Source organism: Weissella sp. ESL1177, assembly GCF_058107185.1.
The window spans coordinates 1,094,889-1,152,559 of sequence record NZ_CM176591.1 but is presented as its reverse complement, the minus strand read 5'-3'; the positions used below and the strand labels follow the sequence as shown (position 1 = coordinate 1,152,559).

General features: G+C 37.3%; 54 protein-coding genes and 1 pseudogene (2 of these 55 cut by a window edge). 53 read left to right on the top strand and 2 right to left on the bottom strand.

The annotated features are described in order from the left end of the window. The 53 genes and pseudogenes from mraY to AC3B5D_RS05255 all read left to right on the top strand — a co-directional run. Nucleotides 1–696 carry the 3' portion of a phospho-N-acetylmuramoyl-pentapeptide-transferase gene (gene mraY, locus AC3B5D_RS05515; protein WP_489841003.1) on the top strand. 300 nt of this gene lie to the left of the window's left edge, so only the last 696 of its 996 coding nucleotides appear in the window; its start codon lies off the left edge, out of view; the stop codon is at nt 694–696. Between the two features lie 56 nt (nt 697–752). Further along, nucleotides 753–2,105 (top strand): UDP-N-acetylmuramoyl-L-alanine--D-glutamate ligase, encoded by a 1,353-nt coding sequence (gene murD / locus AC3B5D_RS05510; RefSeq protein ID WP_489841004.1) that lies wholly within the window; start codon nt 753–755, stop codon nt 2,103–2,105. Between the two features lie 12 nt (nt 2,106–2,117). Next, nucleotides 2,118–3,215 carry an undecaprenyldiphospho-muramoylpentapeptide beta-N-acetylglucosaminyltransferase gene (murG, locus tag AC3B5D_RS05505; RefSeq protein WP_489841005.1) on the top strand — a complete coding sequence of 366 codons (1,098 nt, stop codon included), beginning with the start codon at nt 2,118–2,120 and terminating at the stop codon, nt 3,213–3,215. 35 nt (nt 3,216–3,250) lie between these two features. After that, nucleotides 3,251–4,240 (top strand): cell division protein FtsQ/DivIB, encoded by a 990-nt coding sequence (locus AC3B5D_RS05500; RefSeq protein WP_489841006.1) that lies wholly within the window; start codon nt 3,251–3,253, stop codon nt 4,238–4,240. A gap of 104 nt (nt 4,241–4,344) precedes the next feature. Further along, nucleotides 4,345–5,712, top strand: coding sequence for a cell division protein FtsA (gene ftsA, locus AC3B5D_RS05495; RefSeq protein ID WP_489841007.1), 1,368 nt, complete (start codon nt 4,345–4,347; stop codon nt 5,710–5,712). Between the two features lie 29 nt (nt 5,713–5,741). Continuing rightward, entirely contained in the window at nt 5,742–6,986 is a 1,245-nt protein-coding gene (ftsZ, locus tag AC3B5D_RS05490) for a cell division protein FtsZ (protein WP_489841008.1), read from the top strand. A gap of 11 nt (nt 6,987–6,997) precedes the next feature. Continuing rightward, nucleotides 6,998–7,447 (top strand): cell division protein SepF, encoded by a 450-nt coding sequence (locus AC3B5D_RS05485; protein WP_489841009.1) that lies wholly within the window; start codon nt 6,998–7,000, stop codon nt 7,445–7,447. 11 nt (nt 7,448–7,458) lie between these two features. Then, complete coding sequence (locus AC3B5D_RS05480; RefSeq protein ID WP_489841010.1) at nt 7,459–7,722, top strand: YggT family protein; 264 nt, start codon at nt 7,459–7,461, stop codon at nt 7,720–7,722. An 8-nt stretch (nt 7,723–7,730) separates the two neighbouring features. After that, nucleotides 7,731–8,516 (top strand): YlmH family RNA-binding protein, encoded by a 786-nt coding sequence (locus tag AC3B5D_RS05475; RefSeq protein ID WP_489841011.1) that lies wholly within the window; start codon nt 7,731–7,733, stop codon nt 8,514–8,516. Between the two features lie 14 nt (nt 8,517–8,530). Further along, nucleotides 8,531–9,172, top strand: coding sequence for a DivIVA domain-containing protein (locus AC3B5D_RS05470; RefSeq protein ID WP_489841012.1), 642 nt, complete (start codon nt 8,531–8,533; stop codon nt 9,170–9,172). Between the two features lie 275 nt (nt 9,173–9,447). Further along, on the top strand, nt 9,448–12,240 hold the full coding sequence (ileS, locus tag AC3B5D_RS05465) for an isoleucine--tRNA ligase (RefSeq protein WP_489841013.1): 2,793 nt from the start codon (nt 9,448–9,450) through the stop codon (nt 12,238–12,240). An 87-nt stretch (nt 12,241–12,327) separates the two neighbouring features. Then, complete coding sequence (locus AC3B5D_RS05460; RefSeq protein ID WP_489841014.1) at nt 12,328–12,990, top strand: histidine phosphatase family protein; 663 nt, start codon at nt 12,328–12,330, stop codon at nt 12,988–12,990. A gap of 18 nt (nt 12,991–13,008) precedes the next feature. Continuing rightward, nucleotides 13,009–13,677, top strand: coding sequence for a tetratricopeptide repeat protein (locus tag AC3B5D_RS05455; RefSeq protein ID WP_489841015.1), 669 nt, complete (start codon nt 13,009–13,011; stop codon nt 13,675–13,677). After that, nucleotides 13,655–16,162: an SF1B family DNA helicase RecD2 gene (gene recD2, locus AC3B5D_RS05450; RefSeq protein ID WP_489841016.1), complete on the top strand. Its 2,508-nt coding sequence runs from the start codon at nt 13,655–13,657 to the stop codon at nt 16,160–16,162. The genes AC3B5D_RS05455 and recD2 overlap by 23 nt, the downstream gene beginning before the upstream one ends. A 77-nt stretch (nt 16,163–16,239) precedes the next feature. Beyond that, nucleotides 16,240–16,962 carry a YebC/PmpR family DNA-binding transcriptional regulator gene (locus tag AC3B5D_RS05445; protein ID WP_489841017.1) on the top strand — a complete coding sequence of 241 codons (723 nt, stop codon included), beginning with the start codon at nt 16,240–16,242 and terminating at the stop codon, nt 16,960–16,962. A 251-nt stretch (nt 16,963–17,213) separates the two neighbouring features. Further along, nucleotides 17,214–18,664 (top strand): annotated as a pseudogene (locus tag AC3B5D_RS05440) (NCS2 family permease). Nucleotides 18,665–18,807: 143 nt separating this feature from the next. After that, nucleotides 18,808–19,737 carry a competence type IV pilus ATPase ComGA gene (comGA, locus tag AC3B5D_RS05435; protein ID WP_489841018.1) on the top strand — a complete coding sequence of 310 codons (930 nt, stop codon included), beginning with the start codon at nt 18,808–18,810 and terminating at the stop codon, nt 19,735–19,737. After that, the gene (locus AC3B5D_RS05430; RefSeq protein ID WP_489841019.1) at nt 19,697–20,692 is read left to right on the top strand and encodes a type II secretion system F family protein; all 996 of its coding nucleotides are present in this window, start codon (nt 19,697–19,699) and stop codon (nt 20,690–20,692) included. Before comGA ends, AC3B5D_RS05430 begins: the two co-directional genes overlap by 41 nt. Beyond that, entirely contained in the window at nt 20,689–21,015 is a 327-nt protein-coding gene (locus AC3B5D_RS05425; protein WP_489841020.1) for a competence type IV pilus major pilin ComGC, read from the top strand. Before AC3B5D_RS05430 ends, AC3B5D_RS05425 begins: the two co-directional genes overlap by 4 nt. After that, entirely contained in the window at nt 20,999–21,409 is a 411-nt protein-coding gene (locus tag AC3B5D_RS05420) for a prepilin-type N-terminal cleavage/methylation domain-containing protein (protein ID WP_489841021.1), read from the top strand. Before AC3B5D_RS05425 ends, AC3B5D_RS05420 begins: the two co-directional genes overlap by 17 nt. A 13-nt stretch (nt 21,410–21,422) precedes the next feature. After that, the gene (locus AC3B5D_RS05415; protein ID WP_489841022.1) at nt 21,423–21,593 is read left to right on the top strand and encodes a hypothetical protein; all 171 of its coding nucleotides are present in this window, start codon (nt 21,423–21,425) and stop codon (nt 21,591–21,593) included. After that, entirely contained in the window at nt 21,566–21,994 is a 429-nt protein-coding gene (locus tag AC3B5D_RS05410; protein WP_489841023.1) for a prepilin-type N-terminal cleavage/methylation domain-containing protein, read from the top strand. The genes AC3B5D_RS05415 and AC3B5D_RS05410 overlap by 28 nt, the downstream gene beginning before the upstream one ends. After that, the gene (locus tag AC3B5D_RS05405; protein WP_489841024.1) at nt 21,987–22,283 is read left to right on the top strand and encodes a hypothetical protein; all 297 of its coding nucleotides are present in this window, start codon (nt 21,987–21,989) and stop codon (nt 22,281–22,283) included. The genes AC3B5D_RS05410 and AC3B5D_RS05405 overlap by 8 nt, the downstream gene beginning before the upstream one ends. Nucleotides 22,284–22,352: 69 nt before the next feature. Then, complete coding sequence (locus AC3B5D_RS05400; protein WP_489841025.1) at nt 22,353–23,366, top strand: class I SAM-dependent methyltransferase; 1,014 nt, start codon at nt 22,353–22,355, stop codon at nt 23,364–23,366. A gap of 99 nt (nt 23,367–23,465) precedes the next feature. Next, the gene (locus AC3B5D_RS05395; protein ID WP_489841026.1) at nt 23,466–24,662 is read left to right on the top strand and encodes an acetate/propionate family kinase; all 1,197 of its coding nucleotides are present in this window, start codon (nt 23,466–23,468) and stop codon (nt 24,660–24,662) included. A gap of 156 nt (nt 24,663–24,818) precedes the next feature. Beyond that, the gene (gene priA / locus AC3B5D_RS05390) at nt 24,819–27,242 is read left to right on the top strand and encodes a primosomal protein N' (protein WP_489841027.1); all 2,424 of its coding nucleotides are present in this window, start codon (nt 24,819–24,821) and stop codon (nt 27,240–27,242) included. A 145-nt stretch (nt 27,243–27,387) separates the two neighbouring features. Next, a complete protein-coding gene (gene fmt, locus AC3B5D_RS05385; RefSeq protein ID WP_489841028.1) occupies nt 27,388–28,338 on the top strand; it encodes a methionyl-tRNA formyltransferase in 951 nt (316 codons plus the stop codon). Further along, nucleotides 28,331–29,701 carry a 16S rRNA (cytosine(967)-C(5))-methyltransferase RsmB gene (gene rsmB / locus AC3B5D_RS05380; protein ID WP_489841029.1) on the top strand — a complete coding sequence of 457 codons (1,371 nt, stop codon included), beginning with the start codon at nt 28,331–28,333 and terminating at the stop codon, nt 29,699–29,701. Before fmt ends, rsmB begins: the two co-directional genes overlap by 8 nt. Before the next feature lie 35 nt (nt 29,702–29,736). Next, complete coding sequence (locus AC3B5D_RS05375) at nt 29,737–30,477, top strand: Stp1/IreP family PP2C-type Ser/Thr phosphatase (RefSeq protein WP_489841030.1); 741 nt, start codon at nt 29,737–29,739, stop codon at nt 30,475–30,477. Then, nucleotides 30,478–32,385, top strand: coding sequence for a Stk1 family PASTA domain-containing Ser/Thr kinase (gene pknB / locus AC3B5D_RS05370; RefSeq protein ID WP_489841031.1), 1,908 nt, complete (start codon nt 30,478–30,480; stop codon nt 32,383–32,385). It abuts the gene before it with no gap. Nucleotides 32,386–32,405: 20 nt separating this feature from the next. After that, nucleotides 32,406–33,320: a ribosome small subunit-dependent GTPase A gene (gene rsgA, locus AC3B5D_RS05365; RefSeq protein ID WP_489841032.1), complete on the top strand. Its 915-nt coding sequence runs from the start codon at nt 32,406–32,408 to the stop codon at nt 33,318–33,320. Nucleotides 33,321–33,347: 27 nt separating this feature from the next. Next, nucleotides 33,348–34,007, top strand: a complete 660-nt coding sequence (gene rpe, locus AC3B5D_RS05360) for a ribulose-phosphate 3-epimerase (RefSeq protein WP_489841033.1) — start codon at nt 33,348–33,350, stop codon at nt 34,005–34,007. Continuing rightward, the gene (locus tag AC3B5D_RS05355) at nt 34,007–34,675 is read left to right on the top strand and encodes a thiamine diphosphokinase (protein ID WP_489841034.1); all 669 of its coding nucleotides are present in this window, start codon (nt 34,007–34,009) and stop codon (nt 34,673–34,675) included. Before rpe ends, AC3B5D_RS05355 begins: the two co-directional genes overlap by 1 nt. 121 nt (nt 34,676–34,796) lie before the next feature. Continuing rightward, nucleotides 34,797–34,997 (top strand): 50S ribosomal protein L28, encoded by a 201-nt coding sequence (gene rpmB, locus AC3B5D_RS05350; protein WP_003609111.1) that lies wholly within the window; start codon nt 34,797–34,799, stop codon nt 34,995–34,997. Nucleotides 34,998–35,136: 139 nt separating this feature from the next. Further along, nucleotides 35,137–35,499: an Asp23/Gls24 family envelope stress response protein gene (locus AC3B5D_RS05345; RefSeq protein WP_489841035.1), complete on the top strand. Its 363-nt coding sequence runs from the start codon at nt 35,137–35,139 to the stop codon at nt 35,497–35,499. Between the two features lie 24 nt (nt 35,500–35,523). Next, the gene (locus tag AC3B5D_RS05340; protein ID WP_489841036.1) at nt 35,524–37,212 is read left to right on the top strand and encodes a DAK2 domain-containing protein; all 1,689 of its coding nucleotides are present in this window, start codon (nt 35,524–35,526) and stop codon (nt 37,210–37,212) included. A gap of 122 nt (nt 37,213–37,334) precedes the next feature. Beyond that, nucleotides 37,335–39,371 (top strand): ATP-dependent DNA helicase RecG, encoded by a 2,037-nt coding sequence (recG, locus tag AC3B5D_RS05335; RefSeq protein ID WP_489841037.1) that lies wholly within the window; start codon nt 37,335–37,337, stop codon nt 39,369–39,371. Nucleotides 39,372–39,471: 100 nt separating this feature from the next. Beyond that, nucleotides 39,472–40,506, top strand: a complete 1,035-nt coding sequence (gene plsX, locus AC3B5D_RS05330) for a phosphate acyltransferase PlsX (protein WP_489841038.1) — start codon at nt 39,472–39,474, stop codon at nt 40,504–40,506. Nucleotides 40,507–40,575: 69 nt separating this feature from the next. After that, complete coding sequence (gene acpP, locus AC3B5D_RS05325; protein ID WP_489841039.1) at nt 40,576–40,818, top strand: acyl carrier protein; 243 nt, start codon at nt 40,576–40,578, stop codon at nt 40,816–40,818. A gap of 236 nt (nt 40,819–41,054) precedes the next feature. Then, nucleotides 41,055–41,753: a ribonuclease III gene (rnc, locus tag AC3B5D_RS05320; RefSeq protein ID WP_489841040.1), complete on the top strand. Its 699-nt coding sequence runs from the start codon at nt 41,055–41,057 to the stop codon at nt 41,751–41,753. A gap of 9 nt (nt 41,754–41,762) precedes the next feature. Further along, complete coding sequence (gene smc, locus AC3B5D_RS05315) at nt 41,763–45,317, top strand: chromosome segregation protein SMC (protein ID WP_489841041.1); 3,555 nt, start codon at nt 41,763–41,765, stop codon at nt 45,315–45,317. Nucleotides 45,318–45,331: 14 nt separating this feature from the next. Beyond that, nucleotides 45,332–46,600, top strand: coding sequence for a signal recognition particle-docking protein FtsY (ftsY, locus tag AC3B5D_RS05310; RefSeq protein ID WP_489878282.1), 1,269 nt, complete (start codon nt 45,332–45,334; stop codon nt 46,598–46,600). Next, nucleotides 46,600–46,941 carry a putative DNA-binding protein gene (locus AC3B5D_RS05305; protein ID WP_489841043.1) on the top strand — a complete coding sequence of 114 codons (342 nt, stop codon included), beginning with the start codon at nt 46,600–46,602 and terminating at the stop codon, nt 46,939–46,941. Before ftsY ends, AC3B5D_RS05305 begins: the two co-directional genes overlap by 1 nt. A 4-nt stretch (nt 46,942–46,945) precedes the next feature. Next, nucleotides 46,946–48,397 (top strand): signal recognition particle protein, encoded by a 1,452-nt coding sequence (gene ffh / locus AC3B5D_RS05300; protein WP_489841044.1) that lies wholly within the window; start codon nt 46,946–46,948, stop codon nt 48,395–48,397. 91 nt (nt 48,398–48,488) lie between these two features. Next, nucleotides 48,489–48,761, top strand: a complete 273-nt coding sequence (gene rpsP, locus AC3B5D_RS05295) for a 30S ribosomal protein S16 (protein WP_489841045.1) — start codon at nt 48,489–48,491, stop codon at nt 48,759–48,761. A 274-nt stretch (nt 48,762–49,035) separates the two neighbouring features. After that, nucleotides 49,036–49,542 carry a ribosome maturation factor RimM gene (rimM, locus tag AC3B5D_RS05290; protein ID WP_489841046.1) on the top strand — a complete coding sequence of 169 codons (507 nt, stop codon included), beginning with the start codon at nt 49,036–49,038 and terminating at the stop codon, nt 49,540–49,542. A 2-nt stretch (nt 49,543–49,544) separates the two neighbouring features. Next, entirely contained in the window at nt 49,545–50,285 is a 741-nt protein-coding gene (trmD, locus tag AC3B5D_RS05285) for a tRNA (guanosine(37)-N1)-methyltransferase TrmD (protein ID WP_489841047.1), read from the top strand. 121 nt (nt 50,286–50,406) lie between these two features. Continuing rightward, nucleotides 50,407–50,763 (top strand): 50S ribosomal protein L19, encoded by a 357-nt coding sequence (gene rplS, locus AC3B5D_RS05280; protein WP_489841048.1) that lies wholly within the window; start codon nt 50,407–50,409, stop codon nt 50,761–50,763. Nucleotides 50,764–50,851: 88 nt separating this feature from the next. Beyond that, on the top strand, nt 50,852–52,141 hold the full coding sequence (locus AC3B5D_RS05275) for a dicarboxylate/amino acid:cation symporter (RefSeq protein ID WP_489841049.1): 1,290 nt from the start codon (nt 50,852–50,854) through the stop codon (nt 52,139–52,141). Nucleotides 52,142–52,304: 163 nt separating this feature from the next. Then, nucleotides 52,305–53,264 (top strand): YitT family protein, encoded by a 960-nt coding sequence (locus AC3B5D_RS05270; protein WP_489841050.1) that lies wholly within the window; start codon nt 52,305–52,307, stop codon nt 53,262–53,264. Continuing rightward, nucleotides 53,261–53,473, top strand: coding sequence for a 2-hydroxymuconate tautomerase (gene thmT, locus AC3B5D_RS05265; protein WP_489841190.1), 213 nt, complete (start codon nt 53,261–53,263; stop codon nt 53,471–53,473). The genes AC3B5D_RS05270 and thmT overlap by 4 nt, the downstream gene beginning before the upstream one ends. Nucleotides 53,474–53,588: 115 nt before the next feature. Further along, nucleotides 53,589–55,094, top strand: coding sequence for a glycerol kinase GlpK (glpK, locus tag AC3B5D_RS05260; RefSeq protein ID WP_489841051.1), 1,506 nt, complete (start codon nt 53,589–53,591; stop codon nt 55,092–55,094). 212 nt (nt 55,095–55,306) lie between these two features. Beyond that, nucleotides 55,307–56,704 (top strand): C40 family peptidase, encoded by a 1,398-nt coding sequence (locus AC3B5D_RS05255; RefSeq protein WP_489841052.1) that lies wholly within the window; start codon nt 55,307–55,309, stop codon nt 56,702–56,704. 46 nt (nt 56,705–56,750) lie between these two features. Here the strand turns inward: AC3B5D_RS05255 and AC3B5D_RS05250 are convergent, their stop codons facing one another. Both AC3B5D_RS05250 and mscL read right to left on the bottom strand, forming a co-directional pair. Further along, nucleotides 56,751–57,386, bottom strand: a complete 636-nt coding sequence (locus AC3B5D_RS05250; protein ID WP_489841053.1) for a deoxynucleoside kinase — start codon at nt 57,384–57,386, stop codon at nt 56,751–56,753. 240 nt (nt 57,387–57,626) lie between these two features. Next, nucleotides 57,627–57,671 carry the final stretch of a large conductance mechanosensitive channel protein MscL gene (gene mscL, locus AC3B5D_RS05245; RefSeq protein WP_489841054.1) on the bottom strand. The gene runs 348 nt beyond the window's last position, so the window shows 45 of its 393 coding nt (coding positions 349–393); its start codon lies beyond the right edge, outside the window — the gene reads right to left on this strand; the stop codon is at nt 57,627–57,629.

Genomic DNA, 57,671 nt, shown 5'->3' with positions numbered 1-57,671 from the left:
ATTAAAGTATTTAATCATCGAGATGAAGGATTACGATTTTTACCAAAGCTTTTTTCTGAAATTGCAGCAGCAATTTTAGGCGTTGTCGTGTTAGCTTTGGGAAAGTTTGATTTTTTCTTGAGCCTACCTTTCCATCTTGGTGTATGGCATAGTGTGATTGCCTATACATTATTTACTATTTTTTGGTTAGTTGGGTGGTCAAATGCAACGAATCTGACAGATGGCTTAGATGGTCTAGCATCAGGCACAGCGATTATTGCTTATGTTGCCTATTTGATTATAGCGATGATTCAAGGTGATATGACGATGGTACTGTTAGATGCGCTTATGATTGGTGCACTACTAGGGTTTTTGTTCTTTAATCACTATCCAGCGACGATTTTTATGGGTGACACAGGGTCATTGGCACTAGGTGCAGGCTTAGCCATGAATTCATTGGTATTACATCAGGAATGGTCTTTGCTGATTATTGGATTTGTTTTCATGATCGAGACATTGAGCGTCATTATCCAAGTGACAAGCTATCACTTTTTTAAAAAAAGAATTTTTTTGATGACACCAATTCATCACAGTTTTGAAAAAGGTGGCTTAACAGGTAATATCAATAAGCCATGGAATGAATGGCAAGTTAATTTCTTTTTTTGGGGAATTGGACTGTTCATGGCAATTTTATATTTGATTGTTTGGATTCACTAATCAAATACATGGGGTTAGTCCCCATATACATATCTAAAAAAAGGGGCGCTAGATTAATGAATAAACATGTATTAATAATTGGATTTGCTCGTTCAGGTGCAGCGGCAGCTAATCTTCTGCAAAGTGAAGGAACCGATGTTATTGTGTCAGATCCTAAATTAGATGAAAATGATACGAAAGTGATGACCTTAAAAGACAAAGGTGTGCAATTTACGACAGATCAATCGGCAAGTTTATTACAAGGAATTGATTTGATCGTTAAAAACCCGGGGATTCCTTACACAATTCCAATATTAGTCGCTGCAAAGGAAAAGGGACTACCCATTGTTGTTGAAGTTGCGCTTGCACAAAAATACATTCAGGATCAATGGATTGCAATCACTGGTTCTAACGGTAAGACAACGACGACGGAAATGATTGCCGCTATCTTACGGACAAAAAAGAAGGCATCTGGTCATGTGCTTGTTGCAGGGAATATTGGTGTGCCAGTTAGTGAAGTTGCCCCTAAAATGACAAAACAGGATACTTTAGTAACCGAATTGTCATCATTCCAATTAACGGGAATGCCTGAGCCAAAGCCACACATTGCTGTATTAACGAATATTTTTGCGTCGCATCTAAATTTTCATGGTACGCGTGAGAATTATATTGCAGCTAAAATGAATATTACGAAACATCAAACGGCAACGGACTATTTTGTCGTTAATTATGACACAGAAGAGTGGCGTCAACTTTCTAAAGAGACACAAGCCAAAGTTGTCCCTTTTTCACGTCAAGAAAATAGTCATGAAGGAACATTTTTAAAGGCTGGCAATCTATATTATCGAGATGAATTAATCATGTCTGCATCGGAACTTGGTGTACCAGGGGAACATAATATTGATAATGCGCTTGCAGCAATTGCTGTTGGTAAGTTAATGGGAGTGTCAAATGAGCACATTTCACAGGCATTACGCAATTTTTCTGGTGTTGCACATCGTTTGCAATTTATCGGTAAGTTTTATGGTCGACAAGTGTATAATGATTCCAAAGCAACTGACATTGAGGCTACCGAAATGGCTTTATCTGGATTTAATGTACCGGTTGTATTATTAGCAGGCGGTTTAGATCGTGGTGATGATCAAATGCGGTTATTAGCGGCAATGCGTCAACATGTTAAAGCATTGGTTGTTTTTGGACAGACAGGTAAAAAATTAGCAAAAGTTGGGCAAAAACTTGGTATACCAGTTATTTTTGCCAAAGATGCGCCTCATGCTGTCAAACCAGCGTTTGAATTGAGCTGTGAAGGTGAAATTATTTTATTGTCTCCAGCAGCAGCATCGTGGGATCAATTCCCTGACTTTGAAACAAGGGGTCAATTATTTGTTGAGGCTGTTAAAGCATTTAAAATATCAGACATTAAAGACTAGAGAGGATTAGATATGCGTATTATTGTATCGGGTGGTGGCACGGGTGGTCATATTTATCCAGCATTAGCAACCGTAAAACGTTTAAAGACTTTAGAACCAAATACTGAAGTTTTGTACATTGGTAGTGAACGTGGTTTGGAAGGTGATATTGTTCCTGAAGCGGGATTTAAATTTAAATCTTTACAGGTACAAGGTTTTCATCGTTCATTGTCTCTTGATAATTTTAAGACGATTTATTTGTTTTTAAAGGCAACACGTGAAGCCAAAAAATATTTAGTTGCCTTTAAACCAGATGTTGTTGTGGGAACAGGCGGTTATGTATCAGGACCAGTTCTTTATGCAGCACAACAAATGGGTATTCCAACTGTTATTCATGAACAAAATTCAGTCGTTGGTGTAACAAATAAATTCTTAGCACGTAAGGTGACAAAAGTAGGTGTTGCTTTTCCAGCAGCATTACCAGCTTTTAAATCCGGATTAGCAACACTAGTTGGCAATCCAAGAGCACAAGAGGTGGTTGATGGGCAAGGTAGTTTTGACTGGGAAAAATTAGGATTGTCACCTGATAAACCATCTGTATTAGTTTTTGGCGGGTCACAGGGTGCAATTAAAATCAATTCATCAATGGTAGATGCGCTAACAAATTTTGCTGATCAACCTTATCAAGTCATCTTTGTGACTGGTTCAAAACGCTATGATGATGTGAAACAAGCAATGGCTGCCAAAGATATTCATGTTGCAGCGAACATTGCGGTTGTCCCTTATATTAGTAACATGCCACAATTAATGCCAAGAGTGGCACTAGTCGTTGGACGTGCTGGTGCAACTAGTTTGGCTGAACAAACAGCATTAGGCAAGCCAATGATTTTGATTCCTAGCCCTTATGTGACGAATGATCATCAAACAAAGAATGCACGGAGTCTAGCAAACGCTGGTGCGGCTGAAATGATTACAGAAGAATCACTTTCAGGTACCACTTTGTTTGCGACCATCGATCAATTGATGACTGATGACAAGCAACGCCATATGATGGCTGAGGCAGCTATGAAAATGGGTGTCCCAGATGCAGCTGATCAATTTATAGCATTAATTAAAAGTGTTATTAAATAGACAAAATTTTTGTGAGGGGATTGTAGGAGGTCACGATGACTGATAAAAAAGAAAATCCGCATAATGATAAAGATAATGCGAATTCTTCTGATATTCAGGCACATTTAAATGCATTATTATCAGGGAATGGTGTATCATCAAAACCCAATCATTCAGCATCAGTCGTAAAAGAACAGCATCAGACGCCAACCGATCATCAGTCTGAAGACGCTGAAATAAAAAATTTAAACAGTGATCAAGTGATATCATCAGATGAAGATAAATCAGTTATAGCAGATAATCAATCAGAGAAGCTACATTCAGAGAAGTTGCATAAAGAAAGAAAAAGATTGTTGTTTTCTCATGAATGGGCTGCTATTCGTTCAATTATTGTACTTGTTATGATGGCTGCAGGATTAGTTTATTTGATATCGCCTGCCAGCCAAGTACAACATTATAAAATTGTGGGAACCCATGAGCTATCAGATAAAGTCATTTTGAATGCGGCAGGTTTACGAAAAGGGCAACCGTTATTAACAACTTTGTATCAAAGTAACTATTTTAGTCAACAAGCGAAGGATAGGGATCCGCAAATTAATCATTTAAAATTAACGTTGAAATCTGATAATACGTTACAAGTTAAGGTAGATGAAATTGTCAAAGTGGGGTATGTTAAAGCTGGCAGTAAATATTATCCCATTTTAGAGAATGGTCATATGTTAAGCAAAGGACTCAGTGATCATCAAGTAGGCGGTTTACCGTTGTATGATGGTTTTACGTCTGGAAAGCAATTACGTAAAACTTTATCTGAATTTGGTAAGTTATCTGATCCATTACGTCATGCTGTTTCAGAAATTGTTTGGGCACCAAATGCACAAAATAATCAACGTCTTTTAATTTATATGAATGATGGCAATGAGGTCTTGATTAGTGCCGATGAATTATCAAAGAAAATGAAGTATTATCCAGGCATGGTCGCTCAGCTAAATCAAAAGGGACAAGCTGATTTGCAAGTTGGCGCATATTTTACGCCATATCATCAATAAAACTAGGCACAGGTCTGGAAGAATGACCCTAAAGTATGGTATTATTTCTAAAGAATTGTTTATTTATTTAAACTTTTTGTATGGTAGTCAAAGGAGGAATTAAGATGGCCAACCATGGATTAATTGTTGGTCTTGATGTTGGGACTAACACGATTAAAGTGCTAGCAGCGGATGTTAGAGATCAGCAGGCGAATATTGTCGCGGTTGGTCGATCGGTTGCGCACGGTGTAAAGAAGGGCGTCGTTGTGGATATTGATGCAACGGCGACTGACATTCGTCAAGCAGTAGCACAAGTTAACGAGCAAACTGAACAGCCAATAACTGAGGTTGTTGCCAGTTTACCTGCAAGCAACATTCAAATTCAACATGTTAAGGGGACTGTAACAGTCAAAGATAGTCAACATATTTCGTACGAGGATGTTGCTAATACTGTGCAGGAGGCAATTAAAGTTCAATTGCCTGCAGATCGTGAAGTGGTTGAATTAATTCCGACTGAATTCGTTGTTGATGATTTTGATGGTATTCAAGATCCAAATGACATGGTAGGAATGCGTTTAGCAATGCAAGGAATTGCTTATACCGCACCACGAAATGTCATGGGAAATTTACGTTTGGCCATTAACAAGGCTGGACTACAGCTTCGTGATTTTGTTTTGGCACCATTGGCATATAGTAAGACATTATTAGATGATGGTCAGCAAGAATTTGGCACAATTATATTAGATATGGGTGCTGGACAAACTTCAGCTACCGTTGTTCATGAACATCAATTGAAGTTCTTATCATCATTTCCAGCAGGAAGTGACAATATCTCACGTGATATTAGTGCTGTTCTTGAGGTTGGGTTACACGATGCCGACATGTTAAAACTTGATTCTGGTTTTGCATTGTCTAATTTAGCAGAAGAAGATAATCAACTTGTTATTAAAAAAGTTAGTGCGGAAGAACCAGAACAAGTTTCAGAAACCTTATTAGCACAAATTATCGAGGCACGTGTGACACAAATTTTAGGAAAATTAGGTGAAAAATTAGACTTAGTAGGTGCTTTTCAAATGCCTGGGGGAATTGTCGTGACTGGTGGTGGTGCTGCTTTACGTGGCATGACTGAAGCCATTCGTGATACTTATAAAGTTCAGACAAAATTATTTGCGCCTGATGATATTGGCTTGCGTCACCCTGGTTATGCGGGTGCTTGGGTATTGGTTCACTATGCTGCGCAACAAACACCAATTCAACTTATTGTTAAGCAAGCTTTGTATGGCTTGCCACTTGTTGTACTTGGTCAGCCAAATATGGGTGAACAAGTATCTCGTGATAAGCGAAATGAAAAGAAAAGACAAAAAGTTGAACAACAAAGACAGCGAGCTGCTCAGATGGAAACTGAAGTAGTCGAGTCGGCTGAAGTAACTGAGAAAGAACAACCTAAGAAGAAAAATCGTATTAAGGATTTCTTTGCGGAGTTCTTTGACTAATTCATAAATTAACAAAAAAGGAGCTCAATATGGATTTGCAAATGGACATGAACCAAGAATATGGTGCCACAATTAAAGTTATCGGTGTAGGTGGTGGCGGTGGTAATGCTGTTAATCAAATGGTAACCGATGGTGTTGAAGGTGTTGAATTTATTGTTGCGAACACTGACGCACAAGCACTTGATCGTTCAACAGCAGAGAATAAAATACAAATCGGTTCAAAGGCAACTCGTGGGCTCGGTGCCGGTGCTCGTCCAGAAGTTGGTGAGGCAGCAGCCAAAGAGAGTGAACAAGAATTAACGGAAGCACTACAAGGCGCTGATATGGTCTTTGTGACTGCAGGCATGGGTGGTGGAACTGGAACGGGTGCTGCGCCTGTCATTGCTAAAATTGCAAAAGATTCTGGTGCACTTACCATTGGTGTTGTCACACGTCCATTTTCTTTTGAAGGACCAAGACGTGGTAAATCTGCAGCTGAAGGACTAGCGAAATTAAAGGAGAACGTCGACACATTAATTGTTATTGCTAATAACAATTTGTTACAAATTGTTGACAAGAAGGCGCCAATTATGGAAGCTTTCAAGATGGTCGACGATGTTTTGGAGCAAGGTGTTTCTGGTATTTCAGATTTGATTACAAAGCCGGGAATTATCAATTTGGACTTTGCTGATGTTAAGACTGCCATGGCAGGTCAAGGAACTGCCTTGATGGGAATTGGTTCAGCATCTGGTGAGAATCGTGCAGCTGAAGCAACCCGCAAAGCGATTGCTTCACCGTTGTTGGAAGCTAAAATTGAGGGTGCAACAAATGTCTTACTATCTGTTAAGGGTGGCTCTGACATGTCTTTGTTTGAAGCACAAGAAGCTTCTGAGACCATTGCACAAGCTGCTGGTACAGATGTGGATATTATTTTTGGAACGACCATTGATATGGAAATGGAAGGTGATTTGGTGGTGACAGTAATTGCAACTGGCATTGATCGTCCACAGACACCACGCCCTGAAATTAATTTGGGTTCAAAGCAACAAACAAGTCCATTCCAAGCAGTATCTGAACAGCCTGTACAGCAGCCACAAGCACAACAACCAGTTGTGAATAATGATCCATTTGCTGATTGGGGAACACCTTCGGACCAAGTACAAACACCACAGCAAAGTGCGCCTGTAGAGTCCGCTGCACCATCACAGCAAAGCGCACCCTCTCAACCAAGTTCATCTGACGAAGAAATTGAGCGTCCAGCTTATTTTAATTGGATGAAGCGCGGTGATAAGTAAGGAGACTGGTCATGGCATTTAAATTTAAGGATTACATCTTTGGTGTTGACGATAATTACTATTATGAGGATGAAGACTCAGAAGGTAGTAAAGAAGAGCAAAAAGCTAATTTTAGTGAACCAAATAATAATGCCACTCGTCCAACAAATGAGCGACGTGCTAATGTTATTAAAATGGATGGATCAAGAGATGATCCGGCAAAAATAGCTTTGTATGAGCCACGTACATATGCAGATGCACAAACAATTGCGACACAACTACTAGGTGGTGAAGCAGTCATTGTTAATCTAGGATCAATTGATGAAAATACGGGTAAGCGTATTTTAGATTACTTAGGTGGTACCGCATTTGCTGTTGATGGCACAATTGAACGAGTTGGTGAAAGAATATTTTTAGCAACCCCACATAATTTTGAGATTTCTGGTACGATTTCTCAAAATCTTGGGCAACAATTTAATTAATAGGTGGTAATATGTTAACAATCCTTGGAATATTAGGCTTGCTACTTCGAGCATTAGAATTTGTGATTGTCATATGGGTCTTAATGTCTTGGTTGCCTGGTGCACAACAATCATCAATTGGACAAGTGCTAGGTAAAATAGCAGGATTAATTTTAAACCCATTAAGACGCTTTATACCAACCGTTGGTATTTTAGATTTCACACCTTTAATTGGGTTGATTCTTTTGCAAGCAGCAGAAATGGGATTGCAAGCTATTGCTCGAACAATGATATAGAGAAGATTATGGTTGATAATGTAGCACAACATTTCCGCCCTAATGAAGCCACGTTTCTAAATTTAATGGAGGGCTTGGTTCGTCAGGTATTGGATGAATATCGTCCAGTCTTGACGAATTTTTTGAACCCAAGAGAATTTTATATATTAACAACTTTGGTTAATCAACGAGACGATTTGAAAATATTTCAGGCGGGTGGTTATCCCAATGCCGAAAACCAGCGTGTCATAATAGCGCCAAGCTATTATGAACCAACCGTTGACGATTTTGATTTAATGTTAGTTCAGATAAAATATCCAGAGAAATTTGCAACACTGCATCATAGTACAATTTTAGGAACTTTCATGCATAATGGTATTGCGCGTCAAAGTATTGGTGATATTATTAAGGGTGAATCAGAAACGTGGTATTTCGTTGCAACAAAGGCAATTGGAACATTCATAATAACCCACTTAGATCACATTGGTAAATCTAAGGTACGATTTGAAGAGGTTTCTGCAACTGAAATTGTTGCTGTTAATGATGACTGGACATTAATTAACACAACGGTTAGTTCTTTACGACTAGATAGTATTGTCGCAAATGGGTATAATATTTCTAGGAACCATGCAAAGCAAATGATTGAACATGATTTGGTTCGTGTGAATTGGACTGACATTAGTAAGCCTGATTATATTTTAGCGGTTAATGATTTAATTTCTGTTCGGCACTATGGTCGATTAAAAATAACAGAGCTGAATGGTTTAACAAAAAAAGATAAATGGCGCATAACAATGGCTATCATTAAAAAATAGATTGGAGACATCTCATGACATTGACCCCACAAGAAATTCATGCTAAAGAATTCACAACTAGTCGTAACAAATGGTACGATAAGTCAGAAGTGACTGACTTTTTGGATCAGATTGTGACTGATTATGATGCCTTGATGCAAGAAAATCAAACATTGAAAACGCAATTAGCAGAGGCAGATGCGAATGCTAAGCAAGTTGAAGAAATGAAACAATCAGTTAACTCATCAATTTTGATTGCGCAAGAAGCTGCAGATCGTTTGAAGAAACAAACAGAGGCAGAGGCAGAGGCAACTTTGCAACAAGCACAAGCTGAAGCGCAAAAAATTGTGATGGAGGCAAATGCAAAGGCAAACGCATTATTGACTGATTCACAAACTAAAAATGAAGCACTAGTTGCTGAAAAAGAAGGCTTGGATAAAGAAATGGGTGCTTTCAAGTCTAAGATTGAAGGTTTGTTGCGTGCACAATTAGATATGGTTCAAACAGATGAATGGGCTGCGTTCCAACAACCTGCGACGTATCAAGAGCCTTCAGCTACGGCTGGTTCAGCAGCGGAACCTGTTTCAGAGGCAGTATCTGCCGAGGAAGCTGAAACAGTTGTTATTTTCCCTGAATCTAGTGAAGATTCTGAAAATTTCTTGAATAAAGATAATTAATTGGGTATTATAGATAACATAATGATTCTGACCAAAAAATATGATTTATTCTAATCAGCGACTTAGGGATTGGTGAAAGCCTAAGATAGTAACGGATTATATCTATCAGCAGAAAATTAATACACATACATGTTGAAGAGGCGGTTTATCATTGATAAATCGTAAATTCGGGTGGTACCACGGTTAAAAACGTCCCGCATTAGTCATTACGACTAATGCGGTTTTTTACTAACTGTTATTTGATAATTAGTATGGGTTGATGAAAGGGAATGCTCATGAAAATCAAGCAAACATTAAATCTAGGAAAAACCAAATTTCCAATGCGTGGTAATTTACCACAGACTGAGTTACAACGTGAAAATATTTGGTTTGAAAACAAAGTCTATGAACGTCGTCAAAAATTAAATGAAGGTAAGCCATCATTTATGCTTCATGATGGACCACCATACGCAAATGGGAATATTCACATTGGTCACGCAATGAATAAAATATCAAAAGATATTATCGTTCGTTATAAGTCAATGAATGGTTATTATGCACCCTATGTACCTGGTTGGGATACACATGGCCTACCAATTGAGCAACAATTAACAAAAGCCGGTAAAGATCGTAAAAAAGTTGGACCAGTGATTTGGCGTAAAATGGCCGATGAATTTGCGCATAAACAAGTAAAAAAACAAATGGCTGATTTTAAGCGCTTAGGCGTTTCAGGTGATTGGGATCATCCATATTTGACTTTACAGCCAGAGTTTGAAGCTGCTCAGTTACGTGTTTTCGGGGCAATGGCTAAGCGTCAATTAATCTATCGCGGTAAGAAACCTGTCTTTTGGTCATGGTCGTCAGAGTCTGCATTGGCAATGGCTGAAATTGAATATCATGATGTGACTTCAGAATCAGCTTTTATTTCAGAGCAAATTAAAGATGGTAAAGGATTGCTTGATCAGGATACTTATTTCGTTGCCTGGACAACGACTCCCTGGACTGTGCCTGCTTCACAGGCTTTGGCAGTGCATCCAGACTTTAAATATGTGCAAGTACAGCCAGCAAATACAACAAAGAAATATTTGATTGCTGAATCATTATTAGGAACATTATCTGAAAAGTTTGGCTGGGAAAATCCAACAATCTTAGCAACTTTCGAAGGTAAAGAATTAGAATATATGGTTACAAAGCATCCTTATATTGATCGTGATATTTTAGTTGTTTTGGCAGATTATGTTACTGATGATACAGGAACAGGACTTGTTCATACTGCGCCTGGTTTTGGTGAAGATGACTTTATGACTGGTCAAAAATATGATATTCAACCAATCATGAATGTTGATGATCGTGGTTATTTAACTGCTGAAGCTGGTACTGATTTTGAAGGTGTCTTCTATGAAGATGCTAATGAAATTTCATTACAAAAGTTGCGTGACGTAGATGCCTTAGTAAAGTCTGAACCAATTACACACAGTTATCCATTTGATTGGCGAACAAAGAAACCAGTTATCTTCCGTGCAGTTCCACAGTGGTTTGCATCAATTGACAGTTTCCGTCAAGAAATTTTGGATGCACTAGATGATGTCACATTTAAGCCTGATTGGGGTAAGAAACGGCTATACAACATGATTCGTGACCGTGGAGATTGGGTTATTTCACGTCAACGTGTTTGGGGTGTGCCATTGCCAATCTTCTATGCTGAGGATGGCACAGCGATTGTTGATCCAGCCATCATTGATCATGTGGCAGATTTAGTCGCTGAGCATGGATCAACGGTTTGGTTTGAACGTGAAGCAAAAGAATTATTACCTGAAGGATATACAAATGAACATTCACCACATGGTGAATTTACTAAGGAAACTGACATTATGGATGTCTGGTTTGATTCAGGTAGTTCTCATCAAGGTGTTATGGCAACCAGACCAGAATTAGAATTCCCAGAAACTTTAGTTTTGGAAGGTTCTGATCAATATCGTGGTTGGTTTAATTCTTCACTAATCACTTCAGTTGCGGTCACTGGTAAAGCTCCTTATAAACAAGTTGTTTCACAAGGGTTTACACTTGATGGTAATGGCGAAAAAATGTCCAAGTCAATTGGTAATACGATTGAGCCAAATGAAGTGATTAAAAAGATGGGTGCAGAAATTATTCGTTTATGGGTATCAACAGTTGATACATCAGCTGACGTTCGTGTTTCAATGGATATTCTAGCGCAAACTTCTGAGACGTATCGTAAGATCCGTAATACGATGCGTTTTCTACTAGCAAATACGACTGATTTCAATCCAAATAAGGATGCAATTGCTTATGCGGACTTAACAGCTGTTGATCAATATTTCTATGCACGTTTTAACCAATTAGTTGGTGAAATAAAGGCTGCGTATGATGCTTATGATTTCCAGTTAGTTCACAAATTATTAATTAATTTCATTAATGTTGATCTATCGGCATTCTACTTAGATTTTGCCAAAGATATTCTATATGTTGAAGCACCTAATGGGTATCTTCGTCGTTCATTGCAGACTGTTTTGTACAAAATTGTTGTTGGTTTAGATAAGTTAATGCTACCTATCTTGCCACATACAGCAGAAGAGATTTTTGAGTATTTACCATATGAGACAGAAGATTTTGCTTATCTAACAGATATGCCTAAAGTTGAAGATTTAGGTGATACGGCGGCCCTATTTACGAAGTGGCATGCGTTTATGAATCTACGTAATGCAACAAATAAAGCGCTTGAGGTTGCTCGTAATGCCAAATTAATTGGTAAGCCAGCTGAGGCAGCATTAACATTGTATCTAACAGCAGAACAAGCTAAAATGGTTGCCTCATTAGGTCAAGATATTCGTGTGTTGTTACTTGTGTCACAACTACAACTTGCTGATGCATCTGATGCACCGGCTGATGTCACAGTATATGATGGCTACCAAATTAAAGTTGATCATGCCGTAGGTGAGGTTTCACCAAGAGATCGTATGTACCATACTGATTTAGGTGCTGATCCAGATTTCCCAATGCTATCAGCACATGAAGCACAAATTGTCCGCGAAAACTTCCCTGAAGCTCTGGTTGAAGGGTTAGAATAACGATTGAGCGATTAGAACTTTGTTTCTAATCGTTTTTTTGATTATAATGAATAGTAACGACTTAGAAATGAATTGGAGAATCACGGCATGACAAAATTATATTTTATCCGCCACGGAAAGACTTTATGGAATGCCGAAGGGCGATTTCAAGGGTCCGGAGGCGATTCACCATTGTTACCAGAATCAATCGAGCAAATTGCAGCGCTCGGTAATTATTTGAGCCAAATATCCTTTGCACATGCCTTTTCAAGCCCTATTAAGCGGGCGATGGATACAGCTGAACAAACATTGGCTTATTTGGTAGAAAAACCGCAATTAACCATTCAAGAAGGTTTAAAAGAATTTTCATTTGGTATATGGGAAGGGAAGACTTTTGCTGAAGTAAAGGAAAAGTGGTTACCGATGTACGAAGCATCACGACATCATCCAGAAAAATTTGATGCTCATCAGGTACCTGGAGCAGAAAGCTTTGAGGCAGTGCAACAACGTTTTAGACAAGCTGTCTATGAAGCTGTGAAAAATTATGGCGGCCCAGATGTTAATTTGATTTTCTTTAGTCATGGTGCCGCGTTAACTGCTGGTATGGGTGGATTATTAAATATCCCGTTGGCGCATTTACGTGATCGTGGTGGGTTAGGCAATACAAGCACATCAATTCTTGAAACAACTGATGGTATCAATTATACAGAATTAGTGCGTAATGATACGAGTTACTTACATGTCACAATGAATGTATCAAATACAATTTAAATACAGGTGGAACAATAAATGACGACAGGTGATGATAAGATACAAAAAAATATAACATTATTAGTGAAAGATATTTCAAAAAATCCTAGTCACTGGCAGGCATATGTTGATTTGGTAAATGCACTGATAATGGCTAATAATTTAATTGAAGCTGAGGAGTTAGTGCTTAAAAGTCTGACACTTTTCTCAGAAAATGCTGAAGCACAACAAGAATTATATTACGCTGCTGGGACCGTTTACTACACGGCGGCTGATTACGCGCGTTCAACGATGTTTTTTAGTAAAATAACAGATGAACAATTAAAACATGATGCCACAATGATGCAAGCACAATGTTTTTATGCACAAAATAAGTTTAAACAGAGTTTAGCTTTTGCATTAACAGCTGTTCAACAAAATGCACAAGATTTACGTGCGCAAGTCTTACTAGGCAATATTTGGTTGAGTCTGGATAATCGTGAATCAGCAAAGCAAGCATTTGATGCGGCACTGGCGTTAGATGATCAAGACTATTTTGCTAATTTTGGTAGAGGTGTTGTCGATGCAACAATATCAGTTGTCAATAATCGTTGGTTGATCAAAGCAAAAGAAATTAATCCAAAGCAATACGATCTAGATGCAAACCGATTGGACGATTTAATTAAAGTGATGTTGGGGAGCCAAAATGATGAATCAAAACCAGACTGATCTTTTTGATAATAATGAGATGTCTCAACCAAGTGTGATCGGGCAAATAGCAACGATTGTTTTTTCAGCGCAAGATTCTTTTTATAAAGTATTACATGTTAAAATTTTGGACAAGAACTTTGAATTTGATGATGATGAACTCACGATAACCGGTAATTTTGGAGATGTTCAGATTGGGGCAAGCTATGAATTTAATGGTCAGTTAAAAGATCATGCGCGTTATGGTATGCAATTTGTAGCGAATAATTATCATCGGCAGGCAACAAGTTCTGCTTCAGGATTAGTTGCGTATTTTGCTAGTGAAAAATTTCCAGGTGTTGGTAAGGCAACTGCCAAAAAAATTGTTGATACACTTGGAGTCAATGCGATTGAGTTAATATTAGACAATGCAAAAGTACTTGCTAATGTTGATATTAATGAAAAATTACAACAAGTTATTGTTAATCAATTAGCACAATCTGACGGTATGGAGCGAGCAATCATTGCATTAAATGATTACGGGTTTGGCTCTAATTTATCAACGACAATTTACCAAAAATATCAACAAGAAACTTTAACGATTTTAAAAAATAACCCATATCAGTTAGTAATTGATATTGATGGTATTTCTTTTCGAAGAATTGATCAATTTGCTCTACAACAAGGCATTGATGCGTTAGATGAACGACGAATCAATGCAGGCGTAATTGCCGCAATTAATGCTAAAACTTTTGAATCAGGAGATACATATATGGTATTACCTGATTTATTAGCAACAACAAAGCAATTGTTAGAACGCGGACAGCAAGTGACAGTGTCCGATGAACTCATTAAATGCGCATTATTAACATTAACAACACAGGGAATTGTCGTCGCGGATGGTAGTTATTTATATATCAGAGAAATTTACGAAGCTGAGAATCAAATTGCAAAACAGCTGATTGATTTGGCAAAAAGTCAACATCAAACTTATTCGCGTGAAGTTGTCGTTAAATTTTTAAAAGAAGTTGAATTGGCCAATAATTTTAAATATGATGCAACGCAGCGCGAAGCAATCGTTGCGGCGTTAACAAATCAATTATTTATTTTAACTGGTGGCCCCGGTACTGGAAAGACGACAATTATTAGTGGCGTTGTTGCCACATTAAAAAAATTATTACGTGAAGATGGGTTAAAATCAGATGAAATTGATCATAGTGTTCATTTAGCGGCACCAACTGGTCGTGCTGCAAAACGATTACAAGAATCAACAGGGATGCCCGCTAGTACAATTCATCACCTTCTGGGAATTACTGGCCGTGAAGCGAATATTAATGATGTTGATATTGAGGAATTAACTGGTCGTTTGTTAGTCATTGATGAGATGTCGATGGTTGACACACAATTATTTGCAACGTTATTATCGGCAGTACGCTCAGATATGCAAGTTATTTTAGTTGGTGATAAAGATCAATTACCATCAGTCGGACCTGGTCGTGTGTTTTATGACTTATTAGCAAGTGGCTTACTTAACTATCGCGAATTGGAAACAATTCATCGGCAAGGTAAGGGCTCGACGATAATTGCTTTGGCAAATGATGTTAAAAATGGTCGCTTACCAGCTGATTTTAAGGAGAAAAAAATAGATCGCTCTTTTTTTGAAACGGATTTATCTCACGTCGCAACACTCGTTGAGAAGGTTGCCATGAGTTGGCAAAAAAAGGGGCATACAGTGACTGATATGCAGATATTGGCACCAATGTATCGGACACAAGCGGGTGTCAATCATCTGAACGAAGTCGCTCAAAATATTTTTAATCCTTTAACTAAAAAAAAGAAAACAATTCAGGTTAAAAAGGGTGATTTATCAATTGATTATCGTGTTGGTGATAAGGTGATGCAGACAACAAATGATCCTGAAAATAATGTCTTTAATGGGGATATTGGTTACATTACAACGATCCTATTAGCAAAAGATAAGGCAAATACTGATAATAAAGATACTATTATTGTTGCTTTTGATACTGGTGAGGTAACTTATACAAGGGAAAATTGGCAACAATTAAGTTTAGCTTATGCAACGACGATTCATAAATCGCAAGGAACAGAATATAAATTAGTGATTATGCCACTGGTTAATGCATTTTCGAGGATGTTGCAACGGAATTTATTATATACCGGGTTAACACGAGCACGTGAATCCTTGGTGTTACTTGGGCAAGAAAGTGCTTTTCAGCAAGCCGTTTTAACAACCGGTGTCAATCGACGCACGACACTACAAGCGCGAATTATGCAGTATGCAAATCAACAAGAGTCAAATGGACAAGTGTCGGTTCAAACAGATTCTAAAAAAGTCGGTTCACAGGACATACAACCACAACAATTAGATGTTGCTGAACAAATGGTAACGACAGTTGATAATGTGAGCAAAGATTATATACTAACAATGGCTTTGATAGAAGACGGTAATATTGATCCAAATATTGGATTAGATGGTATGACACCAGCCGATTTTATGCACAGTTAAAGAGTAAGAACTGGTCAATAGATAAATTATATGGTAAAATAAGACGATAAATTTTCGAAAGAAAAGGGGTTTCTGAAATGTCAGGACATAGTAAATGGCATAACATCCAAGGACGTAAGAACGCCCAAGATGCGAAGCGTGGAAAAATTTTCCAAAAGTTAGCACGTGATTTGTATACGGCAGCAAAAGCTGGTGGTGCTGATCCAGATTCAAATTCAAGTTTACGCTTAGTAATTGATAAAGCGAAGGCTGCCAACATGCCTAAAGATAATATCCAACGCGCTTTGGATAAAGCTTCAGGGGCAAATGCTGCTAACTATCAAGAGTTAACTTACGAGGGTTATGGACCAGCTGGTATTGCAGTTTTAGTTGAAGCATTAACAGATAATACAAACCGTACTGCTTCTTCTGTCCGTTCATCATTTAAGCACTTTGGTGGCGAGTTAGGTACATCAGGTTCAGTTTCTTTCCAATTTGATCGTAAGGGATATATTGAAATTGAACGTGATGAGGATGATGACATTGATGAAGATCAATTGTTTGAAGATATGTTGGATGCTGGTGCAGATGACATGAAGACATTTGATGATCAATTTGAAATTTACACAGATCCAAAAGCCTTTCCTGAAGTTCGTGATGCATTGGCAGCTAAGGGTTACAAATTTAGTATTGATGAAGTAACTATGGTAGCTCAAAATCCAATGGCTGTTCCAGAAGATAAGCAAGAATCACTAGATAATCTTGTTGCTGAGCTTGAAGATAATGAAGATGTTCAAGCTGTCTTTACAACAGCTGAATAATGAGAAGAACTTGTTTTAATCAACAAGTTCTTTTTTAGTTTAAAATTTATATTGACTATTAAGTCAATTAGGAATAATGTTGAATCATTGTTAATAAATTAAGGTCGTTAACGTGTTTTGCCACAGACTGAAGCAGAAACTAATCATTAGATGATTTCGATTATTCTTAAATCGAATAGACTGGTCATTAGTTCGTTGAGTCATGTTGGCAAGTAACGCTAACATGACTTTTTTAGGGAGAAGAACTTATTATGTTGGAACGTTTCTTTAAGCTATCGGAAAACAATACAACTGTAAAAACCGAAATTATTGCTGGTATTACAACTTTTGTTGCCATGGCTTATATTATCTTTTTAAATCCTTCGGTACTTTCGTTAACCGGCATGCCTAGCCAAGGTGTATTTTTAGCAACAATTTTAACTGCTGTAACAGGAACATTGATTACGGGTTTATTTGCTAATTTGCCATACGCGTTGGCACCATCAATTGGTATGCAAGCGATGTTTACTTATACCATCGTTTTTGGTTTAGGGTACACATGGCAGCAAGCATTGGGAATGGTGTTTTTAGTTGGTTTAGTTGATGTTATTATCACATTAACAAAAGTTCGATCATTGATTGTAAAGTCGATTCCAACACAATTAAAGCATGCAATTGCCGCTGGTATTGGTCTGTTTATTGCCTATATTGGTCTGAAAAATGCAGGTTTTATCAATTATTTAGTGAATGCTGAAAACATTATTTCATTAAACAATGCACCATTTCATGGTGGTGGCGCAAAACCATTGAAACTTTGACCAGTGGTGGTAGCACAACGCCAGAAATTACAACATTTACACAACCAGCAGTTTTGTTAGCATTAATCGGTTTGATTATTTTGGTATTATTGGTTGTTGCAAATGTGCCAGGGGCTTTTTTAATTTCAGTATTTGCAACAACGTTAATTGGTATTCCAATGGGTGTTACCAATACGCATGTTGAAGGATTGGCATCGTTTTCTAAGACGTTCCGTGATTTTGGCTCAATTTTTGGCCAAGCACTTGGTCCAAATGGCCTTTGGTCTATGTTTACATCTCCTAAGAATATTTTAATTGTTATTTTAACAGTTTTTTCAATGGGATTATCTGGTCTTTTTGATGCAATTGGGACATTTATTGGTACGGGTATCTCAACAGGCATTTTTTCAGAGAAAGATCAAAAGGAATTCTATGAAAACAAAGGCTTTAAGTCAAAGATGGATCGTGGCTTAGTTGCAGATACATTTGCGACTATGTTTGCTGGTATTTTGGGAACCTCAAATACGACGACCTTTATTGAAGCCTCTGCAGGTATTAAAGCAGGTGGTCGTACTGGATTAACTTCAGTGGTCATTGCGATAGGATTTATACTATCGATTATTGCTGCACCATTGGTTAATGTCATTCCAAGTGCAGCTACTGCACCAATCTTGGTTGTTGTTGGTATCTCAATGATGAATGAGTTTAAGGCAATTAAATGGGATGATATTGAAGTCGCAATCCCAGCATTCTTTACGTCAGCATTTATGGCATTCTCATACTCAATCTCATATGGAATTGCTGCTGGTTTCATTTTTTATGTATTGATTAAGAGTGTTAAACGTAAATTTAACGAAATTAGTATTATTCTATGGTTAGTGTCAATTCTGTTTATTTTAAATTTTGTTGTAATTGCCATTGATTGATCAAAATTAAATAAAAGACATATTTACAATGTCTAATATACCTTTCTGTCGTGTTGAATCACACAATAATGGTATGTTAGGCATTTTTTGAATGGACATTTTTGGTAAACTGACGTCCTTATTATTGTGAGGAGGTGAGATAAGTGAAGATACAAGCGGTTTTTTATGAAATGTTAGGTCAAGCTGCAAAGTATCATGCAAGTGATATTTATATATTACCAAGTCAAAATGGCTTTGAAGTTACTTACTATACGATGAAAGGGTTAAATAAATTACGTACGCTTGATCAGGAAAAAGGTGAGTCACTTATTCGCCATATTAAATTTTCAGCGCATATGGATATTGGAGAAGTTCGTCGACCACAATTAGGTCGATGGCATTACTTACTTGATAAGAAGTCGCTACATTTACGTATATCGAGTGTGGCTGATTTTTTAAATCGCGAATCTGTTGTCATTCGCTTGATTTATGCTATTCAAGATAATGTATTAACTTGGCGTCCTCAGCAGAAAATAAATGAATTACAGCATGTTTTGAAAATGACTCAAGGTTTGGTGTTAATTGCTGGAAAAATGGGATCAGGTAAGACAACAACTTTATACCATTTAGCAGCCAATTATTTAAAAAATCAGATGGTTTTGACAATTGAAGACCCGGTAGAAATTATTGAACCACAATTTTTACAATTACAGGTTAACCATGCAGCAGAAATGGATTATCCGACATTATTAAAATTGGCTTTACGTCATCATCCTGATGTTATCATCATTGGTGAAATTCGCGATGCAAAGACAGCGCATATTGTTGTTCAAGCGGCCTTAAGTGGCCATTTAATTTTAAGCACAGTTCATGCCATGTCAGTTATTGGTATCTGGCATCGTATGCGTGCGTTTGGTATTTCTGCAGAACTATTAATGCAAGTTTTCATTGGGTTAGGCTACCAACAAATACAGTCAGAAGCGCGCCAAATCTATGCGAATTTAGACGTCTTTAGTGGTGAAGCATTAGTAGGATTATTGATGAGGTTAAATAATGAATCAGAAACCAAAATGGTCACGGAAACAGCAAACTGAATTTTTAGAAAATTTGGGTCAACTCCTCCAAGTTGGTTTTGATTTGGAAAATTCCTTGAAAATGTTACAAATTTTATTAAAATTACCCCCAAAAAATATGCAATCTATTTTGTCGAATTTGTCAGCAGGGACTACTTTTGCGGAAGTAATGACACCTTATTTACACCGTGAAATTATTTGTCAATTAGAGTTTGCTGTTGTGCATGGCTGTTTGAGCAGTTTATTGCAAGAATTGGGTAGTCGTGAACGCCATCGATTAGCACAATATAAAAAAATACGTCAAATATCATTGTATCCAATTATTTTATTTATTCTGCTAGCATTAATGTTAGTGGCCTTTGTCATTTTTTTGTTACCCGAGTTTCAAACGATGGGGATCCGCTTTACGACAATTGTGACAAATTTTAATTATTGGTGGTTTCTAGGTGTATTGATGACATTACCATTATTTTTCGTTTGGTATGTTATTAAACAATCTTGGGAGAAAAAAATAAAAATCATGATGAAATTACCAATTATTGGTAAATTGTCAACATTAATGATTGAGTACTATATTTGTTTACAATTGGGGCTATTGTTAACTAGTGGTGTTGATTTGGCAACGATCGTTGAACGAGCACACAAAAAATCACGTGAATCTCTTGTTGGTTACATTGGTCATAAAGCTTGGCAAGCTTTGTGTGAAGGACAAGATTTAAAAGGCTTTATTTTATCTGTAGATTTATTACCAAAAGAATGTGCACTACTATTTGCACTTGGGCAGACACAAGAGAATATTAGTAAAAATTTTCAATTATTGGCGAAACGAAAATTTGAATTATGTGATGAACTGACTCAAAAATACTTAACGTTGATTCAGCCAATTTGTTTTTCAATTATTGGCATTGTCATTATTGGTTTATATTACTTAACACTTGTACCGTTATATCAAAATATGGGAGGCATTGTGCAATGAAAAAAACACTCAAGAGTCGACGAAAAGGATTTACGTTAATTGAAGTCGTGACAACCCTATTTATTATTGGTTTATTAGTTGTATTGATATATCCAAATGTTGCTCATATTCGGAAGAATGCAGAAGAAAAGCAACGTTCAGCACTTATGAACACATTACAAAGTCAAATTAATATGTATAACATTACTCATGATGACAATAACAACCAACCAATTACTTTAGCGACATTAGTAAATGCAGGTTATCTGACCAATACACAAGTACAACAAATGACAAAAGCACATTTTGACATCAAAGGAGATAAGGTTGTACAAAGCAAGTAAATTGACACGGTCAGGTATGACACTAGTAGAAAGCTTGATTGTATTAGCCATTTGTCTAACAATATCAATTCCTGTGGCCGTTTCTAAGCATGTTGAAAAGCGAGATTGGCAAGTGGTAAAAAATGAATTTGAAACTAGTTACATTACGGAACAACGACTGGTTCAGTTGGGTAAACAGTTTTGTTTTCGTATCTATGGTGATGATAATACGTTGTGCATTGGTCATAAATGCATTGTATTACCACCAGGATGGTATGTAAGTAATGATGTACGAATCATATGGCAACCATCGTCAGTTACAGCAGGTACGATTCGATTTATTAATTATAAGACACGACAACGCGGTGCGTTAATTTTTCAGGTTGGTGGAGGTACTTATCGATTTACAACGTAAAGGTTTTTTACTAATGGAAGCAATGGTTGGATTAATGATTGTTGCTGCAACGGTGACAATTATAAGTGCGACAGTCGAATCTTTCAGGATAAGATCAAAAAGTAATGAACAAGCATTGCTTATAATGAAACAAAAATATTATCGGGAACGACAACTATGGTTAGTAGGCGAGGATTTACGTTAATTGAGTGCCTTGTAGCGTTGATGATTTTTAGTAGTATCCTTTTAACGTTTTCTATCGCTTCAAGGCAAGTCCAACAAGTTGTTTCGCAACAATTTAATGGTATACAATCTTTACGGATGAATCAGTTTATTTCACGTTTTGAAAATGATGGACACTATTATAAAGTTACTGACATGACAAAGCATACATTGACTATTGCTAACTTGAAAACACACAAAAGTTATCAATTTGGATTATGGGGACATTGTTTGTGCTTATATCGTCATGATGGTAAATTTTTATCTTATATGTTAGAAGTAAAACAAGTAAATTTTAAGAAAATAACAGCACATTTATATCAAATAACATTATGCTTTACAAATGGAAAAGTGTTTAAGGAACAATTATATATCAATGGTTAGGAAACGGCGAGCAACTATTTTAATACAAACGGCAGGTTTAAGTATTTGTTTGTTACTAAGCATCTCTTTTTGGGCAGTTAGCCAAATAAAATATCAAATTTTACAACAACGTGAATATCAATTTTGGTATAACCAATATCAGGCAGTGCATTATATACGTACGCAAAAGAAAATTACTATTGATAAACGATTATTTGTGTTGCCACGAGTTGTTAGTATTTATAATGGTTATTACTCGGTAAAGGTTACAGAATTGCATACGGTTCAAGTACCTCAAAAAAATAAATAGTGACTTTATCTTGTCAGCACCTAAGAAACTGGCTAAACTAGTTTCTAGAATGGAAGATGAGGTAACAACATGTATGAAGCAGTAGAAACTAGTGTGAAGAATTTACAAGCAGCACAACAGCAGTTAGTGGACTTTGTTGATATCGCATCGATAGAAGCCTTAATTATTTTATTTGAAGTGATGTTGGATCAATCAGAAGATGATTGGCAACAGTTAACAGAAGCACAACATAAAATCGTTTTAGCAAAAATAAAATCTGCAAATTTTGATCAATTAACACAATCAGAAAAGCGACAAGTCTTGCAATTTTTACTAGTAGGGACAATCCATCAAGATGGATTACAAGCAAATTACCAGGTAACGCCCGATGCAATTGGCATGTGGGTTGCATTTATTGCTGATAAATTCACAACTAGTCAAAAACAAGTTGTCTTAAAAGATATCGTTTTAGGAACTGGAAACTTATTAGCAACGACTAGTCAGGCGTTAAAAGCTGCAGGCAAGCAAGTTAAGAATATTGGTTTAGAAAATGATGACACAATGTTGACAGTTGCTAGTGGAATTGCAGCATTATTGGAAGAAAACTGGCAAATGACATTGACTGATAGTGTTGCGACGCCAATGACAGAAGATGCTGACATTGTTATTGGTGATTTACCGGTTGGTTATTATCCAAAAGAAGTTTCTGAAAACTTTGTAACTAAAGAACAGAATGGATTAACTTTTGTACATCATTTGCTAATAGAACAAAGCGTGCGTGGACTAAAACCAGGTGGATTAGCTATTTTGACTGTGCCATCAAATTTATTTGAAAGTGCGCAGAGTAAAAACTTGTTAAGTTATTTACAAATGAATGATGTTTATTTACAAGGGTTAATTCGTTTACCCAATCAATTATTTAAAGATCCAAAAATGGGAAAAATAATCTTGTTATTACAGCGTTCGGGTAATCAAGCACAACAGGCTAAGCCAGTAATGTTAGCACAAACACCAGAATTAGAAAATGAATTAGAAAATAAACAGTTTGTGATGGATTTGACAACTTGGATGAAAGAAAATCACTTATATACAATGTCAAAATGATGGCGCATTCATGCCTTGATACTAACGAATGAGCCGTTTTTATGATATACTGTTTTGAGTTAATAATGTATTCCGTTAGGAAAGAGGAGATAAGTATATATGGCTAAGACAATGGCGATTAATGCTGGATCATCATCACTAAAGTTTCAATTATTTGAAATGCCAGCAGAAACAGTGATTGCAAAGGGACAAGTAGAACGTATCGGTATGAGCGATGCAATTTTTACTTTGAAGTACAATGGGGAAAAAATCGAGCTTGTACAAGATATTGCCGATCATGAAGCAGCAATTAATTTGTTACTTGATCAATTGAAAGCCCACGAAGTTATTAAAGACCTTTCAGAAATTACTGGTGTTGGACATCGAATTGTTGCTGGTGGTGAGTGGTTTAATAAATCAGTTATTGTGGATGACGAAGCCCTTGACAAGATTGAGCGTTTAGCAGCATATGCACCATTGCATAATGCTTCAGAGGCATTAGGTATTCGCGTCTTCCAAAAGTTACTACCTGACGCATTGTCAGTTGCCGTATTTGATACAGCGTTCCATCAGTCAATGCCTAAGAAAAACTATCTATACGCATTACCATATGAATATTATACAAAGTATGGTGCTCGTAAGTATGGTGCACACGGAACGTCACACTTGTATGTTGCGCAACGAACTGCAGACTTACTAGGTAAAAAGTTGGAAGACTTAAAGCTGATTACGTTGCACTTGGGAGCGGGTGCTTCAATCACTGCAATCAAGGACGGTAAGTCGTTTGATACTTCAATGGGATTCTCACCATTAGCCGGTGTGATGATGGCCACTCGTACAGGGGATGTTGATCCGTCATTAGTTTACTACATTCAAAACCGTGAAGGCTTGTCAAATGACGAGATGCTTGATATTTTGAACAAGAAGTCTGGTTTATTGGGTATTTCAACACTTTCTTCAGATATGCGTGACTTGGAAGAAGTTGAAGATACAAATGAGCATGCTGCTCTTGCAATTGAAATGTTTATTGATCGTGTTGTTCGTTATATTGGTCAATATTATGTTGAATTGGGTGGCGTTGATGCCTTGACATTTACAGCAGGTATTGGTGAAAATGCTGCTAATATCCGTGAAGAAGTCATTAAGCGTTTAGAATTCATGGGTATCAAGCTTGATACAGAAAAGAATGAGTCACGCGATGATGAAGTTATCATTTCAACAGAAGACTCATCTGCAGCTGTTCTAAAAGTTGCAACAAACGAAGAAGTTGTGATTGCGCGTGATGTACAAGCGTTACAAGCAAAGAACAACAAATAATAATTTAAAAATCAGAGCTATGATAGTGAAGGGCACTTCAACTTCATAGTTCTGGTTTTTTATTTCGTAAAAAAGCGAAAGCATATTAGGTTGATGACATGAATTCTGGTAAAATAAAAGATATGAGTAACTACTTTAAAGAAGGGGGAGTCTAAGATGTATGCACAAGTAATTGTTGATGTGCCAACAATGCAAACAAATAGGCCATATACGTATCATCTACCAGATACCCTTTCAGAAACAATTGAACCTGGGATGCGTGTGATTGTGCCCTTTGGTAAAGGGAATCGTTTGGTACAAGGATTCGTTATAAATGTTCTTACAGGAAAAGTGTCATCATCTCAAAATATAAAAGATATTGTGGAATTAGTGGAATTAGAGCCAGTTTTAAATACTGAATTACTACAATTAGCAAGTTGGGTAGCTGAATATAATTTTGCTTTTCAGATTAGTGTGTTACAAACAATGTTACCTAATGTCATGCGTGCAAAATATGGTAAAGTCTTACGTTTGTTAGATCGTCAAGCATTAGCTGATGACATGCAGCTACAACGTTTATTTGCGGATCGAGATGAAGTACCGTTTGACAGAGATAATGTTGATATATCACTTGTGCCACAACTAATAAAATTACAAAAGCAACACATTCTTGATATTGGGTATGTTGTGAAAAATCGTGCGAAAATAAAAAAAATTAATGTGATAAAGCCGATCAAATCCCAAACATTTTATGAAGAGCAGCGGCAGGCATTACGACCATCAGCAGTCAAACAAGCAAGATTACTATCTTATTTAATGAAGTCTGAGCAAATAGATTTACCTGCTAATCAAGTGATAAAAGAGCATCAACTTGATTATGGCGTGTTGAAACAAGCAGAACTTAAAGGCTGGATCAAGCAAGAACAAATGGAATCATACAGAATTCCAAAGTTACATACCCCAGTCCAACCCAGTAAACCTTTGAAGTTGACTGATGAGCAACAAATTGCTTACCAGTCCATTGCACAAAATATTTCAAAAAAACAAGCAAAAACATTTTTATTAGAAGGTGTGACAGGTTCAGGAAAAACCGAGATTTATTTGCAAGCAATTGCCAAAACACTCACTGAAAACAAAACGGCGATGATGTTGGTACCTGAAATTACACTGACACCACAAATGGTACGACGAGTAAAGGGTCGCTTCGGTGATGATGTTGCGGTTATGCATTCAGGTTTATCAGATGGTGAACGATATGATGAATGGCGTCGTGTGCAACGCTCGGAGGTACATGTTGTTGTAGGTGCTAGATCTGCAGTATTTGCGCCATTAAAAAATGTTGGACTCATCATTATTGATGAAGAGCATGAAACATCCTATAAACAGGATGAAAACCCACATTATCATGCAAGAGATGTTGCACTATGGCGGGCAAATTATCATGATGCAACATTAGTCTTAGGATCAGCAACACCTTCTTTAGAAAGTCGTGCTAGAGCACAAAAAGGTGTTTATGAATTATTAACATTACGTCATCGGGCGACTAACGGCACATTACCGGAAACACAGGTTATCGATATGCGGGAAGCAGTTAAGTCGGCTGGTAATGATATTTTTTCAACGCAATTACTAACAGCAATGAGGAATCGTCTATCAAAAAATGAACAAGTCGTTTTAATGTTAAATCGACGTGGCTATGCGAATTTTTTAATTTGTCGAGAATGTGGTTATACGCCACGTTGTGTTAATTGTGATGTTGCGCTGACTGTTCATAAAGATATTTCCCGGCTCGTTTGCCATTACTGTGGTTATAGTGAAACAATCCCAATAAAATGTAAAAAATGTGGTTCCAGTCATATTCGTCAATTTGGAACAGGTACCCAGAAAGTAGCTGAACAATTAAATGACTTTTTGCCAGAAGCCCGTGTCATCCGTATGGATGTTGATACAACACGAAAAAAAGGGGCTACTGATAAGTTACTTACCAAATTTGGCAATAATGAGGCGGATATTCTTTTGGGCACACAAATGATTGCTAAGGGACTGGATTTTCCAAATGTGACATTAGTTGGTATTTTAAATGCTGATACAACTTTGACGTTACCGGATTTTAGAGCTTCAGAGCGTACTTTTCAGTTACTAACACAGGTTTCTGGACGTGCAGGGCGTGCAGAAAAAGCAGGAACGGTTATTATGCAAACTTTTAATCCAGAACATTACGCAATCCAATTAGCTAAAAATCAGGATTATGAAGCATTTTATCGGCAAGAAATGGTTTTAAGACATACGTGGCGCTATACGCCATATTATTTTACAATCCAAATTAAATTTGCACATGAAAAAGTAAATGAAGCTGCTAAAACGGCTTATAACGTGACTAATTGGTTAAAAGAGGTTGTTGATCAAGAGACAATTATGCTAGGTCCTGCACCAAGTACAATTTCACGTATTAAAAATAAATATTACTATCGTTTAGTGATTAAATATCGGCATGATCAAAAACTGATACAGGCACTAACTGAGTTAATGCAAAAAGGTCAAGCATTACAGCATAAAGGTGTCACAATTATGATCGATCGTGAACCAATGAATTTTATGTAACGATAGCAATCGATTTTGCAAAGTCAATGACTAATTCAAATTAAAAGTCGTGTATCGTTACGCAAGCCTTTTTAAGGCATGATCGTTGGCCAATTTTATTGTGCCACCTTCATACATAACTATGATTAGAGGAGTATAAGAGGTAATGACAAGTATTGTTTTTATGGGTACACCAGATTTTGCTGCACCAATTTTACAAAGCTTAATAGACCATTCAGAGTATGATGTGCAAGCTGTATTGACACAGCCAGATCGGCCAGTTGGTCGTAAGCACATCTTAAAACCAACACCAGTGAAAGAAGTGGCACTTTCTGCAGGAATTCCTGTCCTACAACCTGAAAAGTTATCTGGTTCAGAAGAATTATCGCAAATTATCGCATTAGCACCTGATTTTTTAATTACGGCAGCATATGGGCAGTTTTTACCAACGAAATTATTGGCAGCTGCCCAGATTGGTGCGATTAACGTACATGCTTCTTTGCTACCAAAATATCGTGGTGGTGCACCGATTCATTATGCATTATTAAATGGCGATACAAAAACGGGTGTCACAATTATGTACATGGTAAAAGCAATGGACGCTGGTGACATTATTTCACAGGCAGAATTGCCAATTTTACCCGATGATAATACAGGTATTCTTTTTGATAAATTAAGCTTATTGGGCCGTGACCTATTATTAGAAACTTTACCTAAGTTGATTTCAGGTGATGTTAAGCCGGTGCCGCAAGATGAAGATAAAGTGACTTTCTCACCAAATATTCGACCAGAAGAAGAAGTATTAGATTTTCAACAATCAGCACAAGTAATTCATAATCATGTTCGTGGATTGTTTCCATTTCCAATTGCACATACAACAATAAATGGTACACGGACGAAAATTCAACGAACACATCTAGTAGATGAAGTGACTGACTTGGCACCAGGCACTGTTGTTAAAAAGGGCAAACATGAGTTGTGGTTAGCTGCGGGTGATGGTCATGTTATTGCGATTGATGAATTACAGCCAGCAGGTAAGCCAAAAATGGCTGTGACAGCTTATTTAAATGGACATGCAAAATTCTCAGAGGGAGATCAAATAATTACGAATGAGTAAGAAAAATAACCAAACAATTGCCAATTGGGAAATGAATAATCCGCGCGCTTTAGCAGTACGCGTACTTGAAAAGGTTCATCATGGTGCATATTCAAATTTACAATTAGATAGTGTCATCAAACAGTCTAATTTATCAGAAAAGGATGTTCATTTATTAACAACGATGGTCTATGGTGTGATTCAGCACCGTTTAACACTTGAATACTGGTTATCACCATTTGTTAAAAACTCAAAAAAATTAGAAGCATGGGTTCGCGAATTATTTTATATTTCCTTATTTCAAATGAAATATTTAGATAAGGTACCAGATCATGCCATTTTTGATCAAGCAATTGATATTGCCAAGCGTCGTGGACATGATGGCATTAGAAAATTAGTTACGGGTGTGTTGCATGCCATACAAAGACAAGGTGTACCTGAGGTACAAGTTATTTCAGATGATATTGAACGTTTGTCTATTGCATCATCTTTACCAATTTGGTTACTTGATACTTTAAAAGAACAAGTTGGATTAGAAAAAACGGTTTCAATTGCTTCAGCTATTAATCAAGCACCATCCCAATCGGTACGTGTTAATCAAGAATTAACAACAATTACTGACTTAACATCAAAATTGGAAGCTGAAGGTTATCAAGTGATGCCTTCTAAAGTCACACCAGATGCATTACTTGTATCTGGTGGGCATGTTGCCAGTTCGCAAGCATTTAAAAATGGGTTATTGACCTTACAAGATGAGTCTGCGATGTTAATGGTTCCCAGTTTAGCAATTGCACCGTCACATCAAGTATTGGACGCAGCGGCAGCTCCTGGTGGTAAGACAACTCAAATAGCGACTTATTTAGATGATGAACAGGGTGGTCGGGTGATTGCCTTAGATATACATGAACATAAGGTGAAATTAATTCAAGAAAATGCAGCACGTTTACATGTTGCTGATCGTGTACAGCCGCTTGTACTAGATGCAAGAAAAATTGACGAAAAGTTTGGCGATGAATCATTTGATCGTATTTTAGTAGATGCACCTTGTTCAGGTTTTGGTTTGTTACGTCGTAAACCAGAAATTAGATATGAAAAAACTATAAATGATAGTTATCAACTACAAAAAGTACAACGTGCAATTTTAGAAGCAGTGGCTGGTAAACTAAAAAAAGGTGGTCGGTTAGTTTATGGGACGTGTACGATTCTAAAAACTGAGAATGAAGATGTTATTGATGGCTTTTTAGCAACACACAAAGAATACAAACTTGTACCAACAGAGACAGCATATCATTTAGATAATCTAGATAGTCGTGGTATGCTACATATCTACCCAGATGATTATCAATCTGATGGATTTTTTGTGGCAACATTAGTGAAACAATAGTGTATTATGGAGCAACGGTGAAGGGATGATAAAGTATGAAAATTGCATATGCGTCTGACACTGGTCGTATGCGTTCTGATAATCAAGATTACGTGAGTGTCTTTATCAATCAATCGGGAGCCCAATTGGCTATTGTGGCTGATGGTGTCGGCGGTCAAAATGGTGGGGATGTTGCTGCGACGATGGCAGTTTCTCATATTGGTAACCAGTGGCAACAATCAACGATCGCAACAGTAGAAGCGGCGGAACAATGGTTGGTAGATCAAATTAATAATGAAAATAATACTATTGTTAAAACAGCTCAACGATATAGAACATTGAATGGCATGGCAACAACGCTAGTTATTGCGGTTATTTTAGCACGTCAACTAGTCATTGCAAATATTGGCGATTCACGAGCATATATTATTCGACAGCGACAAATTAGACAATTGACAACAGATCATAACTTAGCAAATGAGTTATTACAAGAAGGTGCCATTACAAAAGACGAAGCGATTACTCATCCAGGTAGACATTTGATAACGCGCCAATTAGGTGTAACGGATGATTCAAAAGCAGATTTGTTTGCTATTAATATACAACCTGATGATTATGTTTTAATGACAACTGATGGGATGCCAAAACATATTGATGATGAAACGATTTTACAAACTGTTTTAGCAACACCAGATATTGCCGATACTGTGACTCAGTTAATTACTAGTACAAATGATGCTGGTGGATCAGATAATGTGACGGTTTTGATTGGTCACCAAGAAAGTGGGGGATACTAAATGCGAATAAATCAACTAGTTGGTGAACGCTATCGCATTGTAGAACCACTTGGCGAAGGCGGGATGGCAAATGTCTATCGAGCTCATGATATTATTTTGAATCGTGACGTGTCCTTAAAATTGATGCGTCTAGATATGCGTGATGATGAGAATGTCCGGCGACGATTTAATAATGAGATTGCTGCCACTTCAGCTATTTTGCATCCTAATATCATTCAAGTGTATGACTATGGTGAAGAAGGTGGCTCACAATATTTAGTGACAGAATTTGTAGCGGGAACAGATCTTAAGCGATATATTGCTGAAAATTGGCCAATACCTGTCAGTCGTGTTATCGATATCATGCGAGAAATTCTTGCGGGAATCGCAGTGGCACATCAAGCAGGTATTATTCACCGGGATTTGAAACCACAAAATATTTTAATTAGTAACGAAGGTGAAGCAAAAATCTCTGATTTTGGGATTGCCCGTGCACAAAGTTCTTTTGGTATGACACAAACTAATACAGCCATTGGTTCAGTCCATTATATGGCACCAGAACAAGTTCGGGGAGGTGCTGCTTCCAATCGTAGTGATATCTATTCATTAGGTATTATGTTATATGAAATGTTAACGGGGCATGTGCCGTTTGATGGTGAAACGGCTGTTGCCATTGCAGTTAAACACGCGCAAAATGCGATGCCTTCAGTGCGAGATGTTGATCCACGGGTACCACAAGCGTTGGAGAATGTTATTTTTAAAGCAACTGCAAAAAATCCAATGAGTCGATACGCATCAGCTCAGGCAATGTCTGATGACTTAAAGACAGCATTATCACCTAATCGAATTAATGAACCACGTTGGCATGATGCTAATGATATAGAGGATACAACGGCAACGAAAGTTATACCACTTGCACAAATACAGGAAGTCGCCAATCAACGACCGGCAGCCACTTTTAAACCAGATCATGGTAAGAATGGGACCGACTCATCAGTAATCGGAAAGTCCAAAAAACCAACAAATAGCGGTCAAAAGAAAAAATTACGTCGGCGATATTTATTAATTGCTTTGATTGCAATTGTTGCTTTGATTGGTGGATTAGCTATTTATGGTGCAATGCAACCGAATAATGTACATGTATCCGATGTCAGGGGCATGACGCAAGCCAATGCAGAAAAAACTTTGAAAGAAGATGGCTTAAAGCTGGGAGATATATCTACAAAACATGCCAATGACATTGAACGTGGTCATGTGATTCAAACTGATCCTAAAGTTGGTAAAACAGTTACGGCTGGGTCAGTGATTGATTTAATTGTTTCGAAGGGTCCAAATAAGGTTCGCTTTGGTGATTATGTTAATGCAAAGTATAGTACAGTAAGCAATAAGTTGAAAAACAAGGGTTTTAAAGTTTCTCAAAAAGAAAAGGCGAGTGATACTGTGCCTAAAGGCTATATTATTTCACAAAATGTAGATGCTGAGGATCAAGTGGTTCCAAGTAAAACAAGGGTGAAATTTAAAGTATCAACAGGGCCAAAGAGTTATTCTGTACCTAATTTTACTGGTAAATCACAAAGTACTGTCGTCAATTGGGCGCAGACAAATAATATTTCTGTTGATTTTAATAGTGTTTATTCTGATAGTATTCCAGCCGGTTATGTGGTTTCGCAGTCAATGACCCCAGGTAGTAAAATGACGAAAAGTGATGTGTTGTTAATTACTTTATCAAAGGGACCAAATGAAACAACACATTCTTCAAGTAAATCGTCAGAATCAACGACGACTTCTAATCATAATAATAATAGTAATGATAGTAATTCGTCACAAAGTAGTTCAGTAAGTAGTGCATCAAGTAATACGGAATCTAGTGAAACAAGTCAGTCAACTTCTGAAAGTTCAGAATCAACTAGTTCTGAAAAAGAAGACTAATGGCATAGTTAGGAGAATTAATGGCAGAATATCATGGACAAATTCAGTTAGCATTAGCCGGATTTTATGATGTCCGAACCGCAGACGGAAATATTTTTCGAACACGTGCGCGAGGTAATTTTCGAAAAAAAGCTTTAAAACCATTAGTAGGAGATTGGGTTTCTTTTCGTGCAGATACACCTAATGAGGGGTATATACTTGCTATTGATGAACGTGAAAATAGTATTGTGCGTCCACCTGTTGCAAATGTTGATCAAGTGATTGTTGTGACAGCGGTTAAAATGCCTGAATGGTCAAGTAATTTATTAGATCGACAATTAGTGGCATTAGAAGAAAAAAATATTGAACCAATCATTTACTTTACTAAAACTGACTTATTGTCAGAAAAAGAGATGAAAAAGTTTTCAGAAATATCGGCTGGCTATCGGGAAATTGGGTATCAAGTGATTTTGCCTCAGCAATCGTTTGATGAACAGAGTTTAAATCAAGTAAAACATTTATTAGCTGATAAGTTAACTGTTTTAATGGGACAAACTGGTGCGGGGAAAAGCACTTTATTGAACCATATTTCACCAACACTTCATTTAGCGACGGGAGAAGTCTCACAGGCACTCAGCCGTGGCAAACATACAACGAGACAGGTTTCATTGCTTGATTTATATGGTGGCTTTGTTGCGGATACACCTGGCTTTTCAGCGTTTGAAGTTTTTGATATGCCAGCTCGAGAACTAGGTCAATATTTCCGTGATTTCAATCGCTTCGTCAATAATTGCCGTTTTCGTGGTTGTGTCCATTTGAACGAGCCTGGTTGTGCAGTTAAGTCAGCTGTTGAACATGGTGAGATTATGCTATCTAGATATGAAAATTATAAGTTGTTTTATGATTTGATTGCAGGACGACGGCCGGTTTATAATAAACATGATAAAAAACATTAGAAGAAATTTTTAAAGAGGGTAAGAATTATGACAATTAAAGTCGCACCATCAATTTTAGCTGCAGACTACTTAAATTTAGCACGTGATGTGCAGCTGGTTGACAAAGCAGGTGCCGAATTACTTCATATTGATGTGATGGATGGCACGTTTGTCCCCGCGATTGCTTATGGTCCTAATTGGGTCAAGGCATTGCGTAAAATTACTGATATGACGCTAGATGTTCACTTGATGGTAGTTAATCCAGAACGTTACATTGACGAATTTGCAGCAGATGGTGCTGATATTATTGGTGTTCACTATGAAGCAACGAATCATATCCATCGAGCATTACAACAAATTAAAAGTCATGGTGTTAAAGCAGAAGTAGTGATTAATCCTGGTACGGCTGTTGCTCTGATTGAGCCAGTTTTGCACATGGTTGATCAAGTCTTGGTTATGACAGTTAATCCAGGCTTTGGTGGTCAAAAGTTTCTACCAGAAACACTTGAAAAAATTGCAATGTTGGCAAATATTAAACGAAGAAAAGGTTATGACTTTGATATTGAAATTGATGGTGGTGCTAACGATGAAACAACAAAATTAGCTTATGATGCTGGGGCAACTGTTGCTGTTGCAGGCTCATATGTTTATGACAAAGTCGACCCTGCAGCTAAAATTGCTCGTTTGAAGGAAGTCACAACTGATTAATGGAACGAATACGTTTATTAGTTGGTGGTCCGATTGTTGAATGGCCCGATGATTTAAAGGCTGGCAAATTAGAAGGTCCTTGGGCAGCTGCAGACCGAGGTTCGTTACGCTTATTAAATTTAGGGAAAACACCAATTCTAACTGTTGGTGATTTTGATTCAGTGACGAGTCAAGAACGTCATGAAGTGGTCGCACAATTACCAAATATTGTTAGTGTGAAACCTGAAAAGGATGATACAGATACGGAATTACTGTTAACTTTGGTTGAAAAGTATTATCATCCAGATAAAATTGAGATTTATGGTGCAACAGGTGGCCGAATTGATCAGTTATTGTCAAATATTTGGATTTTTACTCAACCACGTTTTATGAACATCATAGAGAAAGTCACCATTATTGATCGAATTAATCGCATAACATTCTTTCTACCAGGTGAACATACGATTATAAAAGATCCTGCAATGGATTATTTAGGATTTATGCCACTAACACCAGTTCAAGGATTAACGTTATTGGATGAAAAATATCAACTAACCAATTGGTCTGGTAATCCATTTTCTTTTTCTTCAAATGAATTTGCTGGCACAGTGAATCATTTTTCATTTAAACAAGGTGTTGTAGCTGTTATTCAAAGTCGAGACTTAATTGGTCAAACAGCTGACCAGTAAAAATGTGTAAAGTAAAAATACTTTACAGAAAACCCTTGCTTATTATGTAAGGGTTTGGTATTATTATTCAAGTAAATAAAAGCACTGAATTTAAAAGAGCTTAAGATTGGAGGGTAAACATATGGCAGTTGATGCAGTCAATGGAAAGCGTACTCGCTTCGGTAACCAACGTTCACACGCCCTTAACTCAAGTCGTCGTAGCTGGAAGCCAAACTTGCAAAAAGTAACGGTTAAGATTAACGGTTCAGCACCTAAGAAGGTGTACCTATCAGCTCGTACTTTGAAGGCTGGTTTGAAGAACGGCTCAATTGAGCGTGTATAAGAAATAAAGCTACCGTTGGGTGGCTTTTTTCTTTTATGTAGCGATTGTATATTATTAAACATGATTGTGACGATTACCAACTAATACTAGACCATCGCTTGTGGTAAAATAGTATTAGTTTTATACGGAGGTCATTCTAATGACAGTTAAGATCCAAACAGCACAAGGTGCAATTGAAATTGAAAACGATGTAATCGCAACGATTGTAGGTAGTGCAACAACTGATAACTATGGTGTTGTTGGTATGGCAAGTCAAAATCCGTTGCGTGATGGGGTTAATCAGATATTGAATGGTGATAACTTCTCAAAGGGTGTTATTGTTCGCCAACAAAATGGTGGTGTCACGGTAGATGTTCATATTATCGTTGGATATGGCATGAAAATTTCCGAAATTTCTAAAAGTGTACAAGCACGTGTTAAAAATGATTTAAATGTTATGTTAGGGATTGTTGCCAGCGAAGTTAATGTAACTGTTCAGGGCGTGCGTATACTAGGGGATTAGCCTAGTTATAAGGAGTTAAATACTGTGGAAGTTGTAACGACAATTACCAACGTTGAGTTTGGTAAAATGATTAACGCGGCAGCAGAAGCGTTAAAAAATAATGCGGAAAAAATAAATAAATTAAATGTTTTTCCAGTTCCTGATGGGGATACTGGTACCAACATGACTTTATCGATGGCAAGTGGGGCTGAGTATGAGCGTAATGAAGATAATACACATCTTGGTCAATTAGCAAAAGCAACAGCGAAGGGTTTGCTGATGGGTGCTCGTGGTAATTCAGGAGTGATTTTGTCACAAATTTTCCGCGGCTTTGCAAATAAGATTGCAGATAAAGAGACGCTATCAGCTCGTGATTTAGCAGATGCCTTGATGGGCGGTGCAGAAACGGCATATAAAGCAGTGATGAAGCCCACTGAAGGAACAATTTTGACGGTTATTCGTGAAGCTGCTGCAGCGGCTAATCGGACTGCCAAAACTTCTGACGATGTGACAGAAGTCATGTCGGATGCATTAACAGCAGCTGAAAAGGCGCTTGCTTCGACACCGGAATTATTACCAGTTTTGAAAGAAGTTGGCGTTGTTGATTCAGGAGGCCAAGGACTTGTTATTGTTTTAAGCGCTTTTTATGCTGTTCTTTCGGGCCAAGAAGTTAAAACAGAACTTGATAATGCGAATCTTGATGCAATGGTCTTATCCTTACATAATGCGGGTGTACAAGGTGAGTTAAATCCAGAAGATATTAAGTATGGTTATTGCACTGAAATCATGGTTGATATTGCTAAAGGAACAACTTTCAATAAGAAATTTGATTATGATACTTTTTATGATCACCTAGCTAGTATGGGTGATTCATTGTTGGTGGTTAATGACGATGATGTTGTTAAGGTTCACGTACATACTGAAGATCCAGGTGATGTCATTCATTGGGGGACTGAATTTGGTTCATTACGTAAAGTTAAAGTGGACAACATGCGTGATCAACAGGTAGAAGCAGCAAATGCGGCTGAAAAGCAAAAAGCTCAAGCAACTGCAGATGAACAACTTGGTAAAGGCCCTGAAGTTGCAGTTATTACAACAGCTGCTGGTGCGGGTATTAAAGAAATTTTTGCTTCGGCTGGTGCAACCGTTATTATTGACAGTCAACAAGCACCTGCAACACAGGATATATTACAAGCATTGACAGATAGTCATGCAGCTTCAGCTATTATTCTGCCCAATGACGGTAATATTTTTATGGCTGCTGAACAAGCCGCTTCATTGGCTGATGTACCAGTTAAAGTTGTTAAGACAAAGACAGTTCAACAAGGATTGACTGCATTGGTCTTAGGTTATGATCAAATGAAGTCTTTTGATGATAACTTTGCAGCAATGTCTGCAACTATTTCAGAGGTTAAATCAGGATCTGTAACGACTTCAGTTCGTGATACGACCATCAATGGTTTAACTATTCAAGCTGGCGATGCCATTGGCTTATTAGATGGTGAAATTGTCGTGGCAGTGCCCAATGCGGACATTAATCAAGCCGCTGTTGATTTATTAAAAAAGATGCTGGATGAAGAATCAGAGTTAGTAACGATTTATTATGGTCAAGATGCTCAAGAATCAGACGCAGAAGCATTACAAGCAGTTGGTGAAACGTTAGATGATGAATTAGAATTTGAGATTCATGATGGTGGTCAACCATTATATCCAATCTTGCTATCAGTTGAATAATGTTCTAACATGGTTAGCGCACATTAATATGATGGGCGAGAAACCTATTAGAATGCTAACAAGGTCTTTAGTGCGCATCGTACTAAAGACCTTTTGACCATTTTTAAGGATGGAGGGAGAGTATGCCAAGTTTACTTGATAGTATTGCGGTGTTATCAGGCGTTGGGTCAAAACGAGAACAAGCTTTAAATAAATTAGGGGTTTTTACGATTGATGATTTATTAACTTACTATCCACGACGGTATAATGATTTGGCACAAAAGCTGCCTTCAGAAACTTTAGATGGTGAAAAAGTCACGTTTAAAGGTATTGTTACTTCACCACCAGTTATTAGTCGCATTGGTTATAAAAAAACACGCTTAAATTTTCGACTCACAGTTGCACACGATACCATTCAGATATCTTTTTTTAATCAACCATGGTTAAGTAAAAATATTACAATGGGTGATGAAATTGCGATTTATGGTACATACAATAAAACACATCAAAGCCTATCAGCCATTAAAATGATGCCTAAAAATAGTGAAAATGAATTAGAAGCTATTTATCCATCATCTAAAGAAATTAAAGCAGCAACGATTAAAGATTTAATTTTTCAAGCGCTTGGTAAATATGGAGATTTATTGACAAACGATATTATTCCCGAAAAAATACGACATAAATATCGATTATTAAATTATCATGATACTGTGTTTGGGATGCATGCGCCTGAAGATGCACAAACAGCGGCTGAAGCACGACGAACGGCTTCGTTTATGGAATTTTTTGTATTTCAAATGCGGTTACAAGTTATAAAACAGATGGATCGTCATAATCAAGGAAGAGCCATTATATACAACAATGACAAATTAAAAGACTTTATAAAGAAATTACCATTTGAATTAACAACTGCGCAAAAAAGAGTGGTGAATGAGATTGTTCGTGATATGCGGCGACCAGTTCATATGAATAGATTATTACAAGGTGATGTTGGGTCAGGAAAGACGGTTGTTGCTGCATTGGCAATGTATGCGGCAATAACAGCTGGCATGCAGGCAACTTTAATGGCACCGACAGAAATTTTAGCACAACAGCACGCACAAACGATTGGCAATTATTTTAATCCGAATGAAGTGCGTGTGGAGTTATTGACAGGTTCAACAAAAGCAGCGGCTCGGCGACAAATTTTAGCAGACTTAATTGCGGGGGATATTGATATTTTAATTGGGACACATGCCTTAATTCAGCCAGATGTTGTTTTTCATAATCTCGGTTTGGCAGTCATTGATGAACAGCACCGGTTTGGTGTTCAACAACGCGCAACACTTAGAAAAGTTGGTGTTAACCCTGATATTTTGGCAATGACTGCAACACCAATTCCGCGAACTTTGGCCATTACGGCTTATGGTGAAATGGATATTTCAATTATTGACCAATTACCGGCTGGTAGAAAGCAGACGAAGACGTTCTGGCTTCGACATAACGAATTAAATAAAGTAATCACATTTATTAAAAGTCAATTGGCAAGTGGCACGCAAGCCTATGTCGTCACACCATTGATTGAGGAATCTGAAACATTAGATGTACAAAATGCTCAGGCTGTATATGATGAATTGTCAGCTTATTTTGCCCCAAATTATCAGGTCGGTCTACTACATGGTCGACTATCTAATGAGGAAAAAGATGCCATTATGACAGCGTTCAAAGCAAATCAGTTTCAAGTACTGGTTGCAACGACGGTTATTGAAGTTGGGGTCGATGTACCCAATGCAACTGTGATGTTAATTTTAGATGCAGATAGATTTGGTCTATCACAGCTACATCAACTACGTGGTCGAGTTGGACGAGGTAATCGACAAGCTTATACGTTTTTGATTAGTGATCCTAAAACACAATATGGTATTGATCGTATGGAAGCCATGGTTGCAACAACGGATGGTTTTGTATTAGCGCAAAAAGATTTGGAGTTACGTGGATCAGGGGATGTTTTAGGTAATCGACAATCAGGTGTACCTGAATTTAGGGTCGGGGATCCGATTGCTGATTTGACGATGATGAATATTGCGCAAGAAGAAGCAATTGCAATTGTTGAAAACCCTGATTGGGATAAAGAACCAGATATGTTAGTGTTATCAGAAATGTTGTCTGAAACCATGAATCGGTACCGTAATTTTGATTAAAATTAGAGATATGTTTTTACCAAAACGTGAAAATGTGGTACATTTTATAGTATTGCAATTATTAAAAAAATAAATTAATCAGTCCATGAAGGAGTCAATTATGTATAAAATTGCTGTTGATGCAATGGGTGGTGACAATGCACCTGAAGCCATAGTCGCTGGTATTGAGAAAGCACGTAATCAAATGCCAGATACTGAATTTTTACTATTTGGTCAATTGGATAAAGTTAAGCCATTGGTTAAAGATGAGACACATTTAACATTGATCCAGTCTGATGAAATTATCGAAATGGGTGAAGAACCTGTGAAGGCAATTCGTCGTAAGAAGCAAAGTTCATTAGTGATGGCTGCACAGGCTGTTAAAGATGGTAAAGCTGATGCGATATTCTCTGCCGGCAATACAGGAGCTTTGCTAGCGGTTGGTATCTTTACTGTTGGTCGTATTCGTGGCATTGATCGACCAGCGCTATTAACTGTTTTACCAGCCTTAGATGGGCTTCATGATGCTTTTGCAATGATGGATGTTGGCGCTAATGCTGAAAATCGACCAACACATCTGTACCAATACGGTATTTTAGGTTCTTTCTATGCTAAAGAGGTACTTGGTTACGATAATCCACGTGTTGGCTTGTTAAATAATGGTACCGAAGAAGATAAAGGTGACCCTGTTCATAAAGAAGCACATCAATTATTAAAGCATGGTGCAGAACAAGCATATGTTAACTTTATTGGTAACGTAGAATCACGTGATATCTTACATGGACCAGCTGATGTTGTAGTTGCTGATGGCTTTTCAGGTAATGCAGCTTTAAAAGCAACTGAAGGAACTGCTTTAGCAATGTTACATTTGATTAAGCATGCTATTTTGGAAGGTAATGTCAAAACAAAGTTAGCAGGATTAATGTTAAAGCCAGCCATGAAGGGGATTCAGTCACGATTAGATTATTCGCAACATGGTGGTGCAGTTGTTATTGGCGTTAAAGCGCCAGTCGTTAAAACACATGGTTCGGCTGGTCCAAGTGCAGTCGCAAATACAATGGCACAAATACACACGATGTTGGAAACAAAGCTGGTTGAAAAGACAGAAACTTTTGTAGCAGCTCACAAAGCAGACTTATCAAAGTCAGCTGATTAAAAGTTGGACGTTATTCATAAATTACGATAAGCTTAATACGGTTGATTTTTAGAATAGGAAGTAATAATCATGGAACGACAAGAGATTTTAGATAAAGTAATCACATTGGTAGCAAACCATTTTGAATTAGATCCAGCGAGTGTTACTGGTGAGACAAATTTTACAAAAGACATTGATGCAGACTCAATTGACTTTGTGGAACTCGTATTGGAAATGGAAGATGAGTTTGGTGCTGAGATTTCTGATGAAGATGCCGAAAAATTAATTACCGTCAATAATACCGTTGATTATATTGCATCGCGTGTGAAATAAAAAATTAATGATGTTGCTGTTTCAAGTAACGGAAAAGGCCGTCAATCTATCAATTATGGTTAGATTGACGGCCTTAAACGTGTTTTGAGAGATAGAAACAATATTGTAAAAACAACTACAAATGATTTCAGAGCATCTTTTGTCACATAATATCATGATTTGTCCACCAAAAAATGATATAGATAATTACCGGTCTGGTATAATAGAAAAGTATATATACAAAAGAGGGTAGGAATATGTTCCAACAATTACAAGAAGATTTAGCAGCAAAACATCATATTCATTTTAATGATATGAAGTTACTAGAAGAAGCGTTAACACAAGCAAATTATATTAATGAACACCCTGGTTATACTGGTGGTGATTATCAACGCCTTGAATTTTTGGGTGATGCAGTTATGCAACAATCGACAGCAGTTTATTTATTTAAACGTTTTCCAAATTGGGATGAAGGTCGATTGACAGAGTTGAGAATTTCAATGGTTCAAACAAGAGCATTCGCAGCTTTGTCACGTGAGTTGCATCTAGATCGATATGTACAATTAGGTCATGGTGAAGAATTATCAGGCGCACGTCATCGTGATTCTTTGCTGGAAGATCTATGGGAAGCATTTATCGGTGCTTTATTTTTGGATCAAGGACAAGAAGTTGTGATGCGCTTTTTAGATGAAATGATGTTTGTTAAAATTGATGAAGGCTTTTTTGATCAATTCGTTGATTATAAGTCAAAGTTGCAAGAGTATTTACAACGTCATGGTACCGTTAAAATAACGTATACCAAGCTTGATGAACAAGCTATCTCGAATAATGAACAAATATTTACAATGCAAGTCGCGGTTGACGATAAAGCATTGGCAGTCGGTGAAGGTAAGTCTACCAAGGATGCTGAAAAAATGGCAGCTCGAAAAGCTTACCAATCTTTAATGAACAACTAGGAATGTAAAATGAAATTAAAAACTTTGGAAATAACTGGTTTTAAGTCGTTTGCCGAACGAACCAAAATTGAATTTATGCCAGGTATTACCGGGGTTGTTGGTCCCAATGGGTCCGGAAAGTCTAATATTATTGAGGCAATCCGCTGGGTAATGGGTGAACAGTCAGCAAAAGGATTACGTGGCGACAAAATGGCAGATGTCATTTTTGATGGTACTTCAAAAAGGGCGCCATTAAATCGTGCTGAGGTGGCAATTACATTTGATAATACTGATCATTATTTGAATTCAGAGTATTCAGAGATAACGATTAAACGAACTTTATATCGAAATGGTGAGTCCAATTATCAAATCAATGGTGTAACAGTTCGTTTAAGAGATATTCACGAATTATTTATGGATTCCGGATTAGGACGTGAAAGTTTTTCAATTATCTCACAAGGTCGAGTTGAAAGTGTTTTTAGTGAAAAACCAATTGAACGTCGCAGTATTATTGAAGATGTGGCAGGTGTTTATAAATATAAGCAAAATAAAGATAAAGCAGAAAAAGAATTAGTTGATGTTCATGATAATTTAACACGTGTGGCAGACATTTTATATGAATTACAGGGACGTGTTGAACCTTTAGCAAAAGAGTCAGCCAAAGCGCAGGACTATTTAACAACAAAAGCTTCGTATGATCAATTAGACCAATCACGTTTGGTACTTGAATTGTTAGATTGGTATGAAGAAAAGGAAAATTTGACTGCAAAATCAACAGCAGAAAAGGCCAATTATGAGCAGCAACAACTGGTTTTACATGAGAAGAAGCAAAAATTACAACATCTTGATGAAGAACAGACACAATTAAATACGCAACAACAAACATTGCAAGCAAAATTAGTTGTTACGACACAACAAGTTGAGCAATTAACTGGTGAACAAAATGTCCAGGCTGAACGCCATAAAAATCGTTTCAAAACGACAAAAGATTTGACTGAACGACGTCAAGCAGCGTTAGATAGATTGACTGTTTTAGAAAAGGCTTATCAGCAATGTGCACACGAATTAGCTGATCAGCAAGCTAAATACAAGCAATATGACCAATCAAGGGCACAAGTGCTTGATTTGCATCCAAGGACAAAGCTAGCAAAAATTACACAGCAAATTGAAGAAACACGTCGTGACTTGGTAGCAACTATGCAGGACTTGACTAGTGCTAAAAATGAGCAAAATTATTTGGCACAAGAAACCAAACGTAGTGATGCTGAATCTTTGCGATTACAACAGCGTGTACAACAAGTGGCACAGCGACTAACAGATGCTCAGACACGAGTTGCAGATAAGAATACCCGTCTGAATGTTGCGACAAAAGAGTTAATTGAAGCACAACAGATTTTCGAAAAAATTAAATTACAAGGACAACAATTAGAACAACAACGAAATAGTGTACGTCAAGAATGGTTTAAGCAAATGGAACAAGAACAGCGATTGAGTACGCGTTTACAATCACTGAAGCATTTAGCTGAAAATTATGATGGTTACTATCAAGGTGTTAAAAATTTGATGAAAGCTGAACAACAATTTTCGGGTATTCAAGGTGTGATTGCGGACTTGATTACTGTGTCAGACACTCATCGAATCGCGATTGAAACGGCTTTAGGTTCAGCCTTACAACATGTTGTTGTTCGAGATGAACAAGTTGGAAAAACAGCAATTCAATATTTAGCAAAGCATCGTTTAGGCAGAGTAACCTTTTTACCGCAAACAGCGATTAAAGCACGGCGCATTTCTGATCAGCAATTAAAGACAGCACAATCGTTAACAGGGTTTGTTGGTGTCGCGTCTGATTTAGTTCAGTCAGATGAAGCATATAAAAACATTATTGCAAATTTACTTGGCATGACAATTGTTGTTGTTGATATGTCAGCGGCTATTACGATGGCTAAAACAATGCAACATCGCGTACGATTAGTAACCTTGGATGGGCAAATAATGAATGCTGGTGGTTCAATGACTGGTGGGGCGACTAGGCAACATGGCAATGGGTTACTATCACAAAAAAATGAAATTGCAAAATTAAATCGTCAAGAAAATGATCTGCATCAAACAACTTTGGCATTGGAGAAACATGTTAAAGATTTAGATGCCGCTTTAAAGGAGATAACTGACAGTTTTAATCAGCAACAAGTTGCTGTATTAAAAACAAATGAGCAATCACAAACTGCAAAAGCTAACTTACAATTAGCAGAATCAACACTTAGTCAAGTAAAAAAAGAGCAGGCTGCTTTACAATATGAACATCAATTGGTTGCAGATGCACAAAATCAAAAAATGTCTGTTGATCAAAATACACAATTGATTGCAGATTTATCTAATAAACAACAAGCCCTTCAGCAAATGTTGGATGAGCAATTAAGTGATCAAAAAGATATTCAAAATGAAATTACGATAGCTGATAAAAAAATCAGTGATTTGGAGTCAGCTTTAGCAAAATCTGAAGCAGTCTTATCGTCGTTAGCGGTTCGAAAAAAAGATTTGTATGAACAAAAAACTGCTGAACAACGACAAATCACGACAATTGAACAACAATTACAAGATTTAACGCAAAATGAAAATGATGTTCAAGAAAAATTGGCACGTCGCTTAAAGCAGACACAAACTGAGAAAATAAAAGTGACGCAGTCATTAGCAGATGTGCAAGCAAAATTACAACATATTCAAGCACGACATGATACGCTTAACGCAGAACTTAGTATGACACAAGATACCGTTAATAACACGGTAACGATTATGTCTCAATTTGATGGGCGCTTAGGTGAATTACGATCATCAATTAATACGAATGAACAAACTTTGGAAACAACCTATGATACATCGTTTGAGTTTGCAAAATCGGAGCTTTTAGATATTGATATTGATACCATTCGTACGAAATTGAAATTATTAAAACAAGGGTTAAATGAAATTGGTCATGTTAATTTGAATGCTGTTGAAGAGTATCAAACAGTTAAAGAACGCTATGATTTTTTAGCACAGCAAAAAGATGATCTCATTTCAGCAAGGGATAATTTGCAAGAAACGATGGCTGAAATGGACACGGAAGTGATAACCCGCTTTCAGACGACTTTTGATGCCATTGCAACACAATTTACGCAAATTTTTGTTAAAATGTTTGGTGGTGGACAGGCTTCACTAGTATTAACAGATCCAGAAAATCTATTAACCACAGGCATTAATATTGAAGTTCAGCCACCCGGAAAAAAACGGCAACAATTAAGTTTATTATCAGGTGGTGAAAAGGCATTAACGGCAATTAGCTTATTATTTGCAATTTTGGCTGTTCGGCCTGTACCATTCGCCATTCTTGATGAAACAGAGGCAGCACTAGATGAAGCAAATGTTGATCGATTTGCAAATTATCTTCATGAAGTCAATCATCAAACGCAATTTATCGTTATCACACACCGTAAAGGAACGATGACTCAGGCAGATGTTCTTTATGGTGTAACCATGCAAGAACCGGGCGTCTCAACCATGGTGTCAGTTAATCTAACTGATTTGGATGAAACTCTGGTAGAAAGTTAGGAGATAAATTAATCATGGGATTATTTGATTTTTTTAGGAAAAAGCCAGTAAAAACCGTTGAAGTTGAAGTATTGTTCCCAAGTAGTTGGGAAAATGAGATGCCACCAGTTGAGGCTGTCAAAGTAGAAATCTTGCAACCAACACCTGGTCAAGCAGTTGACATTATTTTGCCCAAGGTCAACACTTTAGAAACAGAAACAGAAACAGAAACAGAAACAGAAACAGAAACAGAAACAGAAACAGAAACAGAAACAGAAACAGAAACAGAAACAGAAACAGAAACAGAAACAGAAACAGAAACAGAAACAGAAACAGAAACAGAAACAGAAACAGAAACAGAAAACGCTAGTGAAAAGTTAGATACGGGATTAAATAAAACGAAAAAGACTTGGTCAGAACGTTGGAATACGTTTATGGCAAAATTCCGATCTGTTGATGAAGAATTTTTTGAAGATTTAGAAGAAACTTTGATTGGTGCAGATGTTGGTGCACAAACAGCTATCCAACTAACTGAAGAATTACGCGATGAAGTAAAATTACAAAATGCTAAAAGTAAACAAGATATCTCTAAAGTGATTGTTGATAAGCTAGTTGATTTATACCAAACACAAGGCATTAACGAGGATGCTTCTATGCATTTTGCATCAGAAGGACCAACGGTTGTGTTGTTGGTTGGTGTTAACGGTGTTGGTAAGACGACGACCATTGGTAAGTTGTCAGCCTACTATAAACGTGCTGGTAAAAAGGTTGTTTTGGCGGCAGCCGATACATTTCGTGCTGGTGCAACTGAACAATTAGTTGTGTGGGGTGAGCGTAATGGTATTCCAGTTGTTACTGGAAATGCGAAAGCCGATCCAGCATCAGTTGTCTATGACGGTGTTCGTACTGCAATTGAGACACATGCAGACATTTTGTTTGTCGATACGGCTGGCCGTTTGCAAAATAATGTTAATCTTATGCAAGAGTTATCAAAAATGAAGCGTGTGATTACGCGTGAATTACCAAATGAACCACAGGAAGTATTGTTAACGTTAGACGCAACTACGGGTCAAAATGCTGTACAACAGGCAAAATTGTTTAAAGATTCAACAGATGTTACGGGTATTGTCCTTACAAAATTGGATGGTACAGCAAAAGGTGGTATTATTTTACCGATTCGTAATGAACTCCACTTACCAGTAAAGTGGGTTGGCTTGGGTGAAAAGGTTACAGATATCCAACCATTTGAAGCGAATGATTTTGCCAAGAGTCTGTTTGGTAGTTTATTAACGGAGACCAAATAATGGAATTGGAAAAAAGTATGCGGTTGAATATGTTGTTCGATTTTTATCAACCCCTACTAACAGCAAAGCAGAATAGTTATTTACAACTATATTATGCAGATGATTATTCTTTGGGGGAAATTGCTGAGGAATATCATGTTTCTCGTCAAGCAGTCTATGATAATATTAAGAGGAGTACGCAATTACTGGAAAGTTATGAGAAAAAACTACATCTCTATAATGATTATCAGAGTAGACAACAAGCAGCGGATAACTTGAATGATTATATAAAAAATCATTATCCAACTGACGAAACGTTGGTCCGTTTAGCTATCCAATTAGTTACATTAGAAGAGGAGTAAGATAATGGCCTTTGAAGGTTTAACAGATCGACTACAAAAAGCCTTAAGTGGTTTACGACGTAAAGGAAAAGTTACAGATGCAGATTTGCGTGAAACAATGCGTGAAATTCGGTTGGCATTACTTGAAGCTGATGTTAACTTTAAAGTTGTTAAAGATTTTGTCCGAAGTGTTCGTGAAAAAGCAGCGGGGGCTAAGGTTTTAGAGGGATTAAATCCTGCCCAACAAATTGTTTCAATCGTTAATGATGAATTAACAGCCATGATGGGAGAATCGGCTGTCCCATTAAATAAGTCACCAAAAATACCAACTGTTATTATGATGGTTGGTTTACAAGGAGCTGGTAAAACAACAACGGCTGGTAAGCTAGCATTAAAGCTTAAAGAAGAGCAAAATGCGCGTCCGTTAATGATTGCAGCTGACGTTTATCGTCCTGCTGCCATTGAACAATTAAAGACTTTGGGTGAACAAATTGATGTACCCGTTTTTGATATGGGAACAGACGTTGATCCACGCAAAATTGTTCAAGCGGGTATGGAAAAAGCAACAGAATTAAAGTCTGATTATGTTTTTATTGATGCGGCTGGTCGTTTACAGATTGACGAAGCATTGATGCAAGAATTAGCAGATATTAAGGACATTGCACACCCTGATGAAATTCTATTGGTTGTTGATGCGATGACTGGTCAAAATGCTGTTGAAACGGCTGAAGGATTTAATGATCGTTTAGATATTTCTGGTGTTGTATTGACCAAGTTAGACGGTGATACTCGTGGTGGAGCTGCTCTATCAATTCGTGCAGTAACAGGTAAGCCGATTAAATTTGTTGGTCAAGGTGAAAAAATGACTGATTTGGATATTTTCTATCCAGATCGGATGGCTAGTCGTATTTTGGGCATGGGTGACTTACTCACACTGATTGAAAAAGCACAAAAAGATTACGACGAAAAAGAAGCCGCTGAAACAATGGAAAAAATGAAATCAAATACGTTTGATTTTAATGATTTCATTGATCAAATGGATCAACTACAAAATATGGGACCTTTAGAAGATATTATGAAGATGATTCCTGGTATGGCTAATAATCCAGCTCTCAAAAATGCCAAAATTGATCCCAAAGATATGGCACATATCCGAGCAATTGTGATGTCAATGACGCCAGAAGAACGTGAAAATCCAGATGTGTTAAATCCATCAAGAAAGCGTCGCTTAGCAGCTGGTGCAGGTCGCCCAGTTGTTGAAGTTAATCGTATGGTGAAACAATTTAATCAAATGAAAAAGATGATGAGTGGCGTTATGAATGGTAACATGGCTGGCATGGAACAAATGATGAATGCCATGGGTGGTAGTGGCGCAGGTTTCCCTGGAAACAGTGGCGGTATGAAAGGGAAAATGGCTAATATTGCAATGAAGCAAATGGCACGAAAAATCCGTAAAAATAAAAAGAAACGTCGTTAATGATAAAGTGTAAAGGGAAAACACTTTACAGCACTGCTTAAGTCTGTTATAGTGGTATTTGTAGAAAACGACTGGAGGAATTATTTAAAATATGGCAGTTAAAATTCGCTTAAAGCGCATGGGTTCAAAGAAGCACCCTGTATATCGTATCGTTGTTGCTGATTCACGTTCACCTCGTGATGGCCGTTTTATTGAGACAGTTGGAACTTACAATCCACTGGTACAACCATCAGAAGTTAAGTTAGACGAAGAACTAATCTTGTCATGGTTGAACAATGGTGCACAACCATCAGATACTGTTAAAAACTTGCTTTCAAATGCTGGCATTATGGAGAAGTACCATAACGCAAAGTATTCAAAATAAGTTGTAAAAAGGGGACTCAGCATTGAGTTCCCTTTTTTGTGCCTATTAGATTGGATTCATGATATTAGTGTTGATGAGTTTAGATTTTTTTGAGGAAAGTGCGACAGTTTGACTGGATAAAACAGCAAAATGTTTTTCAAAATAAATATTGCAAAATTGATTTGTGGCTCGGAAACAATTAATAAGGTGATATCAATTTAACGAATTACCTATTTAGTTAACTTTATTTTACTGGTATACTACAATTAATATAACGAATGAAAAGGAAGAAAACATGGCACTTTATAAAGTGGGTAGAATCGTGAATACACATGGTATTCGAGGTGAAGTGCGAATCATGCCAACGACAGATTTTCCAGCGGAACGATTTCAAAAAGGCCAAGAATTGGTTATCCAGACAAAACGAGGAGATGTGTCAGTAAAAATTGCAACGACTCGCCAACATAAACAATTTATATTGGTTAGTTTTACTGGTATGAACAATATTAATGATGTTGAACAATATAAAGATTGTGATGTCATGGTAACTGATACGTTGCAACAAGATTTACCAGATGGTGAATTTTATTATCATGAAATTATTGGTCTAAAGATTATTGATAATGCAACGATGACAATGATTGGCAAAGTGAGTGAAATTTTGCCAATGCCGGCTAATGATGTTTGGGTTGTTAAAACAGAAGGTAAGGAAGATATGTTGTTACCATTTATTGCGGATGTTGTGACAGCAGTTGATTTAGAAGCCGGCACGGCGAATGTAAATTTGCTAGAGGAAATTTAAATATGCGAATTGATGTATTAAGTTTATTTCCCAATATGTTTGCGCCGATGCGTGAATCAATTATTGGTAAAACGGTTGAACGAGGTTTAGTGGACTTTAATGTCACTGATTTTAGAAATTATACAACAAATAAACATCATAAAGTTGATGACGAAATATATGGTGGTGGTCAAGGGATGCTACTGATGCCACAACCTTTATTTGATGCAATGGATGCCGTTGAAAAGGATGCTGGTAATCGTGGTCGTGTGATTCTAATGGATCCTGCTGGTAAAACATTTAATCAATCAGTGGCAGAAGAATTTGCAAAAGAAGATCATTTAACCATTATTGCGGGTCATTATGAAGGATATGATGAACGTATTCGAACACTCGTTGATGATGAAGTCTCTTTAGGTGATTTTGTCCTTACAGGTGGTGAACTAGGAGCAATGGTTGTTGTTGATGCAACTGTGCGACTATTAGATGAAGCTTTAGGGGACGATCGGTCTGCTGTGGATGAATCTTTTTCTACAGGACTACTTGAGTATCCACAATATACACGTCCAGCGAACTTCAGAGGATTACAAGTGCCATCAGTGCTTTTATCAGGTCATCATGCCAATATTGCTAAATGGAAACATAAAGAAGCTCTTCGCCGTACTTATCAACGGCGTCCTGATTTGTTATTGAATTATCCATTAACAAGTAGTGACCGTCAATTATTAAATGACATTAAGCAGGAAGAACAAACAACTGATTAAGCTTTAGCTTGTGATGTTGTAAATAATATGATATGATTTTAATCGGTGCTTCGTAGCACAAAATAAACCCGATAATCCGCTGGCCGGGTGGTGAAATGATTGTCGAAGAGGAGAATTAATTATGCGTCAAAACGCTTTATTAGAGAAGTTGGTTGCTGACCAATTACGTACAGATATTCCAGAATTCCGTGCTGGAGACTCAGTTCGTGTTCACGCACGTATTGTCGAAGGTTCACGTGAACGTATCCAAATGTTTGAGGGTGTTGTCATTAAGCGTAAGGGTACTGGTATTCAAGCTACTTATACTGTTCGTAAGATTTCAAGTGGTGTTGGTGTGGAGCGTACGTTCCCATTGCACTCACCACGTGTTGATAAAATTGAAGTAATCCGCCATGGACGCGTACGTCGTGCAAAGTTGTATTACTTACGTGCATTGCATGGAAAGGCTGCTCGTATTTCAGAAGCACGCCGCGGCTAATAAGGGTAAACTATTAGCGAAGAAAGGCCAACCTCTGGGGGTTGGCCTTTTTTGTTGTTAGATAAATGTATTAAGAGGGGGAAGAATTGTGACTGCGAGTGGTAAAACAAAAAGAGAAAAGCGCAATATTGGCTTAGGTTGGCGGATTGTTTTTGGTTTAATTATCGGTATTATTTTAGGTGTTATTTTCTTTCAAAATAAAGTAGCCATTACAGCTATGCAAAATATCGGGACAATGTTTATTGGTTTAATTCAAATGATTGTGTTACCAATTGTTGTTTCAAGTTTGACGGTGGGCATTGCTAAAATGGGTGATATGCGTAAACTAGGTCGTGTTGGATTGAAAACACTGATTTACTTTGAGATATTGTCAACCATTGCCATTATTCTAGGAATGATTGCTGGAAATGTCTTTGAACCAGGAGCACATGTTGACATCCACCATCTTCAAGCCACAAATATCAGTAGTTATTTGGCGACCGCTAAGTCAGCGGGCACAGGTAGCGTTTGGACAACGATTATGGATATTGTTCCAACTAATTTCTTTGCGTCGCTAGCAGATAGTAAGATGTTACAAGTTATTTTGTTCTCTGTTTTTTTTGGTTTAGGAACAGCAGCAATTGGTCAAAAAGGGCAAATTATTATTGATTTGTTGGATGCAGTGGCAGAGGTTATGTTTAAGGTAACTAATTGGGTGATGCAGTTAGCACCAATTGGTGTTGGTGCGCTAATCGGAGCGACAGTTGCCCAGATGGGGTTGAAATCACTCGAGTCATTGGGTTACTTTATTTTTGTTGCTTATTTAACGATGCTAATTTTCATGGTAGTTATTTTAGGTTTCGTGTTGCGCTTTTATCATGTGAATGTTTTTAATTTATTTAAAGTCTTAAGAGAAGAAATTATTTTGGCCTTTACAACTGCTTCATCAGAAGCAACTTTACCTCGAATTGTTTCTAAAATGGAAAAATTTGGGGTTAGTCAGGGAGTTGTCTCATTTGTGGTGCCAACAGGTTATACGTTTAATTTAGATGGTTCAGCAATTTATCAAGCAATTGGTGCACTATTTATGGCACAAGCGTACAATATTCATTTATCGCTAACGCAACAAATAACGTTGTTAGTTGTATTGATGATTACTTCTAAGGGAATGGCTGGTGTTCCTGGCGCATCGTTTGTGGTGTTACTAGCAACTGTTTCGTCGATTGGTGTACCAGCCCAAGGACTTGCTTTTATTGCGGGTGTTGATCGGTTAGTTGATATGGGACGAACAGTCGTTAATGTTGTTGGTAATTCAACGGCATCCATCGTTATTGCAAAATCTGAAAAAGATTTTGACGATAAGAAAAATATCGCGTATTTGGCAAAATTAAATGATTAAATAGACATAACAGCCACGTATTGACAGTATGGATTATCAATGCGTGGCTGTTATGTAATGATTAATTTTAAAAAATTAGCAAAATTATTTTTCTATCTGGAATATTACGATTTTTTGTGTGATAATAGAAAAATGATTTTGGTTTAGATAGGAGGCAGATGTTGTGACAACGGCACGGATACGTGAGTATAGTATGAAGGCGATTGTGTTTATATTAGCCGCCGTCTTAGTAGCTATTTCAATGAATAACTTTTTCATTCCTAACAACATCTTTTCAGGTGGATTCAATGGTGTGGCGCAACTGATTAGCTTGTTTTTTGATTCTGTTTTTGGCCTGCATGTTGAAGTTGGTGCGATTATTATGGCAACGAATATTCCGTTGGCGATTGCTGGTTGGATATATGCCGGACGAGAGTTTACAATCTTGTCTTTCTTGAATAATTTCGCCGCTTCATTTATGCAAATTGTTTTGCCCAAAACGTCACTAGTGACACATGAACCAATTTTAGCAGGGCTTTTTGGTGGTTTGCTATTGGGAATATCAATTGGCTTAACGTTCAAAATGGGCTTTTCGACAGGTGGTATGGATATAGTTGCCATGATCGTCCAGAAGACAACTGGCAAGTCAATTGGGACGATCAATATGATTATTAATGTTTTCATCGTTGTTGTTGCGGGTGCTTTTATTGGTTGGCAAAATGCGATGTATACGATTATTGGTATCTATGCAACTTCAGTATCTGTGGACGCTATTCATACACGTCATCAAAAGTTAACAGCATTTATTGTGACAAATCATCCTGATGAAGTGATTAAAGCCCTACAGGAAGCATTAATTCGTGGTATCACAGTTTTACCATCGCGAGGTGCTTTTACGCAGGAACCAAATACAACATTAATGATGGTATTGTCACGTTATGAATTAACTGAAATGCAAAATTTAGTTAAGTCCGTTGATGTTAATGCATTTATTAATATTGTTAGTACAGTGGAAGTTTCTAATAATTTTTGGAATGAAGATTTACAATCACAAATTCGACGTGAACGTACAGCAGCAAAGGCACAAATTACAGATGCGTTGAATATCAGTGAAGAAGCTGATAAGATTGACTTAGACAAATAAGAAAGTTAACGAGGAATAATAAAATGCCATTGGTTCATATTGATTTAGTTGCAGGCCGTAGTGATGAGCAGTTGAGAGCAATGATGACAGACGTGACGACTGCCATTGAAAAACATATCGGTGTACCACGAGAGAATGTTAAAGTTGTCGTCAATGAAATGCAACCAAATCGTTTTATGGATGGTGGCGTTTTGCGTTCTGAGAAATAATTTCGTACAATGGAAGATGGAACAGATAATGTTTCATCTTTTTTTTATCTTAATTAATGAGGGGCGCAATCATCGTTTGATTGTGAAAAAATAATAGTAGGAGCGATAAAGATAGATGGTTGAGCAATACATAATGGCGCTGGATCAAGGCACAACAAGCACGCGCGCAATGTTGTTTGATAAAGCGGGGCAGGTAATTGCCACAGCACAAAAAGAGTTACCGCAGATTTTTAACAAACCAGGTTGGGTCGAGCATGATGCAAACACGATTTGGGAAGATGCACGTCAAGTCATTGCAGAAGTCGTCATTAAGGCAAATATACCGCCTTATAAAGTAGCTAGTATCGGTTTGACTAATCAGCGTGAAACGACAATCATCTGGGATCGCTTGACTGGAGAGCCAATCGCACCAGCGGTTGTTTGGCAATCTAAACAAAGTGATCATATCGCAGAAGATTTAAAAGCAGCAGGGTTAACTAATTATATCTATGATAAAACTGGTTTATGGGTCGATGCCTATTTTTCAGCAACGAAAATTATGTGGTTACTGGATAATGTACCTGGTGCACGAGAACGTGCAGAACAAGGAGATTTATTATTTGGAACTGTGGACACCTGGTTATTATATAAGTTAACAAATGGGCAAGTGCACGCAACAGACTACTCAAATGCATCACGAACGATGTTGTTTAATATTCATACAAAGCAATGGGATCACGACTTATTAGATAAATTCCATATTCCAGAAACAATGTTGCCAGATGTTCGAGATTCATCAGGTATATTTGGTTATACAGCAGATTATGCTTTTTTTGGTATTCAAGTACCAATTGCTGGTATTGCGGGTGATCAGCAGGCAGCGTTAATTGGACATAAAGCTTTTAATCAGGGCGATGTAAAAAATACATATGGCACGGGATCATTTATTGTCATGAATACGGGTCAAGATATACCCGTTTCAAAAAATGGCCTTTTAACAACAATTGCATATAGTATCAATGGTCAAGTAACTTACGCCTTTGAGGGTTCAGTTTTTATTGCCGGAGCAGCCATTCAGTGGTTACGAGATGGTTTACAACTAATTAAAAATGCAAAAGAAACAGCAGCGTTGGCAACTATTGCTCGTGAGCAACATCCGGAACCTATTTATCTGGTGCCCGCCTTTACTGGTTTAGGTGCTCCTTATTGGGATCAAAATGCCAGAGGTGCAATGTTTGGACTGACGAGAGCAACAAGTAAGGGTGATTTTGTACGCGCAACGTTGGAGTCCATCGCATATCAAACGCGAGACGTTCTTGATGCCATGCAGGATGATACGGGCATTGAAGTGAAAAATTTGGTTATTGATGGTGGCGTTGCAGCAAATGATTACTTACATCAATTCCAGGCAGATTTAATTAATAAGCCAGTTAAGCGACCAGAACAATTGGAAACAACGGCTTTAGGGGCGGCTTATTTAGCCGGGTTAGGTGTTGGTTTTTGGGAAGATATCGCTCATTTACCAGAAAACAGCCATCTTGAATTGAAATCACCAATGGGTGACCAACAAAAACAGATTCAAGAATCGTATCAAGGTTGGCAACGAGCAGTCAAGGCGACAAGACTATTTCCAGTAAATTAAACTGAATCGTAGGAAATAATATGGTTTATCATGCAAATTTTGATTTTCTTCGAAATTTGCTTTTTTTAAATATAAAAAAAAGAACATACGTTCCCCTAAAAAATAAAAGAAATTTAAGGTATGATATAAATGTTAAATAAAGTTTAAATATAGGCTGGTGTTTGGGTATTTAAATTTTGGTTAACAATCAGAATTTGGAAGGAGTTGTGCCTATGGGAGAGGTTTCAACGAAGGTAATTGCTACTGGCATTGTAGGTGCATTGGGCGTTGTTGCTACAACTCAAGTACCAGTAGTACAAGCAACTGTCAGAGATGCAGTTAATGTATCCCCTGATTCAGCGCATGTCACCCATTTAGATAGTATTGCAACATTTGTTAAAGAAGTGACAAATGGTCAAAAATCGAATCAAATAACCACAAAATCAGATGTTATTCGAGAAAAAAGGACCAAAAAATCAGCTTTACTAACAGTTAAGACTGTGAAAACACAAGTAAAAAAGGCAAATATTGATTTAAACGTGGTCGCTTCTCAAGCGATGGCTAATGCGTTAGTTTCATCTAGTCAACAAGAACAGACAAACTCATATTATGATGATTCTGAAACGGATGCATCAACAACACCAGCCGAAGATGCCGTTGTTTCAGAAGCTAACAGTGCAAGCTCACAGTCTGATGCGACAAGTGTTTATACTATTCAAGATGGTGACACTTTAGCAAAAGTTGCGGCAGCGAATGGTGTTTCTATTGCTGATTTACAAGCGGCGAACCCAGATGCTGATACAAATATGTTGCAAATTGGACAGTCACTTTATGTACCGAATGGTGAGGCAACTTATAATAATAGTACGACATCTGTTTCGGGAGCTGCACAGGATGGTACGACGACGGCGTCTGCTACAAATAATACTGTTGCCACACAAACAACGGAAGATGCGACACAATTTGTACAACAATCTGTTGAGAACACCGCAACAGTTGCAAAATCAGCTGTATTTCATGCTCAATCGCCAGTAACGAAGCAACAACTTGCGACGACTGCATCAGCAACAAATGATGCAACGAGAGCAACAACTATGACAAATGGAGATGTTGTACTAAGTGCTTTACCATCTTCTGATGTTATGCAAAATCGGGCATCAACGGTAACAAATAACACGGCGAATAGTGCTGAGACGACTAATTTACATAAATCTCAGACAACGGCATTGACACAAACTCAACGAAACGCGATTGTGACCGCAGCTACCAGATACGCATCACAAAATATTCCGTATGTATGGGGTGGTAAATCACTATCAGGGCTAGATTGTTCTGGGCTAGTTGCACAAGCCTATCATGCGGCTGGCGTGACGATTCCTGCCTATACGATTGCTGAAGAAGCCTATATGACAACACATGATGTGCAAAGTAATGCAGACATTGTTGCCACAGCACAGCCAGGTGACTTACTTTTCTGGGGTGGTCATGGTGCGACATGGCAAGTTGCGGTTTATATTGGTAATGGTCAATATGTTATTGCTTCTGAACCAGGGCAGCAAGTTCAGATTGCTAATCTCGATAATACGACTGTATTGCCTAATTTTATTGGATCATACAGTATATCATTTTAATCTACAAAAAAGGGATTTCAGTTAAAAGCTGAAACCCTTTTTATGTTTATTTAGATAAAGTTGCTAAGCGTGCATCGATTTGGTCTAAAACAATTTTTTGACTATTTTTATTTTCAAGATCATAGGTTTGTAAATCAATTTTCATTTTTGGTGAAGCATTATACTCTTCATACCACTTTTGATAAGCAGACCACATTTTGAAATAATATTGACGTAATTCAGCGTTATCTTCAAATTGTTCATAATCACGACCACGTTTTTTAATACGATAAAGAATTGTGTCAAAATCTGCGTCAGCAAACACCATGAGATCTGGGCGGCCTTTTTTCATTGTTTGAATTTCTGACATCATATTTTTCAATAATGTCATGTAAACATTTAATTCAGCATCTGAAATATTACCTTCGCGGTGATTTTCTTGTGTAAATAGAGCGTCTTCATAAATTGAACGATCTAGAACGTTATTGTCATCTGATAAAGCTTTCTTTATCATAGCAAAACGTTTATTTAAAAAGTAAATTTGTAGCAAAAATCCGTATTGTTTAGGATCTGCATAATATAGTGGCAACACAGGATTTTCACCAACGGGTTCGAAAAAGGCTTGTGTTTTAAGGTGCTTTGCAATTAAATCAGTTAGTGTGGTTTTCCCAACACCGATCATACCAGCTGTGATAATCACCATGGTAGTCCTTCTTCCTTCAGGATTATATTTTCTCCAAATACTCATCTTATTAAGTACATGAGTGAGCTTATCAGCTGATAACTATATTAGCCAATATAATAAATAAATTCAACGTCTTGACAAAATAAAAAGAACGTACTTGTTCAGTTAAATGTTGATACAAGAGCGTTCTTAAAATAAATTAATTTCTATTATGTGATTAGTTTACGTGATGAATAATTTGATGTTGTTCAACAGGAACTAATGCTTTTTTTCATTTAATGCATCACGAATTTCTTGTAGTAC

Coding starts and splice junctions, on each gene's coding strand:
- AC3B5D_RS05455 (WP_489841015.1), top strand. CDS start 13,009: ATGACGACAGGTGATGATAAGATACAAAAAAATATAACATTATTAGTG.
- smc (WP_489841041.1), top strand. CDS start 41,763: ATGAAATTAAAAACTTTGGAAATAACTGGTTTTAAGTCGTTTGCCGAA.
- ftsZ (WP_489841008.1), top strand. CDS start 5,742: ATGGATTTGCAAATGGACATGAACCAAGAATATGGTGCCACAATTAAA.
- AC3B5D_RS05255 (WP_489841052.1), top strand. CDS start 55,307: ATGGGAGAGGTTTCAACGAAGGTAATTGCTACTGGCATTGTAGGTGCA.
- AC3B5D_RS05415 (WP_489841022.1), top strand. CDS start 21,423: ATGGAAGCAATGGTTGGATTAATGATTGTTGCTGCAACGGTGACAATT.
- acpP (WP_489841039.1), top strand. CDS start 40,576: ATGGAACGACAAGAGATTTTAGATAAAGTAATCACATTGGTAGCAAAC.
- fmt (WP_489841028.1), top strand. CDS start 27,388: ATGACAAGTATTGTTTTTATGGGTACACCAGATTTTGCTGCACCAATT.
- glpK (WP_489841051.1), top strand. CDS start 53,589: ATGGTTGAGCAATACATAATGGCGCTGGATCAAGGCACAACAAGCACG.
- AC3B5D_RS05395 (WP_489841026.1), top strand. CDS start 23,466: ATGGCTAAGACAATGGCGATTAATGCTGGATCATCATCACTAAAGTTT.
- ftsY (WP_489878282.1), top strand. CDS start 45,332: ATGGGATTATTTGATTTTTTTAGGAAAAAGCCAGTAAAAACCGTTGAA.
- rpmB (WP_003609111.1), top strand. CDS start 34,797: ATGGCAGTTGATGCAGTCAATGGAAAGCGTACTCGCTTCGGTAACCAA.
- rimM (WP_489841046.1), top strand. CDS start 49,036: ATGGCACTTTATAAAGTGGGTAGAATCGTGAATACACATGGTATTCGA.
- ffh (WP_489841044.1), top strand. CDS start 46,946: ATGGCCTTTGAAGGTTTAACAGATCGACTACAAAAAGCCTTAAGTGGT.
- AC3B5D_RS05430 (WP_489841019.1), top strand. CDS start 19,697: ATGAATCAGAAACCAAAATGGTCACGGAAACAGCAAACTGAATTTTTA.
- rpsP (WP_489841045.1), top strand. CDS start 48,489: ATGGCAGTTAAAATTCGCTTAAAGCGCATGGGTTCAAAGAAGCACCCT.
- AC3B5D_RS05405 (WP_489841024.1), top strand. CDS start 21,987: ATGGTTAGGAAACGGCGAGCAACTATTTTAATACAAACGGCAGGTTTA.
- AC3B5D_RS05375 (WP_489841030.1), top strand. CDS start 29,737: ATGAAAATTGCATATGCGTCTGACACTGGTCGTATGCGTTCTGATAAT.
- AC3B5D_RS05480 (WP_489841010.1), top strand. CDS start 7,459: ATGTTAACAATCCTTGGAATATTAGGCTTGCTACTTCGAGCATTAGAA.
- AC3B5D_RS05485 (WP_489841009.1), top strand. CDS start 6,998: ATGGCATTTAAATTTAAGGATTACATCTTTGGTGTTGACGATAATTAC.
- rsmB (WP_489841029.1), top strand. CDS start 28,331: ATGAGTAAGAAAAATAACCAAACAATTGCCAATTGGGAAATGAATAAT.
- trmD (WP_489841047.1), top strand. CDS start 49,545: ATGCGAATTGATGTATTAAGTTTATTTCCCAATATGTTTGCGCCGATG.
- AC3B5D_RS05355 (WP_489841034.1), top strand. CDS start 34,007: ATGGAACGAATACGTTTATTAGTTGGTGGTCCGATTGTTGAATGGCCC.
- rplS (WP_489841048.1), top strand. CDS start 50,407: ATGCGTCAAAACGCTTTATTAGAGAAGTTGGTTGCTGACCAATTACGT.
- murG (WP_489841005.1), top strand. CDS start 2,118: ATGCGTATTATTGTATCGGGTGGTGGCACGGGTGGTCATATTTATCCA.
- AC3B5D_RS05475 (WP_489841011.1), top strand. CDS start 7,731: ATGGTTGATAATGTAGCACAACATTTCCGCCCTAATGAAGCCACGTTT.
- murD (WP_489841004.1), top strand. CDS start 753: ATGAATAAACATGTATTAATAATTGGATTTGCTCGTTCAGGTGCAGCG.
- ileS (WP_489841013.1), top strand. CDS start 9,448: ATGAAAATCAAGCAAACATTAAATCTAGGAAAAACCAAATTTCCAATG.
- plsX (WP_489841038.1), top strand. CDS start 39,472: ATGTATAAAATTGCTGTTGATGCAATGGGTGGTGACAATGCACCTGAA.
- priA (WP_489841027.1), top strand. CDS start 24,819: ATGTATGCACAAGTAATTGTTGATGTGCCAACAATGCAAACAAATAGG.
- AC3B5D_RS05500 (WP_489841006.1), top strand. CDS start 3,251: ATGACTGATAAAAAAGAAAATCCGCATAATGATAAAGATAATGCGAAT.
- AC3B5D_RS05305 (WP_489841043.1), top strand. CDS start 46,600: ATGGAATTGGAAAAAAGTATGCGGTTGAATATGTTGTTCGATTTTTAT.
- rsgA (WP_489841032.1), top strand. CDS start 32,406: ATGGCAGAATATCATGGACAAATTCAGTTAGCATTAGCCGGATTTTAT.
- AC3B5D_RS05400 (WP_489841025.1), top strand. CDS start 22,353: ATGTATGAAGCAGTAGAAACTAGTGTGAAGAATTTACAAGCAGCACAA.
- AC3B5D_RS05250 (WP_489841053.1), bottom strand. CDS start 57,386: ATGGTGATTATCACAGCTGGTATGATCGGTGTTGGGAAAACCACACTA.
- AC3B5D_RS05410 (WP_489841023.1), top strand. CDS start 21,566: ATGGTTAGTAGGCGAGGATTTACGTTAATTGAGTGCCTTGTAGCGTTG.
- AC3B5D_RS05460 (WP_489841014.1), top strand. CDS start 12,328: ATGACAAAATTATATTTTATCCGCCACGGAAAGACTTTATGGAATGCC.
- ftsA (WP_489841007.1), top strand. CDS start 4,345: ATGGCCAACCATGGATTAATTGTTGGTCTTGATGTTGGGACTAACACG.
- AC3B5D_RS05345 (WP_489841035.1), top strand. CDS start 35,137: ATGACAGTTAAGATCCAAACAGCACAAGGTGCAATTGAAATTGAAAAC.
- pknB (WP_489841031.1), top strand. CDS start 30,478: ATGCGAATAAATCAACTAGTTGGTGAACGCTATCGCATTGTAGAACCA.
- recG (WP_489841037.1), top strand. CDS start 37,335: ATGCCAAGTTTACTTGATAGTATTGCGGTGTTATCAGGCGTTGGGTCA.
- rpe (WP_489841033.1), top strand. CDS start 33,348: ATGACAATTAAAGTCGCACCATCAATTTTAGCTGCAGACTACTTAAAT.
- AC3B5D_RS05445 (WP_489841017.1), top strand. CDS start 16,240: ATGTCAGGACATAGTAAATGGCATAACATCCAAGGACGTAAGAACGCC.
- AC3B5D_RS05470 (WP_489841012.1), top strand. CDS start 8,531: ATGACATTGACCCCACAAGAAATTCATGCTAAAGAATTCACAACTAGT.
- recD2 (WP_489841016.1), top strand. CDS start 13,655: ATGATGAATCAAAACCAGACTGATCTTTTTGATAATAATGAGATGTCT.
- AC3B5D_RS05425 (WP_489841020.1), top strand. CDS start 20,689: ATGAAAAAAACACTCAAGAGTCGACGAAAAGGATTTACGTTAATTGAA.
- rnc (WP_489841040.1), top strand. CDS start 41,055: ATGTTCCAACAATTACAAGAAGATTTAGCAGCAAAACATCATATTCAT.